We start from the raw sequence: 57,671 nt of genomic DNA, 5'->3' as shown, positions 1-57,671 counted from the left end.
ACAGGAGATTCGCGCCAACATTACCGCAGGCCAGACAGCCCCAGGAGGCACATTCTGGGATATGCAGGCGTATGTCCAGTGGGTACGCTACCTGATGAGCAAGGAAGGCCGTCAGGGACGCCGCCAGCATGCAGAGCTTCTGAGCTTTGAACAACAGGCAGAACTCGCCTGAGCAGACACTTTGCACGAGAAGGCTTGCACTCCCAATCGAAAAGAGCGGGATGCAAGCCTTTATCGAATCCAGGATCGGCTGGAAAGTCATATCCGTAAGTCCATATCCTATTGAAAAGGACTCACATTCCAGGTATACTTTTTCCGACAACATTTAGACTGTGGGTTTTTTCGTCGCCTGAGAAGAAGAGGCCAACAGCAGGGTCACACAGGAGCTTTACAACAGCCCTTAGGGCAGGAAGCAGGCCCCAATCCCCCTTTAAGAAGTAGAATGGTTGGACGATAATCTTTATCAGGGGAAAAGCAAAATATCTCTACCAAAAAGTGCTAGTCCTCTCAGGGGCAAGTGTGATACAATAAGTGTATGTTTAGCAGTCGCTTACAGCAACGAGCCAGGCAGCTGGTCATGATATTGATAAAACCATTGGCCCGCCTGGGAATCACTCCCAATATGCTCACCGGCATCGGGCTATTGTTGAGTGTCTTCACCGCAATAGTCATTGCTCGGGGTTATTTGGTTATTGGGGGGTGTCTGGTGCTGTTAGCGGGCATTTTTGATATGTTTGATGGGGCAATGGCCCGAGTTCGCCAGTCCGCCACAACCTTTGGCGCTTTTCTGGACTCGACGATTGACCGCTATTCAGAAAGTATCATCCTGTTGGGCATGCTTCTTTATGCATACTGGCATCCCAATCTACAGGACCCATTATGGCCTTTTCAGAATGAACAGATGTGGATGATTACTTTCATCTATCTCTCTGTGGTCGGCTCTTTAATGGTAAGCTATACAAAAGCTCGTGCCGAAGGATTAGGGATAGAGTGTAAGGTTGGAATTCTGGCCCGCCCTGAACGTGTCATTCTACTGGCACTTGGACTCTTAACCAACACTGGTATCTGGGCGCTTGCCCTGCTAGCGGTGTTCTCAAATGTGACCGCGGTCGAGCGTATGATTGCAGTCCGGCACACCATTCGCCAAGACTCTCATGCGCGAACGCACACAGAACAACCGGCCAGCAATATCAGTGGCAGTTATCCGACTGGAACACAGGGAGCGAACAGCGAGAGAGAGCAAGATGTTCGTTCCATCCCTTCCACCGTGCCGCCGTTCGGTGGGGGTTCGCAGCAAGACTAACTCAAAATGGCGTATAGAACACAAGATCGGACTGAGTACATAGAAGAACAAACTGTTTTTGTTAATCGTGCGTGGATGTGAGCATGTAAGTGGAATCCCGCCTGTTTGTTCATCCTAATCATCATAGCTTTACAGGTAAGTCACGGCTCTAAGAGAAAGCAAGGGGGCGGATTTGTAAAGGGCAACCAAAGAGGCAGAGAATTTCCTTTCCGCCCTTGTTGAGCATATCCGTACACAATACAGAACGTGCAATTGGCCCGGTAGTGATAAAACCTGGCTACAATGTCGTACACAGCATTTTCACCGGGACAGCAACGAAGGTAGCTCAATCAGGCCCGAAATACGCGTTCGCCCGTCTATCTTCAGTCGAGCATACTCTATGGTGATTCCCTGTGCTCCGTCCGTAGTGACTGAGACTGGAGATCTTAGTGACAACACATAATACAGATCACGAGCACAACGACGTTGATGCTGCTGTCGCTCAGCATCCCTCTGTCCCCGAATCCACAATTGATTCTACTGCTTCTGAGAATGAGACTCCTGCGGCGGTAGAAGCAAAGGACCCCTCTGCCGAGCAGCCCGCTGAAGAGGAGAAGACGAAACATGCCGCCGCTTCGTCTGTGACCGAGGTAGCAAACGGGGCAACAGAAACAACCGAGGAAGCAACGACTGCCTCAACTGAGGAGTCAACACAGCAACACAGCGACCAGCAGGAATCCCCTGCTGACATTGAGCCCAAAGAGCAGGTGACAGAAGAAGCGCCTTCTTCTGAGGCTGAGACAGAGCAGCAACCGGAGAAATCAACAGAGGAGCAACCTGTTGCTGTTACCACCACGCATGAGTCTCAGGCCGAAGAACCTGCCGTTGTATCCGCACAACCAGAAACGGAAAAAGAGCAGAAGCCCGAACAGAAGGAGCAGGAGATATCTCCAGCCCCTGTAGCTGCTCAAGAACCTGAAAAATCAGCCGATATGAAGAAAGAGAATGAGACAAAGCAAGAAGAGGAGGGTTCGGCAGCCTTTGCCCTTCCACTGGTTGATGCAGAAGAGAACGTCATTCGGCCTTTTACGGCTTTTATCGAGGAGTTCCAGCAAGCTGAGGCGCAGGCACGCATTCAAGCCTCACTAAAAGAATCACAACTGGATACCTTCTCGCTTCTCTCACCCACACCCGAGACGCCTTTTATTGAGGTCAAAGAGGAAGAACAGCCCTCGACACAAGAAGCACCCAAAGAAGAGCAGGCGCCAGAGGTCCAGGCAGCCGAGGCCAGCCCCCAAACAGAAGAGCAACCGGTCTCCCAGGCTGCTGAAGCACAGCCAGAAGAGCAGCCCGCCGCTGCTCCTGAGCGCGCTGTTTCGCCTCTTTTGCGGCCCGCCAGCCGCTCTCGGTCCCGCAATCGTCATCACCGAGAGGAAAAGGAAGCGAAGGAAACCAAAGAGCCAGTTGTGGAAAAGGCAGAAACGGAGCAGCCGACAGAGGTACAACCTGCTCCGGTCGCGCCCGCAGAACCGGAACAACCACGTCCGGCTCGCCGCTATCGGTTTGATCGGCCTGCCGCTACCAGTAATCCAACCACACCGGCAGCCGCTGCTAACCCACCCACTTCTCAGGTCGCACGGAACGAGGAGACCAAAGAGGCACGGGCAACCCGCACCGAAACACCTACGGAACAGGCTCCTCAGGCGAAAGCGACCGCTCATTCAACAACACCTGAACAACAACCTACAACTACTACTAAATCACAAGGGCAGGAGACAGCGGAAAATGCCTCTCCAACAACAACGAAAGCAGAACATAGTCGTCGTCGTTCTCAGGAACGGCAAAAAGAGGCCGCCCCTGCAACTCCTCCAGCCTCAGAGGTGGTTCCTCCTATGACTGAACTTTCCCGACATGTAGAGGAGATCGCACCGGAAGATCTTCCTCCTCTCGAGTATTCAGAGTTACAGAAAACATCGCGTCGCCGTCGCCGCCATCGCTCAAGCGCTTCCAATAACGGAACCGCTGCGGCATCGTCAACCGAGACACCGACGCAACCGCAACAGAATCAGCCGACATCGTCTCGTCCGAGCCCGACCCTCCCAGCGGGAAGCGGCCTTTCGTACTCGATTGTTTCCGGCTATACCGTCAATCAGATGAATCAGGGCAACGATCTTGCCGGACCGTTTATGGCTCCAGAGCCTTCACCGGCTCGCGGTAGCGTCTTCTCACGCGATGGACGCACCACCCGCGCCGAGCTACTTCGGCCTCAGATCTACCCGGGTGGTAGTACATCCAGCAGTACGGGACGCTCAACGCAGCATCAGCAGCAGGAACAGATGAACACCGCTGCCCTCAATCATCTGGCGAATACGATTGTGCAGGCCTTCCAGCTCCAGACGGACCGCATGGTTGCAGAACTGCGGCGTCAGGCTCAGGCTCCGACTAACGTTTCGGTGTCACTGCCGCCCTTCCCATCCAATGAACGCGTCGGCGTCTTTGTGGATGTGGCAAACCTGCTGTACTCGGCGCGCACGCTGCGACTCTCTGTCGACTTCGGCAAGCTGCTGGATTTCCTGCGCGGTAATCGTCGTCTGGTTCGCGCACATGCCTACTGTCCAACCAGCCCGCAACAGGGCGATGAGCAGATGTTCTTGCAGGCAGTGAAGGGCCTGGGCTACCGCATCACGACGAAAAACTATAAGACCTTCTCAAGTGGTGCGAAAAAGGCAGACCTTGACCTTGACCTTTGTATGGACGTCGTGCGTCTGGTCGAAGGCAAGGCAGTCGACTGCGTTGTACTGGTCAGTGGAGACAGCGACTTTATGCCGATGCTCGACTACTGCTCCGATCATGGGGTACGGGTTGAGGTAGCCGCGTTCGACGAGGCCATGTCAGCCACGCTGCGCCAGAGCTGCGACCTGTTCATCAATCTGTCAATGCTCGAAGAAATCCGTTCGTAAAGCAAACTGTCGCGGCAACGCAAGAGCAAAAACAAGAGATCCGAGAGGCTGAATATGCTCTCGGATCTCTTTTCTATTGCACACAAGAAAGGACCCCCGTAAGAACTGTCTTTCTGTTTCTCAAACAACTCTTACAGGGGTCCGCTCTAGAAGAGAATGTAGGAACAAAGCACGGAAGTTCTTTCTAGATGGCCTGAATATGGGTTTGAATTGGAGCAAAGAGCTTATCAATGGTCAGCGTTGTCCGCTTATGGGCATTGGAGCACTCTTCAATAAAGGCATGGAAGAGTTTTCCCCATACAGGCTCATCGCGCCAGATCTCCTCCGGGTGGCACTGCGCAGCAAGCATGAAGCGATGACCAGGGACCTCAAGCAGCTCAGGGACACCATCTTCGGCATGCCCGCTGATCACTACGCCGGTTCCTTTGCTCTTGACCGCCTGATGATGCAGACTGTTGACTCTGGTCTCTCGCACACCGAGGATCTTTTCCATTCGCGAACCGGGCTCAATAATCACTTTATGAACCATATGATTGCGCGGGAGCTCCCAGTTCGGATGCTTCAGGCTACCAGGATATTGGCTCTGCAAGTCCTGATACAGGCTGCCACCAAGCGCGACATTCATCAACTGCATACCGCGACAAATCCCAAGTGTCGGAAGCTCTTTTTCTTTGACATAGCGCATCAGAGCCAGTTCTAGCTTATCCAGCAGCGGGTTTGTCTCACCAAGCATGGGGTGTGGCTCTTCCTGATATACGCTTGGATGTACGTCAATGCCTCCAGAGAACAGGATACCATCCAGACGAGGCAACAGAGTTTCCAAACCGCTAAGATCTTCAAAAATGGGAATCAAAATGGGAACACCGCCTGCCAACTCCACCGCACGAATATAGGCTTTGTTGTTAAAGAATATCGGTCTATCCGATTCCGCTCCCACCCCTGAATGACAGGGAATACCTATTAATGGACGCATTACCAGCCACTCCTTTTAACTGACGATGAGTTCAAAACAATTTCCAAAAACTATAAAGGATAATAAAAAAAGCGAAACACCAAACTTTTCTGTTTGTGCGTTCCGCAATGATGAGTGCTTATCTCTCATACGACGAAACGCAGCCTTGAAAGCATAAACCCGACCAGCTCCAGCCAACACTGGAGCTGAATAATGAGAAAAGGAACAATATTACGGGTTAATACTTCGCGAATGCGTTCTTGTCTCAATTCGAACTTCCCTATATTTCTTAATTGTTACAACATCTCTTTGAGGATGTTATACATTTATCATACAAGTAATGTCAAGAATGAAGGACTATTGGCCCTTTTAGCATTCTGTCAGCCTCCAAAGAAGATACGCCACCATTCTTCCCAGAAACCTCGCGCCGGTTGTTGCTGCTCTTCTGGTTTCACCTGCGCTGGCGGCGTCTCCTTCTCATTCACCAGAATAACAGGTTGTTCCCCGGGCTTGACATAACCAATATTACGCGCTTCCTGCTCAATCACTTTCGGATCTGTATAGTAGTCTACCTGTTTCTTGAGCGTTTCATGCTCCTGCTGAAGCTGTGCGTATTTCTGTTTCTCCTGGTCAAGCTGCTGCATCAAGCCGCTATTAGACCAGGCCTGCGCCAGCGAGCCAAGCAACAGAGCCAGGCACAGAAGCCCGGTCAGCCAGAGCACCGTATGCGTAAAAAAAGAAATACTTCTGGCTCGCCTCCTACCCTCCGTTTCCTCCCGGCCTATCGCTGACGTTATCCTTGTTTCAACCCGTACCCCAGGCTGTGATCTCTTTGGACGGTTTTGCACATGCACTCCTTACAATAGAAACACGAATCATGCACCCGCTTCCGTAGCTCTACCTTTATTGTACATTATTGTATGTGGAGAGAAAAAAAGATGACCCGCAACCGTCCCTACAGGCCACTTCATCCCTTTTTTTACTATCGGCAGAAGAAACCTAAAAATAAGCTGAGAAAAGCTGTGTTGATACAGTTATCTATCTAAACGAGGCAAAGCAGAAAATTGGTGGTTGAAAACCAGGAGCAAACCAGGGAGAAAAAGGGCGCGCACTATCGGCCCAACAGAACCAACAGTCCCATCAGGTCAAAGCCAAGCAACAGGCAATTAAAGGCGATACCCGCTGTAATCAGCGTGCGATAGAGAGAAGAGCGGTCAACAGTTTTGCGAACACGGCGCGATGTACGTTGCAGGGCATCAGTGTTCATCAGGGCAAGACGGAGCGCACCAGAGCGGCGGCTGATTGCTTCCTCAAACTCGCTATACATCTCCTCGATTTCGTCCTGTTCGGACCTGTGCGCCTCGCGCTCATGCGTCCGGGGCATCTCCTTCAAGATGTCAGAGACACGAAGCATCGGCTCGGTGGCATAGCTGTTCGTCATTTCCTGAGACTCCTGCACCTGTAAAGGATTTGTGCTCTTATAAATATCGGGAGTACAGAGCGTTGCGTTCATTGCATTACCTCCTAACCTGCTTATCTATTCTCTACACGCCCTATCTTATCGGAAAAAAGACAGAAAAACAGGGGTCAAATAGCCCATTCTGACAACTTTAAGCAGACTCTTAACCAGTTACAAGGCAGCTTTTATTTTCCATGCAGGCGCATTCAGTTTCTCAGTCTCTTCTTAATTTTCGCCAACTTTGCAAAAAAGCCCCCCGAAGCAGGCGTGGTTTCTCATGGGTTCTATAAAAACAGAGCATCTTATAATAGTGAACTCATCAAATCATATTTATAACTACAGCGCCTCTGTATACTGAAGCAAAAAGCAGAACACAAGCAGAAAGATACACCCGAGGAGTTCCACTATGTCTCGTATTGCCAATAGAAATAGCATAAAGAGAAAGGGGGATGACCACCCTCACAGCATGCGAATCGTCCCAAAACGCCTGGAGCTTGCAAGCTATCTTGAAGATATCTGGCAACGCTATTTCTCAGATGTTCAGCGTCCGAACGAGATTTATATTGGCTATTGCTTTCCCTGGAAAACGCGTCTCGGACTGATCCGCCTTGCCCTGGACAACTCCCATTCGTTTATAGGTATCAACTCACTGCTCCAGCTTGCAAACGTCCCGGAGAGCGTGCTTATAACGACCATCGCGCATGAGCTGGTACACTATGCGCATGGGTTTGGTTCGCCTCTGCCACGCGCACAGCAGCATCCGCACGCCAATGGCATTGTTGAGAAGGAGCTTGAGGCACGGTCTCTGGGCCCCCTTTTGCAGGAATGCAACGAATGGCTGGACCATCACTGGTACCCATTCTACGAGGAGCAAAAGGCCCGCGGTCGGGTTCGTCTACTGAGCGCACTCTACACAGCGAGGCGGCAAACTGTTCTATAAAGCAGCAGTATTTCACGAGAAGCGAATCAACTGATAATCAAACTCAAGTAGAGTATAATTACTGACGCTGCATAGAGGGGGGCAGAGGAATATCTTGACATCTCTTTTTGCCTGTGATATATTCTTGCTAGCTCCGAAGCTATGTACCACGCCACCTTACAAAACGATCAGTTTCACATTTTCCCGACTCGTTGAAGTGTTTCAGTGTAGTACATTGTCTTTGGTTCATGTGCTGGCACCTCTTACTTCATCAAAAACTACCCGTTGCCACAAACATTCTCATACAAGGGAGGAAAACCCTTCCTGATACATGTATTGTATTCTCTGTTTCCCACCAAATATTCAGGTTCAAGCCAGAAAGGAGAAAGGGCGCATTCCTCAAGCATGTTAATGCTGTCGCCCTACGTAACGTGAACATAGCCGAGTTAGAACAAAAAACCTTACCGGAGCTACGCGAAATTGCTCGCGATCTCGAACTCTCCGGTTACAGTACCCTCAAGAAACAGGACCTCGTCTTCAGACTTCTTCAAGCAAACACTGAACAGCAGGGCAATATCTTCAGTGCCGGTGTCCTGGAAATTGTTGACGAGGGCTTTGGCTTCCTGCGACAGGAACGCTTCCTGCCGGGAAATATGGATGTCTATGTTTCTCAATCGCAGATCCGCCGCTTTGGTCTTCGCAATGGAGATATGGTCATCGGACAGGTCAGGCCGCCCAAGGACAACGAAAAGTACTACGGCCTGCTGCGTGTTGAGGCAATCAATGGAGGAGATCCAGAAGCAGCAAAGAGACGTCCACATTTCGAGTTGCTCACTCCCATCTCCCCGCGCGAGATGTTTAATCTGGAAACAGGAGCCTCGAATATTTCCGGGCGTATCATCAACCTGGTTGCTCCTATCGGACGCGGACAACGTGGCCTGATTGTTTCCCCTCCAAAAGCCGGCAAAACGATGCTTCTCAAGTCTATCGCCAACTCCATCACCACCAACTATGACGATGTTCACCTGATGATTGCCCTGATCGGTGAACGCCCCGAAGAAGTCACAGACATGAAACGCTCAGTCAAAGCAGAGGTCATCAGCTCAACCTTCGACGAGCCAACCGAAGCCCATACGCGTGTAGCTGAAATGGTGCTCGACCGCGCCAAGCGCCTGGTTGAGGGTGGACGCGATGTTGTGATCTTGCTGGACAGCATCACCCGCTTGAGCCGCGCGTACAACCTGGCTGTACAGCCCAGTGGCCGTACCCTTTCCGGCGGCCTTGATCCAAGCGCCCTCTTTCCTCCCAAGCGCTTCTTCGGCGCAGCACGCAAAATTGAGGAAGGCGGCAGCCTGACGATTATTGCAACCTGTCTGGTTGATACAGGAAGCCGCATGGATGATGTGATCTACGAGGAGTTCAAAGGCACTGGCAATCTGGAGCTGGTCCTTGATCGCAAACTCGCCGAACGTCGTGTCTTCCCCGCTATCGACATTTCTCGCTCCAGCACCCGCCGCGAAGAACTGCTGCTCGACGAGCGCACCCTGCGCGCTGTGGTGGTTATGCGACGTATGTTCTCAACGCTGGCAGATCAGCCAGGTCGCAGCTCACTGGAAGCGATGGAAGCGTTGCTACAACATATGTCCAAAACAAGCAACAACATGGAGTTTCTGGCAACCCTCAAGGGGAACATTTCCTAATGATCCGCCACACCTGACCGTTACGAGTCGGGAAACTCTCTCGGATACAAGGGTCCGCTCTAGAACGCTATCTCTTGCAGATATTCCAGTATGTGCGATAGCATAAGGTGTATGGCTTGTGAAGAATATATCTGCTAGCCATAGTTCGCTCTAGAGCGGACTTCATGGATTGGCTTTTTCTGGTGCAGGAGGTACTATGAGCACAACCTTCCAGAACATTATAGGAGGGAAGCGACAGGACGCGCACAGCGGCAAGACGTTTCAGAACATCAACCCCGCCACAGGTGAACTGCTTGGCACTTTCCCTCTCTCTGACGAAACTGATGTAGAGGCAGCCGTCTCCGCCGCTCGCACTGCCTTTGAGCACTGGCGGCTCGTCCCGGCTCCCAAACGCGGTGAAATCCTCTTCCGGGTCGGCGAACTGTTGTCCCGCTACAAAGAAGACCTTGCACGCATTATGACCCGGGAAATGGGTAAGGTTTTAAAGGAGACACGCGGCGATGTCCAGGAGGGCATTGATATGGCCTATTATATGGCCGGTGAAGGACGTCGTCTCTTTGGCTATACCGTTCCGGTAGAACTACCCAATAAATCTGGCATGGCACTACGTGATCCAGTCGGCGTTGTTGCCTGTATCACTCCCTGGAACTTCCCGGTTGCTATTCCCACCTGGAAAATGTTTCCCGCTCTCATCGCTGGCAACACCATTGTGTTGAAGCCTGCTTCCGATACACCGCAAAGCGCGTTCCGGCTTGTGGAGATCCTGCACGAAGCCGGGATTCCCGAAGGAGTCGTGAATATCGTCTTTGGCTCCGGACAGACCGTCGGTGAGGCACTGATCCATCACCCTGATGTCTCGATTATTTCCTTTACCGGTTCAACCGAGTCAGGACGCCACGTCGCTGTAGAGGCAGCTAAATCGCTGAAACGCGTCTCACTGGAAATGGGCGGCAAAAATGCCATTATCGTGATGGATGATGCTGACCTCGAACTCGCTGTCGAGGGTATTTTATGGAGCGCCTATGGCACCACCGGACAGCGCTGCACCGCCTGTAGCCGCCTGATTATCCATCAGGATGTGTATGAGAAGCTGCTGACCCTGCTGATTCCACGCATCGAGAAGCTACGCCTCGGAAATGGGCTGGACGAAGCAAGCGACGTTGGACCGGTCATCAACAAGCGACAACTGGAATCCATCCACGAGTATGTGAAGATTGGTCAGAGCGAGGGAGCTTCGCTTGTCATCGGCGGCAAACCGGCGACAGAGGGCGAACTGAGTAAGGGCTTCTTCTATCAACCCACGCTGTTTAAAGATGTGAAGCCAGATATGCGCATTGCGAAAGAAGAGATCTTCGGTCCGGTCCTCTCGGCCATCAAGGTCGCTTCCTTTGAAGAGGCAATTGCCGTCAATAACGACACCAAATATGGTCTCTCCAGCGCCATCTACACACAGAATGTCAATCGTGTACAGCAAGCCGTACGCGATATCACTACTGGCATTCTCTATGTAAACTCGGGAACGACGGGCGCAGAAATTCAGTTCCCCTTCGGTGGTACCAGAGGCACCGGCAACGGACACCGTGAGGCCGGCATTGCTGGCCTGGATGTGTTTACCGAGTGGAAAGTCGTCTATACGGACTACAGCGGTAAGTTGCAAAAAGCACAGATTGATAACCAATAACATCGTTGGCGGCAGGGCTCATTGAGTCCTGCCCTCCCTCCCTGCATCTCCCTCAAACACTATATACATATTCTTCTATCTGTTACACAATAAACTTGACAGTGGCATGATTTTCATGTTAAGAAGCAAAAGGACCTTACATAATATCACCAAAGGGAGGGGATGGCACGTTGACAGAAGAGCAACCACCAGTTTCAACCACGCATATTCAACAATTTATGCAGCGGCGTCTGACCGCCTTGCAAAAGCGGAATCTCTTGCGCACGTTACCTCTTCTGGAACATGGGAACGAGCCCCGCATAGAGCTTGCCGGACGTAGCCTGCTCAATCTGAGCTCCAATAACTATCTCGGCCTGGCAACAGACCCTGCCCTGCGTGATGCGGCCATTGAGGCAACCAGACGGGACGGCTGTAGTTCTGGCTCCTCTCGCCTGATTGCAGGCAACAGCGTCGCCTATCAGCAGCTTGAACAGCGGCTGGCACGCTTTATCGGCCAGGAAAGGGCACTCCTCTTTACCAGCGGCTATAGCGCTAATATCGGCGTGATTACGGCTCTTGCAGGCCCACAAGATGTCATTCTCGGCGATGCCCTCAACCATGCCAGTATTATTGATGGCTGTCGGCTCAGCGGCGCGACCTATAAAACATATCCCCATTGCGATACGGCCGCGCTTGCCAAACTCCTTGCAGCGCTCGATCTTGAGGGAAAGAAGGGCGTCCGGCTGGTGGTTACGGAGACAGTTTTTAGCATGGATGGCGACCTCGCCCCGCTAGAAGACATTGCTCGGCTCTGCCACACACACAACGCCCTTCTGATTATCGACGAGGCACACGCAACAGGTTGTTTCGGCCCCGGCGGGCGTGGACTGGCCGCGCATCTGGGGATTACGCCCTATGTCACTGTAGCGGTCCATACGTTGAGCAAGGCGCTTGGCGGCTTCGGCGCTTTTGTCACTGGGAGCGAACTGGTCTACCAGTATCTTCTCAATGTGGCTCGGCCTTTTCTTTTTACTACGGCGCTTCCTCCGGCCACGATTGCCGCCGCTCAGGCTGCGCTCGATCTCATCGAACAGGACCCGACCCGGATAACTGAGTTGCAAAGAAAAGCAGCCTTCCTGCGCACTCATCTCAAAGCCCTGGGCTTCCATACACTTCAATCCGAAACGCATATTATCCCGCTCCTTGTCGGGGAGTCCACCACAGCCCTGCGCATGGCCGAACTCCTCCGCGAACACGGTCTGTACGCTGTCGCGATCCGCCCGCCGACCGTGCCTATGGGTCAGGCGCGTATTCGGCTGAGCGTTATGGCAACCCATACACAACAGGATCTGCTCTTTGCGGTAAACATACTGGAAAAGGTAGGCAAGCAACTAAAACTACTCCAGGAGAGGATTTGTGGAGAGTAATACAATCAGGCTGGAACAGGCAGACAAGCGGTTTCTCTGGCACCCATTTACTCAGCAACAGGCCTGGGAAGCAGAGCCACAGCTTATTATTGAACGCGCTGAAGGCTGCTATCTCTTCGACAGCAAAGGCAGGCCCTACCTCGATGGTGTGTCCTCGCTCTGGGTCAATGTACATGGACATAATCACCCGGCACTCAATGCAGCCCTTCAGGCACAGCTTCAGAAAGTGGCTCACACGACCTTTCTCGGTCTGACACATCCACCCGCGATCGAGCTTGCACAACGCCTGGCAACCGTGACGCCCGGTCAACTCACCCGCGTCTTCTACTCAGATACAGGAGCCGCAGCGGTCGAAATAGCGCTTAAAATGGCGCTTCAATACTGGCAACAGTGTCCTGACCCTCAACCACAAAAACAGCGCTTCTTTTCGCTTGCAAACGCCTATCACGGCGATACGGTGGGAGCTATGAGTGTCGGTCAAATTGATCTGTATCGGCAGGCCTATGCAGCGCTTCTCTTCTCACCAGTGCACGCTGATCCCGGGATTCCCTGCTCCTGTCCGCTTTCCTGTACGCGTCATGGCGTTCCCTGCATTCACGAAGTGGAGCGTATCATTGCAGCTCATCACCGCGAACTGGCTGCGATGATTGTTGAGCCACTGGTGCAGGGAGCGGCGGGCATTCGTGTCTACCCGGCAGGCTACACCCGCGCATTGTGGGAATTGGCAAAACAATATCACCTGCTCTTTATTGTCGATGAGGTCGCTACTGGCTTTGGCAAAACGGGGCGGCTCTTTGCCTGCGAACATGAGGGAATCGAGCCCGATATTATGGCGCTTGGAAAGGGTATTACCGGTGGCTACCTCCCCCTGGCCGCCACCCTTACCACAGAAGAGATCTACAGGGCTTTTCTGGGCCCTGAGCGCACCTTCTATCATGGACATACCTACACGGGCAACCCACTCTGTTGCGCCGTTGCATTGGCAAATTTGGCCCTGTTTGAGCAAGAGCACACGTTGGACCGACTGCAAAGCAGAATTGACCAGCTTGGTCAGGGACTACGGCAGCTTGCCACACTGCCCGGAGTCGTCGCGACACGTCAGTGTGGCATCATGGCGGGCATTGAGCTGCAAACCAGCCCGGAACAGCCTCATCCAGAGCGCCCCGTTCTGCAAGAGGCGCGTCGACGTGGCATTCTATTGCGCCCACTTGGCAATGTGCTTGTGGTCATGCCGCCGCTGGTGATCTCTGAGCAGGAAATGACCTTCCTGCTCAACACCCTCTCAACCATTCTAGCAGACAGGAACGGTGTATGAGTACAAAAGGAATCTTCATTACGGGTACCGATACGGGCGTCGGGAAAACGACGATCAGTGGCATGCTCGCGGTAACGCTGCGGCAGCAGGGGATGCGTGTTGGTGTGATGAAACCGGTTGAGACAGGATGTCAGAGCGATGAGGACGGCCTGCAACCTCAGGACTCGCTCTTGTTGCGGCATCTTTCAAGGTGTCACGCTCCCGCCCGCACCATAACACCTTATTGCTACGCGGAACCCCTTGCTCCTGCGCTGGCAGCGGAGCGGGCAGGAGAAAGTATCTCCCTTGACCATCTCATCGCCTGCTACCGCCAACTGGAAGCAGAACATGATATTGTACTGATCGAGGGTGCAGGTGGTCTGCTCGTTCCCCTGACCGGGCAGGCAACCTTTCTCACTTTGATCGAACGGCTGGATGTACCACTACTTGTAGTTGCACGAAACGTGCTCGGTGTCATCAATCACACCGCGCTGACGATCCGCGTTGCCCGACAGAGCGTCCCGGTGCTGGGTATTCTTCTGAACCATCCCTGCCCGGCAAGCGATGAGGCGACCAGAACAAACAAAGAGGCTCTGATGCGATGGGGCGGGGCGCCCGTGCTTGGAGAGATCCCGTTTCTCCCTGAACACACAGAGGAAACATTCCTGCACTATGGCTCGCAGATACCGCTTGAGCCCCTTTTATCATGTCTTTCCTGATTCTCATATGACACGGCAGGAGGTATTCGCATGGACTTTCACCATCTGGCAGACAAGGCGCTTGCAGGGACAACGCTCAGCCGGGATGAATGCCGCTCTGTTCTGCGCTGTCCAGATCACCATATCCTTGAGCTACTCAGCGCCACCTATCGCGTGCGCCACCACTACTGTGGGAACCGGGTCCATTTCCATATGCTGATCAACGCCAAAAGTGGCATCTGCCCCGAAGATTGTCATTACTGCTCTCAGTCACACATCTCTACGGCCGAGATCGAGCGCTACCCGATGGTCAGCATGCAACGCCTGCTTGAGGGTGCCCGCAAAGCGAAAGAGGCGCAGTGTCGACGTTACTGCATCGCGATCAGTACCCGTGGCGCGAATAACAGCGAGATCGCCTTTCTCACCAGGGCCATTCGTCACATCAAGGAGAATGTTGATATCGGTATCTGTTGCACGGTTGGTCTGATCTCCGAGGAAAAGGCGCAGATGCTGCGTGAAGCCGGAGTCGAACAGCTCAATCATAACCTGAACACCAGCGAACGCTATTACTCGATGATCTGCACGACGCATACCTACCAGGATCGTCTGAACACACTCCATGCCGCTCGACGTGCCGGATTACAGCTTTGTACTGGCGCGATTTTCGGACAAGGAGAGACAGAAGAAGATATCATTGATGTTGGGCTGGCTTTACGGGAACTGGCTCCCCAATCCATCCCGATCAATTTCCTTATTCCCTTTGAGGGAACGCCTTTTGCCCATCACCGCTACCTCCGTCCATATGACTGCTTGCGGATCCTCTGTCTGATGCGCCTGCTCAATCCGGCCCAGGAGCTACGAGTCTCGGCAGGACGCGAAGTACACCTTCGCTCCCTGCAACCGCTGGCGCTCTACGCTGCGAACTCAGTCTTTGTCTCCGGCTATCTGACATCTTCCGGTCAGGGCTATCAGGAGACCCGCCAGATGATTGCTGATATGGGGTTTGAGCTTGAGGAAACAGATGAGCATGCAAACGAGCAAGCGTAGAGTTGTAGTAACCGGCATGGGAGCGATTACCCCGCTTGGGAACTCGGTAGAAAGCTTCTGGCTCCGCTTATGCCAGGGGCACAGCGGTATAGGTCGGATTACGCAATTTGATGCGTCGCGCTTCCAGACTCAGATAGCCGCCGAGGTACGGAACCTGACGCTTCCGCCTTTTCTCGATGAAAAGCTGCGGCGGCGTCTACCCCGCTTCGCCCTTTTTGCCCTTCTGGCCGCCCTTGAGGCCTGGCAGGATGCCGGACTTCATACCGCCTCGTTTGATCCCTGCCTGGCTGGCGTCTCTATCGGGTCCAGTCATGGGGGAGAAGAGTTCGCACTTGCAGGCGCGGCGGCCCTTCAGACACAGAGCCCGATCAGTCCGTATATCATCCCGGGAATGCTCAGCAGTAGGGCAGCAGCACAGATCGCTCTCCATTTCGGTCTGCACGGCCCAACCCTTGCCCCGAATGCCGCCTGTGCGACTGGCGCTCAGGCAATTGGTGAGGGCGCAGAACGAATCCGACATGGAGACGCTGATATCATGCTCTGTGGAGGCGCGGAGGCCTGTATCACACCGCTCACACTGGCGGGGGATCAGGCAACGGGCGCACTCTCTCGGCACAACAATGCCCCGGAAGAGGCGAGCCGCCCCTTTGATCTGAAGCGTGATGGCTTCGTGCCCGGAGAAGGCGCAGGCATCCTCGTACTGGAAGCATATGAGCATGCATGCACACGTCACGCCCCGATCTATGCCGAACTGAAGAGCTATGCCTGTACGATCGATGCAACTCATATGACCCGCCCGGATCCCGAGGGAACGTATCTGGCCCTGGCAATTCGGCAGGCACTCCAAAAAGCGAACCTGCATCCGGCGAGCATTCATGCTATCTTTGCCCATGCGACAGGTACCCGCCTGGGTGACACGGCGGAAGCAATGGCGCTTTTACAGGCATTTGGACCCACGCTCGCCCATATCCCTGTAACCGCGATAAAAGCCAGTCTGGGGCATCTGCTCGGGGCCTCCGGAGCGGTACAGGGTATCGCAGGAGTCCAGGCACTACAGAAACAGTGCCTTCCGCCAACTATCACCCTGACCGAGGTTGACCCAACCTGTGCCCATCTAGAGCTTGTTCGGCATACCAGAGCCCATCAGCATCAAGCGGTGCTTTCCTGTTCCAGCGGCTTTGGGGGCTACAACGTTGCCCTCATTTTTTCCCGCTGTGAGTGAAGGGCATCTCCCCTATATCCCCCTCCCTATGCTACAATGAACATAGCCATATACAATTATGGCTCTCTTGAGGATACGTTATTTCCGTTCTTCCGCTCTTATTCATCACTGCGGAACAGGGGTATAATAAACCGCGAACCGAAATGCCTGGCTCCGCCGGCGCTGAAAAGAACAGGACACCTTATCTTTCATACCCGCAACAGCGCATGCTGCTTGTCCAGGCCTGGAGCCAGATGGACAGGGAAACAGATGTTTCCAGGTCATTATCTCTTTTTTGAGGAGTATTACCGGTGAACAATAATACATTGATCAAGTGGGCGGATCTGCGCAACCGTGCAGTATATGTCCCGAAACTGGGTAAATCACTGGGAACCATCGTTGATTTTTACTTTGAGGAAGATACAGGCGCGATCAATGCTCTGCGCGTGCGCACACGTGTAGAGGGAGATTATGCGCTGCCAGTCATGGCACTCAAGCGGCTGGAAAGCGATCGAGTAACTATAGCTAACGAAAACATGCTCATCAGACTCCTGCCAGCACATCCCCAGAGTGAAGCATTGATCGGACGCCCGGTTGTGGACGAAAAGGACAACGTTCTCGGCAGAGTTAGTGATATCTGGCTTGCCACTGAGCCTCTGGTGGCACTGCGCCTGGGCGCGCTCGAAATCACCCCTGAGGGTTCTAGCAGAACAAAGACCTTTCCTGCCGACGCGATTGTTTCCAGCACCAGCGAAAGAATCGTGATTCAGAACCAGGTTGCCCGTAAACTCCGCTAGGAGGAGAAACGAAAAGACAGGGCTGGCAAGAATGTGCTGGCCCTGTCTCCTTTTTTGGTCTTCTTCCTCGTTCGCTACATGCCCCCACGCAGGCGAGCGGCTTCCTCTTCCGCGGCACGCGCCTCACGCCGGCGATATAACTTACGAAGCGCCTCGGCTTTTCGCAGCCAGTTATCGGGATCATTTGGCGCGAGCCTGATCGCTTCATCTGCGGCTATCAGGGCCTCACCATACCGCCCCATCAGTTTTAAGATCAACGATTTATTATGGAGGGCTGAAACCATGCGTGGGTTCAGGATCAGAGCACGATCATAGGCATCGAGCGCCTGCCTGTACTGGTTCAGACGATACAGGACATTGCCTTTTCCGTTCCAGGTAGCAGCCGCATTCGGGTTCAGCCGCAGCGCCTCATCATAGGCAGCCAGCGCTTCCTGATAGCGCCCCAGATGGCTCAAGACATTCGCTTTGCCGTTCCATGCCAGCGCGTAGTTTCGATCGAGTTGTAAAGCACGATCGAATGCAGAAAGCGCTCTCGCATATGCTCCCATCTCATAATGAATCTGCCCTTTGCGCTCCCAGACCTTCACATAATAGGGATCGAACTGAAGCGCCTGCTCGTACTGTTCCAGCGCGCTTTTCAGGCGTTGCTGTGCGTACAGTACGTTGCCCATACCATAATACGCGGGAGCGAAACGAGAGTCATGCCGCAGCGCCTCTTGATAGGCCACACTGGCCTCTTTGAGCCGTCCCATTTCATAGAGAATCAGCCCTTTATTGTTCCAATTGGCGGCTGCATTGCTATCATAGTTCAGCGCCTTTTCCGCCGCATCAAGCGCCTCCTGATACCGTTTAAGATGTCGCAGGACCAGACTTTTATTTGCCCAGGCCAGCGCCATACTCGGATCATACTGTAACGCCTGATCGAATGCATGAAGCGCCTGCTCATGTCGACCCAGTGCGCTGAGGGCAGCCCCTTTTCCATTCCAGGCAACAGCGTTTGCTCTGTCCAGTAAGATCGCTTTATCAAAGGCATCGAGCGCCTCTTGATTACGGCGTAAACGATTCAACGCGGCTCCCTTGCTGTTTAGCGCCCCAACAAAATTGGGGTCTACCTGCAAGGCGCGTTCAAATGCCTGCAAGGCTTCCTGATGCCTGCCCCACATCGCCAGCGTTAGCCCTCGGCCCTGCCACGCCTGTACATTGGAGCCATCAACCTGAATCAGTCGGTCATAGGCTTCCAGTGCTTCCTTGATCCGTCGTTCAGAATACAGGCGGTAGGCATCCTGCAACAGACGGTCCGTTTCAGGTTGCCTGGTCCGGGTCACAACAACCGGATTAGAGACCGGTATTGAACGTGGTGTATTGATCGCCGAGAGCCCATAGGTCTCGCCACTTACCTGCTGTTGCTCGATCCGTCGGATTGTTTCGAGCACCACTTCAGCACTTTCTGGACGCAACGCCGAATCCATATTCAGCATCTGTTGAAGCAGGTCAGATAATTCCTGTGGAACCTGCGGATTCAACTCACTTGCGGGCTTGAAGAAGAACGGCTGATCGCTTGGATCAACTCCCGTCAACAACTGGTGAAGAAGCGCCCCCAGGCTATAAATATCGGAGCGTGGAGTGCTCTGGGCTTTCCCATATTGTTCAGGAGCAGCATAGCCGGGTGAACCAAGCGCAATCGTATCATGGGCCTGCCCGGGCTTAAAAACGCGTGCAATGCCGAAGTCTATCAAATAGATATGTCCATTTCCACTGATCATCACATTTGACGGCTTCAGATCGCGGAAGATGATCGGCGGTTGATGATTATGCAGATAGGACAAAACGTCACAGAGCTGTTTTGCCCAGTTCAGCACCCGCTCAAGCTCAAGAGGACCGCCATTTGCCTTTTCAAGCGTATCTTCCAGGCTCTCACCCTCGATAAAATCCATCACGAGGTATGAGCGCTCACCTTCATTAAAATGGTCATAGATACGGGGCAAATTGGGATGTAAAAGCTCAGCCAGAAGCTGTGCTTCTCGCTCGAATGACTCCTCGGCTTCTTTAATACTGCTACCGGTCAGCCCAGCGCGGCTCATCTCTTTAATCGCGATAGGGCGATTATTGAAACGGGTATCAGACGCCTTATAGACAGCGCCCATTCCCCCCTGACCGATGCGGAATTCAAGTTGATACCGCCCATTAAGCAGGGTTTGTTCCGGGAGTGTTCCAGTTGTATGTTTAAACGGGAGTGGAGCAGCACAAAACTGGCAGAAGCGTGCCTCAGCCGGATTGGCGGCCCCACAGCTCTCGCAGAACTGCTCCTCTATTGACATAGGTCTCGCTACACTTCTTCACTGCAAAATAGATTTTAACAGTTAAACGTTTCGGATGGGCTCTTTGTTGCAAAAACAAAGAAAATTCCTCATACGAAGAGGAAATTTCTGCATATGCAGTTTACCTGTACCGCTCTTATGATAGCATATCTGTGCCCACAGTGGGGCTACCAGCTTCTGTCACCCGCCAGAGCTGAAGCCATTCATCGATACTCAAGGTCTCAGCACGGCGCATCGGATCAATATGTGCGGCAGCTAACCAGCCACGAACCTCCTCATTTTTCAGATGTAGCCCCCGGGCCAGCGCATTATGAATCTGCTTACGCTTTTCTGAAAATCCCGCCTGTACAAGCTTAAAGAAGCGCTTCTGCTCTTCTGGCGCAAGCGGTACTTCATCATAAACATCCACCTGCAAGACAGCTGAATCAACCTTCGGGGCAGGATAAAACGCCTGAGCCGGTACCCGCGTAATGATCCTGGGCTTGCCAAAAAACTGAATGCTGACACCAAGCAAGCTCAAATCCCCCGGTTCAGCCACAGCTCTCTGTGCCACTTCGAGCTGAACCATGACAACCAACCGACGCGGCTTATGCGTCACATCTTGCAGGAAATGCCGGAAGGCGGCGGCAGTCAGATAATAAGGAAGGTTAGCAACAAGCTTGTATGGCTTACCCTCAAAGGAATGATCGGGATTCAAGAAGAGCATATTTTGCGCAACCAGTTCCACGTTCGGCAGATGCGCAGTCGTTCTTCTCAGCAGGGCCAACATGTCCCGTTCCAGTTCTACCGCGACCACTTTTTCAGCATGGAGAGCCAGTTCACGTGTCAGAACCCCAGTTCCTGCGCCGACTTCCAGCACTTGCTCATCTTTCTGTAGCTCTGCCGCGGCAACAATTTGTTCCAGAATGCCACGGTTGATCAGAAAATTCTGCCCGAACGATTTATTGGGACGCATCTGATGAGCGAATAACAGCGTTCGCAAATCCCGGACATTGGTTAAATCGAGCGAGGCTATTTCTTTATCGCTTAACAACTTATCTCTTGTTTCAGACACAGAACCGATCCCCACACTTTCCTGCTTACAAACAGTATCTCAGTCTTTCAGCCCTCAGCAACTCTGAGAGGGAAGCACACGACAGCTCATTTCGCTGTTTCAATCTCACTACAATGATTGGTGACCCGTGGTTCCATGAGCATAATGGCATCGTCTTCCGAGCTTCCTGTTTCAAGCCTACCACCAGTTTGTCATTCTGCACTAGAGAACCCTGGCCAACTATCATACACCATATTACCATATATCTCTTCAGAAGGCTCGTTCTTCGCTCATCAGGATTCGCTTCAGAAAACTGTTCCATTCGATCAATAGAATCGTTCTAACAAATAGAGAGCGGGTCGTTGATCCGTTCCAGGATCGAAAGCGCAGATGCTTTCCTCAGCGTGGAGGCCGGACAACGCGCCTATCTCCATCATAATGACAACACAAGAACATTCCTGGTAGCCATGCCGATTACACCGGCTAGCTCATAGTACCAGACTTACAACAAAACAATCTCTCAAAACGTTATAGTCGTCGATATGTGTTAAGGGTTTCATATTCTAGAACTATTCTCAGTCAGGCGTCTTTTTGTCTGTGTGGGTTATCGTTTTTCCTCACTTACTCACTTTCACTTGCGGGGAACATAGTGATCTGGGATGCGGTGCGGACAAAGGAGAAAGAGACCCGGCATTTGTCATAACCCTTGAAAACCCACACTTGCCAGGAAGGGATATATACTACTATGTCCATAGAAGGCCATAAAAAAAATAATATAGAAAAAGCCGATTCTATGCCCTCCACTTCAAATGAAAAGGAGAAACAGACTGCAACTCCATCTCAAGGAGAAACCAAACAACCTGAAAAAGCAAATGAGCATACCAAACCCGTTTCTCCTTCCTCACCTGTTCAAAAACAGGAGGATAGGCAAGAAAAAGAGAGCATAACGGCGAAAAAGGAAGAATCAACGCAGGGTTCTGATACTCTGAAAGGGCAGAAAACAGGCTCTTCGGATACGGAAAAAGCGGTTTCCTCTGAGAAGAAGGAACAGCCAGCACCACAGGTAGAGAAGCCGGTTTCCTCTGAGAAGAAGGAACAGCCAGCACCACAGGCAGGGAGAACGGCTGCGCCTATTCCCAGGCGCCCTGGTGGTCCCATTGCCTCTAGCCGGGAAGAGCAAAAGGGCAAAAGCGTATCTGAAGCAGATCGCTCTACACCCAAAACGCCCTCTTCTCCCGGCATCGCCAGCTCTTCTGATGAGGCAACGGTGCGCATAACACCGCAGCAGGCGGAGAAGAAAAGTGTCGCTTCTGCCATCCCCAAACGCCCTGTGCAGAATACGCCATCCTCTCCCGGTTTGACTGCGGAGGAGCAGAAGCCAGCACCCAAAGCAGAGAAACCAGCAGAGAACGCGCAGAAGTCCGGTCAGCAAAATGCCGGTCGTCCAGCGATTCCCAGGCGTCCGGCGCAAACACCCTCTTCTCCTGGTCTTGCATCCGGTTCAAGCAAGCAGCCAGAGAAGCAGGCGCCACACACCGAAAAGGGTGGAGAAGAGAAATCAAAGCAGCAGGCTGATATTGCTGAGCAGAAAACAACAGCTATTCCCAAAGCCGCAGCGCCACAAAAATCGGGCAAAGCGGATATCGCAGAGCAGGATACAGTCAGCATAACGAAGATATCGAGCGAAGAGAAACCCGGGAAACTGGCTGATATTTCGGAACAAAAGACAGCCGCCATTGAACGCTCGTCCTTGCCAAAAAATGCTGATGCACTTGCGGCCCAGAATACGGTTTTGCTGGAGCACCAACCGGTTCCGCAACCCTCTTCTAAAGTGCCGGGGCATACATTGCCAACAACGCCGCCCCCGGGCCAGGATAACGGCACCGATCTATCACTACAGCAGGGCATGCCTCCGGTTCGCAGCGATGACGTTTTTGAAAGCGCCGAAGACTTTGCGGAGCGTCGAGCGCGTGTGAACCGCGTCATGATCGTCAAGAAACGGCGTAAGGAACGCAAAGAAGGAAAACGCTTTCCGCTGCTTGCGCGTATTGCCGTGATTATCCTTTTGATCCTCATCGTCTTAACCTCGGGAGGAGGAGGCGCAGCTTTTGCTTACTATCAGGCGCAGTTGCCTCAGCTTCAAGGCATCGCGGATCACTCACTTTTCCAGACAACCCATATCTATGACCGCAACGGCAAGCCACTGTATGATCTCTATGACAAGCAGATCGGCAAAGGCCGACGCACATATGTTGACTACAAAAATATCTCGCCGCTGCTCGTTGAGGCCACAGTAGCGGTTGAGGATAAATCGTTCTGGGAGAACCCCGGGTTTGACTTCCAGGGTATTGGCCGTGCAATCACCAGCGGCGGTTCTGCGGGCGGTGGTAGCACGATTACACAGCAGCTTATAAAAGTCCAGCTTTTTGAAGGGCTGCCTCGTACACCCGAGCGAAAGATACAGGAGATCTTCCTTGCGGCAGGACTCAATCAGCAGTACCCGAAATGGAAGATTATGGAAATGTACCTCAACACCGTCAACTACGGCAATATTAACTACGGCGTTGAGGCGGCAGCACAGGACTACTTCGGTCTGAAGCCAAAATGTGACAAGAAAACCAATACGTGCATCCCGGCAGTCGCTCAGCTGACATTGGGGCAAGCAACGCTGCTGGCGGGCCTGCCAAATAGCCCGACCACGCTGAACCCAATCTACAACAAAGAGAATGCCCTGAAGCGTCAGCAACAGGTGCTGGCCTCGCTGTTGCGCGATAAAAAGATCACCGAGCAGCAGGCAAAGCAAGCTGCCGATGAGATGAAAAAATTCAAGTTTGTCTCTCACTCATCGCAGCAGAAAATGCAGGCTCCTCACTTTGTCAACTTTGTCATTGATCAGCTTGCCCAGGTGCTCGGTCCCGAAAATCTGCGCAATGGTGGTTATAGCATCTACACTTCCCTTGATCTTGATCTGGAAAAGAAGGTAGAGCAGATCACCTATTCAAACCTCTACGAGGAAACGTATGATAAGCTGAACGGCGTCTATACCGTCCTGAGCCGGGATCGGAACGTGAACAATGCGGCAGTCATGGTCATGAATCCACGCACTGGCGAGATTCTGGCAATGAACGGAAGCGTCAATTACAACAGCTCAACGCCAGAAGCGCAAGGGCAGGTGAATGCTGTCACCCAGACCTTCAGGCAGCCGGGCTCATCCTTCAAGCCTATCGTCTATGCAACCGCTTTTGAGATGGGCTGGTATCCTGGCATGATCCTGCCAGACCGAGAAACGCTCTATCCCTATCCTGATGGGAACGGCGTCAACGGTTGGTACACCCCGCAGAACTATGACCGTCAGTTCCGCACCAATATTCCGATGACCGCCCGAAAAGCGCTCGGAAACTCGTTCAACATCTCCGCGGTTGACACAGTAATGTTCGCGGGTATTCCCAACGTGCTGAACATGGCCGGACGTCTGGGAATTGACACCGTTGCCAAAGTAGATCCAAAAAACACCGGCGCATCGCTGGCACTCGGTGCAAAAGAGGCATCGCTGTATGAGATGACCGGCGCATATGCTGTTTTCGCCAACAAAGGAAAGCGCGTTCCACCGGTCTCTATTCTCAAGATTGTCGACAACCAGGGACGAACCATCTATCAGTACGATCCCAAAAAGCCGCAAGGTCAGCAGGTCGTCAAGCCTGAAGTTGCCTTCATGATCAGCGATATGCTCTCAGATAAAGAGGCTCGTTACCTGGAATTCCCACCCGGAAACGATCTTGAGTTGCCTGATGGCCGTCCGGCAGCAGTGAAAACCGGTACGACCGATAGCTTCAAAGATAACTGGACGATCGGTTATACACCATATCTGACCGTCGGTGTCTGGGCAGGAAACAGCGATAACAGCGAGATGCATGACGTCATCGGTCTGACAGGTGCAGGCCCGATCTGGAATCAGGTGATGGACTACGCCTCGAAGAAGTATAACTTCCCAATGGATGGCTTCACCCCGCCAGGAAACGTGCATAAAGTGCCCGTCTCCAATTACACCGGGCTCCTTCCGGGAGCAGGCGATCCTGTCAACGAGGACTGGATGATTGATAGCTTGCAGCCAACCATCTACGGCTCGAACTACTACGTCCCGACCGCAACCTGTGTCAACGGGAAGGACCAGAACGGGAAACCGTGTACGCCCCCGAAAAAGGACGACAAGAAGCCGTAAGCAACCGGGAACATACAGATCAAAGAGAGGCACCACTATGCTGGTGCCTCTCTTGCTTTGAGCGATATGATATGCGTAAATATGTTGGTTTCTTTGCCGGGTTGGCAAAGGCATACAAGCTATTTGGGAGGTTTCGCTATTATGGCTGATAAACCAGAACAGCCACCTGCGGTCGATCCAAACTATCGACCACTTACACGCACCGAACGCCGAAACCTGTGGCTCAAGTCATACGGCGATCACGATATCTCTTTACAGGTCTGGGTCAAGCTGGTCGAGCGGGAAAACGGAGAGATTCCTATCATGCTTCAGATGCATGGGGTGCTGATCTTCGGCACACTGATCAGTACTAGAGCATATGTCGAGTCGCATATCACCTCGATCAGAGAAAGGCTTCAGCAGGCACCGCAGGCAGCGGAGTTGCTGGAAGACCTGTATTCCAACCTGATTCCCCCAGAGGATCAACCGGAAATCGGGCCTGCTGGCCTGCCAATTCTGTTTGAATATCTGCACCTGCGTGATGCCACTATTATCAGCGCAGGGAGTCAGTTGACCGTTCCATACTGGCGGGGCAAAATAACCGCAGTTGACGCTTTTGTGCTGGATGTCGCCCTTCCCGGGGAATAGGAACGAAGGCAAAGCCAATAGCCGTTTCTGCCTCCGCAGGGCATTCCTTCGGAGGCAGCGAGCCAAAAAGAAAACCTGCGGCTTACTTCCCGCAGGCTTCTCACAGACTAGAAAAGTGATAATTGCTGAGGTGGTTCCTCTTTCGGGGCAGCAGAACCGGCCTCTTTCGGGGCTGTTGCCTTCATCCGCTCAGCTTCAGCAATCACGAGTGGGATCTTCTTAAAGTCCTCGCGGATCACGTTTTTCAGGCTTGCCTGATGGAGCCCGGCAGCAGGATGATACATTGCAATGCAAATATATCCATCTTTCTTCTGGGCGCGTCCATGAATAGCGCTGATCTTCGCGTTGCCGAAAAATTTCGCCATCGAGAAGCGGCCCAATGTCACAATCACCTGGGGCTTCAGAGCGGCAATCTGACGATCGAGATAGTCATTGCAGGCGGTTATCTCTTCAGGAAGTGGATCACGATTCGAGGGGGGACGACATTTGACAACATTGGTAATGAAAACATCAGAACGTTTCAAGTTGATGCTTGCCAGCAATTCATCTAGAAATTGCCCGGCAGGTCCAACAAAGGGGCGTCCCTGCTGATCTTCGTGATAACCCGGACCTTCACCAATAAATAGGACTCTGGCATTGGGGTTTCCTTCGCCTGGCACGGCCCGCTTCCGACCCTTACAAAGGTTACATTTTGAACACGTGGAGACTTCCAGCGCTACTTCTTGTAGAATCTCCTCCGTCGACATAACTTTTACCCCTTTTCCCAACTATCAATGAGGTTGCCAGCAAGGGGGAGACAGGAAAACAGGCTTTCCTTGTCTCCCCCAAAAATCTTTTTGCTTGCTATTCCGCAGGAAGAGCGAGCCTACCAGCGACGATCTCCGGGGCGCTGACCGTAGCCACCCTCACGGCGTCCGCCGCCCGGGCGACTGGTGCCACCCCCCATAGGGCGACGTTGGCCATAGCCACCACGATCACCATAGCGATCGCCATAGGAGCCTCTTCCGCCGCCTCCGCCGTAGCCGCCGCCACGCTCATTGTAGCCGCCACCTCCCATGCGACCACCGGAAACACCGCCACCACCGCTATAGCCGCCGCGGCCACCACCACGACCACCACGCGAAGGACCGCGTTCACTTTCCAGCTCGCTCGGGGAAGGGAGCTCTCCGCTGAGTGCAGCACGGCGAGAAAGGTTGATACGTCCCTGCGAGTCAACTTCAATGACCATGACCGTGATCTGATCGCCGACAGAGACAACGTCCTCCGGGCGAGACACGTGATAATCAGCCAACTGTGAGGTCCGAACCAGACCCTCCTTACCGGGGAGAATCTCAACAAAACAGCCAAAGTCAACAAGGCGACGAACGGTACCGGTATAGATGCGTCCAACCTCGACATCTTCGGTCAGCGCACGCACAGCATCGATCGCTGTCTGCATCGCCTCACCGGAGGTTGCGGAGATATTGACAGTGCCATCATCCTCGATATCGATTTTCGCGCCGCTCTCGTCTTGAATCTTGCGAATCGTTTTTCCACCCGGTCCAATAACTGTCCCGATCTTATCGGGATTGATCTTGACTGTCTGGATACGTGGAGCAAAGGTCGACAGCGCTTCGCGCGGGGCATCGATGGTATCAAGCATCTTCTCCATGATGAACATACGGCCCTCACGCGCCTGTGCCAGCGCCTGCGCCATAATCTCAGGAGTAATACCTTTGACCTTAATATCCATCTGCAAGGCCGTAATACCATCCGCAGTACCAGCAACCTTGAAGTCCATGTCGCCTAATGCATCCTCAATGCCCTGGATATCGGACAGGATAGCGAACTTCCCTTCGCGCTCACCCTCCCCGGTAATCAGGCCCATCGCAACGCCAGCAACGGGGGCATGAATGGGCACGCCAGCATCCATGAGCGCAAGCGTTGTACCACACACGGAGCCCATCGACGTTGAGCCATTGGACGAAAGCACATCAGAGACGACGCGAATCGTGTAGGGGAACTCGCCCTCTGAAGGAATGACGGGAGCAACCGCACGCTCGGCCAGCGCGCCATGACCGATTTCACGGCGTCCGGGTCCGCGCAAGGGCTTGCTTTCGCCAGTTGAGAAGGGTGGGAAGTTGTAGTGATGCATAAAGCGCTTGCTCTCGCTCAGACCCAGACCATCAAGCACCTGCTCTTCTCCGGGTGAGCCAAGCGTTACCACGCTCAACACCTGTGTTTGACCGCGTGTAAAGAGGGCTGAACCATGTGTACGGGGCAGCAGACCAACTTCACAAGTGATCGGACGAATCGTCTTTGTATCGCGACCATCCGGGCGTACACCTTGATCGAGGATCATATTGCGAACATAGGATTTCAGTTCTTTCTCATAGAACGCAATAATTTCCTTCAGGCGGTCAGGATACTCAGTTCCTAGCTCGGTAAGCAGCTCATCTTGCACCTGATTAAGGGCAGCGGAGCGAGCTGTCTTATCGGGGTTGTTTACCGCAGTTTCAAAGCGCGGTAGTACAAACTCGGCAACCTTGCGCTGAAGCTCTTCATCAACAGGAGCGGGTTCAAACACCTTTTTCGGTTTGCCACATACCTGAACCAGCTTCTCCTGCATCTTGATCAGATCTTTGATAGCCTCATGACCGACACGGAGCGCTTCCAGTATAACTTCTTCGGGAACTTCCTTCGCGCCAGCCTCAACCATCATAATGGCGTCAGCAGTACCGGCGATTGCCAGATCGAGCTTGCTCTGCTCCATCTGAGACTCAAGGGGGTTGATAACCAGCTGCTCATCAATATAGCCGATACGAACCGCGCCAACCGGACCGGCGAAGGGAATATCGGAAATGGAGAGAGCAGCAGACGCGCCAACGATGCCCATGATATCGGGATCGTTTTCCTGGTCAACAGAAAGGACAGTGATCACAACCTGGACATCGTTTCGATATCCTTTCGGGAAGAGAGGACGAAGGGGACGGTCAGCCAGGCGGCTGGCGAGGATTGCGTGTTCAGTAGCACGCCCTTCACGTTTGATAAAACCACCGGGGATCTTACCGGCAGCGTACATACGCTCTTCAACATCAACAGTTAATGGAAAAAAATCAATACCTTCTCGCGGTTCGTCGCTTCCGACGGCAGTTGCCAGTATCACAGTATCTCCATAACGAACCAGCACTGCGCCACTACTTTGCTCAGCCACGCGGCCTGTTTCTATACTCATGACGCGGCCGCCTATGACAGCTTCTTGACGGTGAATCATATTGCCTCCGACTTATTGGCACCCTAACCTAAACAAATCTAACCGTTTAAAACCAATATACTCTTGTTCTCGTCTCTGGGAACTCTCCATCTTACGCCAGGGCCTGGGTGTAGTTACATAAACATGTTCTCGGGAAATCTTCAGTCTCGTACTGCAAAACCATTCTCGATCCTGGTGCGCTCTTTTTTCTGCTCGATATGGAGAAAGGTCCTCTTCTAATGCGTTCTTCGCTTTCCGTACTTCCCTCTTCTTCCAGAAACCGCAAATACTCACTTTTGCTAGGTGGGGGAAAAATGGAGCAGCGGTCGGGCATGAACAGAATGGCGCTTGCCTTTGTGCGCCGACCGCATCCACAGCGACCCCGTGATTAGCGGCGCAGGCCAAGCTTTTCGATCAAAGCGCGATAGCGATCCGGGCTCTTCTTACTCAAATAGGTAAGTAGACGGCGGCGCTGACCAATAAGCATCTTCAGACCACGACGTGAATGAAGGTCATGCTTATGTGCATCCAGATGAGCACCAAGCTGACGAATGCGCTCGGTCAGCAGTGCAACCTGCACCTCAGGAGAACCGGTATCGGTCTCATGTACACGGGTATTCTCAATAATTTCGTTCTTTTTTTCGACAGTTAAAGCCACGCTTCTTGTTCACCTCCTCCAACGAAGGATGAATACTTGCAACACAATATCTTCTGCATTATAACATGACCGGCCTACGGGTGCAATTACTCCCCCGGTATCTGATATGTTCTATGCAGGAAAAGCGACGCAGGGAGCCCAGACCAACCGGCGGGATCTCCCTGCAGAAAGGACCATCTTACTTGATGGTTGCCTTTGCGCCTGCCTCCTGGAGCTTGGCAGCAATGCTGTCTGCCTCTTCTTTGGAGACACCCTCTTTGACGGGTTTCGGAGCCTCGTCGACAACAGCCTTTGCCTCTTTGAGGCCGAGACCGGTGATTTCGCGCACGGCTTTGATGACGTTGATCTTGTTGGGGCCAACCTCGGACAGGATAACGTCGAACTCGGTCTTCTCCTCAACTGCGGGAGCAGCAGCCTGCTCACCAGCGGGAGCAGCAACGGCAACGGCAGCAGGAGCGGCGCTCACGCCCCACTTCTCCTGAAGGGTCTTGCTCAGCTCAACGAGCTCAAGAACGTTCAACTTTTCAATTTCTGCAATGATATTTTCGACTGCGGACATTTTTTAACCTCCAAATGAATTACTGGGCAGCTTCACCCTTTTGCAACTGGTCAGCTCTTGCCTGGAAAACATATGCAAGATCGCGCAGAGGAGCACTGATCAAACCATAGAAGTTCGACAGTGGTCCTTGAACGGTGCCGACAACCTCGGCCTTTGTCTGGTTCTTGCCGCCTTTGAGTTTACCAATACCCTCAACTTGCTCGGCGGACAGTGAGCGACCGGAGAGAATCCCGGACTTTAAAACAGCGATCTTAGAACCGCTCACAAAGTCAACAACTGCTTTCGCAGCAGCGACCTCGTCATCATACCCGAAAGCAACAGTGGTCTGACCATTGAAGATATTCTTATCGACCTCGGTCATGTTATTGCGCTCAGCAGCGATACGCAGCAGCGTGTTCTTCGCCACCGAAAGCTCAACATTGACGTCGCGCAGCTTCTTGCGCAGGTCGTTCATATCCTTAACGGAGAGGCCCTGAGTCTGCATCAAAATAGCGATGCTAGCACGATTCAGTTTCTCAGCAAGTTCCTCGATCTTCTGGGCCTTTGCCTCTGTAGGCATGGGAGCTCTCCCTCCTTTCTTCCCTAATACTTGTGAATTTGCCATGAAAAAAGCCTTCGGTCAGTGCAACCGAAGGCAGAGAGAGATTCTTGTTTTGTGCGTGCGTTCAAGCACATTCACGGCATATTCTTTCTTGCAGTGCCGCCAGCCGAAACGCAAACAGTATAGCAAACAATCCCTCGGCAAGCCGATACGCCATCTGGCATATCATTTACATGCTCTAAAAGCATACTTGCTGTCTTCAGTTGCATGAGCCGCGTACAACACCCGACCCGAAGATCAGGCGGGGCATGTCCTGCCTTTCATGGCAGGGCTTCTTCTTTCCAGCAGGCCATAGTATACACGCGCTACAGCCTGCTCAGAAGCATTCTCTACTTCACCTGCCAGGGAAGATCCCTTTCCCGTTCCCGATAGCCCGATCGGTACGGGTGCGGCAGGGTGGCGCGATTATGAGACTTTGAGCGCCAGAGCAGACGGAACATCCAGACGGACGCTTGGTGACATCGTTGATGTCAACACAATGCTCTTCACATAGGTGCCCTTTGCGCCGGAGGGTCGAGCACGAACGACCGCATCAACGACAGAGGCAAGGTTCTGCATCAGGGCATCTTCGCTGAACGAAAGCTTTCCGGCAGGAATATGAAGCAGGGCAGTGCGGTCGACTTTAAATTCGACGCGACCGGCCTTTACTTCGCGGATAGTCTTCGCCAGATCAAATGTGATGGTCCCTGCTTTCGGGCTGGGCATCAAGCCACGAGGGCCAAGTTTACGACCGAGGCGGCTGATCTTTGCCATGACGTCGGGAGTCGCGATTGCGACATCAAAACCGAACCAATCTTCCTCGATCTGCTTTACCAGATCATCGAGACCCACGAAATCAGCGCCAGCGGCCGCAGCTTCGTTCGCCTTCTCGCCCTGCGCGAACACCAGGACTTTCACTTCTTTACCGGTTCCGGCGGGGAGATTCGCCACACCACGCACCATCTGATCAGCATGGCGCGGGTCAACGCCGAGCTTCATGTGAATCTCGACCGTAGGGTCAAATTTTACGTAGTTGAGCTTCTTGAGGAGTGAGATAGCTTCCTGGGGCTCGTACAACTTCGTCTCGTCGACGAGCTTGGCGGCCTCCAGATACTTCTTTCCGTGTTGATTTTTCGCCATTCTCTCGTGTGCCCTCCTTGAGGCTATAAGCCGCAGTGACTACCGGGTAGCCTGCATCTTCTTATTCGATCGTGATGCCCATGCTGCGGGCAGTGCCGGCAATTGTATTCTCAGCCGCTTCAATGCTATTGACGTTCAGATCCGGCATCTTCAGTTCTGCAATCTCGCGCAGCTTCTCGCGGGAGATCGTGCCCACTTTATCTTTATTGGGGGCAGCAGAACCCTTTTCAAGACCCGCCGCACTCTTCAGCAGATAGGAAACGGGGGGGGTCCTGGTAACAAAAGTAAACGAGCGATCTTCGTAAATCGTAATATCAGCAGGGATAATCATGCCCGCTTTGTCCGCTGTACGCGCGTTATACTCTTTCACGAACATCATGATGTTGACGCCGTGAGGGCCAAGCGCTGTACCGATCGGAGGAGCAGGATTTGCCTTACCTGCTGGAATCTGTAGGCGTACTACAGCCTTAATCTTCTTTGCCATAGGTTGCTCAAACTCCTCAAGATACCTCTACAACATGTACCAATTGACAGGTTTCTCGCCCCTGGGCGAGGATGCTTGCTTCGTCCAGTCGCCGCATTCATAAGGAGAAGCGGCCGGTCCAGAAGCATTTCTGCAATTGTCAGGGGAAATCCCCTGTCCGTTCCCGATTGTCTATCGGTACGGTTGTGTCTTGCTTATGCGAGATCCAGCCCTTAGAACCGGGCCGACTCAACTCAAACAATCGTTCTTTCGTACGTACGTGTCTGGTAAAACCGTCAAAAAGTCGCTAGATCTTTTCTACCTGCAGGAAGTCCAGTACCACGGGGGTTTCACGACCGAAGAAAGAGACCAGAACAGTGACCTTGTTCTTATCCATATTCAGATCGCTTACCGTGCCAATGAAATCAGCAAAGGGACCATCGATAACGCGAACACTCTGGCCCTTCGTGAAACTGACTTTGGCTTTGGGTTTCTCGGACTCTTTCGTTACCTGCTTCAAGATCGATTTGATCTCGTGTTCTTGCAGGGGAACCGGTTTGTTCCCCGAACCCACAAAGCTTGTGACACCAGGAGTATTACGAACGACATACCACGCTTCGTCGCTCATAATCATCTCAACCAGCACATAGCCGGGGAAGACCTTTCTCTGGACCGTACGCCGTTGGCCTTGCTTGATCTCAACCTCTTCCTCCATCGGCACAATCACACGAAAGATCTTGCCCTTCATGTCCATCGACGCAATACGGGCTTCGAGGTGACTCTTGACCTTGTTCTCGTAGCCTGAATATGTGTGAATTGCATACCAGGCCGGTTCACCGGTTTTCTCGCCAGATTTCTCTTTTTCCTCACCGGTATGTTCAGTAAACACGGCTTTCCCCTTCTGGTTTCCAGGTGACGAAGCTATTTACCGCCGCCAATAAGCTGGATGAACAGATAATATAGTCCTGTGTCAACTAGCCACAGCAATAAGCCAACCACACCAGAGATAATTAAGACCGCTATCGTCATGTTCCTTGCCTGCTGAAAGGAAGGCCATGTTACTTTATAGCGGAGCTCATAATAGGCATCGTAGATAAAGCCGCCGAAACGAGTACTGCGGAAACGACCCAGTAAGGTATTTTTTCCCTTACGAGCCGACTTTCCTTCTTGTTTGCTCGTCCTCGGTGCTGTTCTGGCGCTTCTAGCCGCCCCTTTTTCACTGCCGCTTTTCGAGGCTGCCACTTGGCTCTGGCTAGTACTCTTCTTCTTTTCGGCCATCTTGTTTGCCACGTTTAGCCTTTCCCGATCAGTAGCGACCGTCGTACTAGTTAGACATCACTAGTTGAGTAGCGAGTACTTTACGACCCTACTTGGTTTCACGATGAGGAACATGTACCCGGCAGGTGGTACAGAACTTCCTCAGTTCAAGGCGATCTGGATTGTTTTTCTTGTTCTTCGAAGTGGTATAGTTGCGGCTCTTGCAGGTTGTGCAAGCCAGCGTTACCACAATACGATTTTCTTTGCCTTTAGCCATGACTTTCTCCGTTAACGTTTCGTGCTTGGCTTGCCACTACAGCCTGAGTGGATAGTGACCGTCTGCTAGCGAAACAACGTGGACGCATCCGCCAGGCAGTAGCGTCCACGTGTGAAAGTTCTTCTTATTCGATAACCTGGGTGCAGTAGCCAGCACCGACGGTACGTCCACCTTCGCGGATGGCGAACTTCACGCCCTCTTCCATTGCGATACCGTTTATCAGCTCCACCGTCATCTCGATGTTGTCACCAGGCATCACCATCTCTACCCCTTCCGGCAGCTGGATGGACCCGGTCACATCCGTCGTTCGGATGTAGAACTGCGGCCGATATCCGTTGAAGAACGGCGTATGACGTCCACCCTCTTCCTTCGAGAGGACATACACCTGAGCCTTGAACTTCTTATGCGGCTTGATTGATCCCGGCTTCGCCAGCACCTGTCCACGCTCGATGTCCGTTCGCTCAACACCGCGCAGCAGACACCCGACGTTGTCACCCGCCATTCCCTCATCAAGGGTCTTCTGGAACATCTCGACGCCTGTCACCACCACTGTGCGGCTCTCGTCGCTGAAACCAACGATTTCCACCGACTCACCCACTTTGATGCGTCCGCGCTCAATACGACCGGTTGCCACTGTTCCACGTCCCTTAATGCCGAAGACGTCTTCCACTGGCATCAAGAACGGCTGGTCCACCGGACGCGGCGGGGTCGGAATGTAGGAGTCAACGGCATCCATCAGCTCCCAGATGCAGGCAGCATTCGGATCGTTGCGGGAGAGATCGCCCTTGCTTTCCAGGGCCTTGAGGGCGGAACCACGGATCACCGGCACATCATCGCCAGGGAACTGGTTCTTCGAGAGCAGCTCACGCACTTCCAGCTCCACCAGTTCCAGCAGCTCTTCATCTTCGAGCATGTCAACCTTGTTGAGGAAGACAACAATCGCCGGAACGTTCACCTGACGAGCCAGCAGCACGTGCTCGCGTGTCTGAGGCATCGGACCATCAGGAGCGCTCACCACCAGAATGGCACCGTCCATCTGAGCGGCACCGGTGATCATGTTCTTGATGTAGTCCGCGTGACCCGGGCAGTCAACGTGCGCGTAGTGGCGCTTCTCGGTCTCATACTCCAGGTGAGCAATCGAGATCGTGATACCGCGCTCTCGCTCTTCGGGGGCCTTATCGATCTGGTCAAAGGCCGTATATTTGGCAAGCTGAGCGTTCGACAGCACTTTCGTGATCGCTGCCGTCAGGGTCGTCTTGCCGTGGTCAATGTGTCCAATCGTACCCACGTTTACATGGGGCTTTGTACGCTCAAATTTCTGCTTAGCCATTTCCTAATGTGGCTCCTTCTGCAATCCTCTTGCGATCAGATAGCAATGGTTTAGACATGCAATAGCCGTCCCCCGGTTACTGATCGTCACACACAGAGAAAATAGCTTCCACTAGCTAGTATATCGGGAAGGGGAGTGACGATCAACTCAGAAGACGGCGCAACAAGTTCGATTCTTCTACGCGGAATCTCGTGAAGATGAAGCGGAGCATAAAGCGCATCCAGCCAGACATCATTCAGAAAACCACGGGAGCCCGTGATGGGACTCGAACCCATGACCACAGTCTTACCAAGACTGTGCGCTACCTCTGCGCCACACGGGCTGGCAAGGGACATCTGTGTGATGTCCTGGTGGGCAGTGGAGGATTCGAACCTCCGAAGCTTTCGCAACTGATTTACAGTCAGTCCCATTTGGCCACTTTGGTAACTGCCCTCGGATCTTCAGTTCGTCTCTGAACTGACCATCGACGAGACGTATTATAGCCGACGAAATTTAGGTTGTCAAGCATTTTTTTGAGCAAGTATCAATTTCCGTCATTTTTCTTTTTGCTCCGGGCGCGCCGTTTTTTTCTGCTTTTCTTTATAGCACCACATCCCTCCTTATATAGAAAAAGAAGAAAGCGGTCCTCCCTTCACTCGCCAGCCACTATTCAATTTTCTCCCATCACTCCCCTCCTTCTATTATGCAGAATCCTGCATAATCTTTCTGACATTCTTGCTATCTTTCCTCAGCATATGCTCAGGTTTTCTCATGCCTCAAGCAGGCCTTTCTCGCGCTCCCGCTGCGCAGACTCTGCTGTATCAGGACAGACCACATCTGCGATGACAGGTAGATAAAACAATAAATCTACAATTAAAGTATCCATTTGGCCTGAAAGTGATAAAATGAAAAGGAGGAAAATTGTAAAGAAATTATGAGCCAATTCTAAAAAGTTGGTGAAAAAAGCATTGCTTCTTTCCCAATTTGCTGGTATAATCTCCAACGTTGGAGAAGTTTATCCCTCTCTCGCGGTTGGTCCGCTACCGGAGAAGTACCAGAGCCAGGAACTCCTGGCTGTATCGACTTGGAAGACGAGGTAGATTTCCTATGGCAACGAATTGTGACTTCAGCCGTTCTTCCCTGCTCATGGAGCAGTATCGACGTGAAATGGAACTTGTAGCAGTTGCCCTTCAAGAAGAAAGTCAGGACGAACGCGAGGAGCGTCTGGGGCTTGTTGCACGAGCCTGGTCTTTGACAACGGCCTGTTTCCAAAGTCAGCTTGACTCCAGCGATGAGCCTGCATACACACCAGTTCTTGCCCATAAATAGTTCAGACTAGAAGGTTACGTAGTTAGATAGGAAGCCATGCCTCACCCACCAGAACTTGCACCGGAACAGCTGACATACCATACCCCCGTGCAATTCGGCATGGTGTACTGGGTCAATTTCGGTTATCCAGCTCTCCCACCAGGTATTGAAGAAAAACGTATACTGGATTGGCATCCCGCCCTTGTCGTTTCCGGTGAGCCTTTCTGTCGTCATGCTGGCGCTGTGAATGTCTGCGCCCTCACGTCCTATCGTGGAAAATTACGCCCTTATCATCATCTCTTACTCAAACGTGATTATCCGCTCCTTGATACCGATAGCCTGGTCAAAACAGAGCTACTCTATCCTGTTTTACGCACACTTCTGGCCGACCAGTACGCCATTTGTCGACTCCATGATGTCGATATACGCGCTGTTATGGGGAAAATCGCGAACAGTCTGGCGATCACGGCATTCTATTCACTACACTAACATCGTCGTGACCTAACTGATCTGTAGGCAAGAATCGTCATAAGAAAGAAGGAAGTCCCGCCGGGGCTTCCTTTTCACTCTCTCTAGTGTATTAGCGGAGTACGCCTTTATGCCGTTCGATCAATCTCAACTCCGCCTGCTGCCTTCTGTTGATACCCTGCTTCACTCACCGGAGGGGCAGGAACTGATCGCTCGCTATTCGCACGAGCTGACGGTACGGGCTATTCGTTCCAGCGTACAGCAGGCACGTGAAGCAATCCTTCAGGGCGCATCTTGCCCCTCGGCCAGTGAGCTTCTACGCGAGGCCGCCCAAACCCTTGAGCGCTCCTTCTTGCCCAATCTGCGTCCGATTATCAATGCAACAGGCGTGATTATCAATACCAATCTGGGCCGCTCTCCTCTCAGTGCCACCGCACTGCATGCAGTTCAAGCGGTCTCTTCTGGCTACTCCAACCTGGAATATGAGCTTGAAGCAGGTAAACGGGGATCACGCCATACCCATATCACGCGCCTGCTCTGTGAGCTGACTGGAGCTGAAGCCGCGCTGGTCACTAATAATAACGCGGCTGCGGTCCTGCTGGCTTTAAGCGCGCTTGCAGTGGGACGGGAAGTCCTTATTTCCCGCGGGCAGCTTGTTGAGATCGGTGGAGGCTTTCGCGTCCCTGATGTGATGCGTCAGAGTGGCTGTCATCTGATAGAGGTCGGAACAACAAACCGTACGCGCATTGCTGATTATGCTGCCGCACTTACTGAACAGACCGCACTTCTGCTGGCAGTGCATCCCAGTAACTTCCGCATCACTGGCTTTACCGAAGAAACTCCTCTCTCCGAGCTGGTTGCTCTGGCCCATACTCATCACCTGCCGGTCCTGCATGATCTGGGAAGTGGCTGCCTGCTTGAGAGCCAACACTATGGACTCGCACATGAGCCAACCCCACAGGAAAGTATTGCGGCGGGGGCAGACATTGTCTGTTTCTCGGGAGATAAGCTTCTGGGAGGACCACAGGCAGGTATTCTTGTGGGAAAAAGTGAATATATCTCGCGGCTCGCAAAACATCCGTTGATGCGAGCTGTGCGTATCGACAAAATGACGCTTGCAGCGCTGGAAGCAACACTTCATCATTATCGACTTGGAGAGGCAGAACAGCATCTCCCGATCTGGCGCATGATCTCGGCATCTCCCGCTGAACTCAGCAAACGAGCCGGACAATGGGTAGACCAGTTACGGCAGGTTGGTATTCAGGCGGAAACACAGGCAGGAGAATCCACCATCGGCGGAGGCTCACTACCGGGCGAGACTCTGCCCACAACCCTGGTAGCGCTGTCAGAAGAGCGCATGCCACACTCGCTGGAGAGCATCGCGCGCCGTTTGCGACTTCATACGCCAGCCGTGGTTACGCGTATTTTACGTAACCGGCTGTTGCTTGATCCGCGTACGGTGCTACCGGAGCAAGATCACCAGCTTATTGAGGCGTTGACCGCCGTTCTTCAGGGATAAAAAGCCAAAAACCCCCCCTTTGTGACGGGGGGATGTTTCCTGATGGCAGAGGAAAACAACTCTCTATACAAGAAATAATGGTGCCGAAGGAGCATGAAATAACCACAAGGTCTGCGTGGAGACAAAGGAAGCATCGTGTAGACTAGCCGCGTAAACCCTCGTTCGTTTCACCTCTTATTCGGCACCATAGCCCATCGACCGCCCGTCAGCTAATCGTTCTTCCTTTTATTGTACATACGCTTCTACTCAAGAAAACGTTACAGAGAGCTTTCTTATTCCAGACTCATATGTCGACTTCTCAGGATAGGTTCAAGCTAATCTTCAGGGCGAGATCGACCCGGTGCAATTCTTCAGGAGTAATCACGCCTCTCCGTTTCAGGAGGCGCGATTTTTCAATTGTCATCAATTGCTCGCATTTCACATCAGTATAATCGGTCAGCCCATTCTCTTTGGAAGGCGCGATACGCACATGCAGCGGCAACTCGCGTTCAGTACGGCTCATTGAGGCAACAATTGTTAAGGGGTAATTGCGGGAGGCGTTGCCTCGATCATTCTGGATAATTAAAGCAGGTCGTGTTCCCTGTTGCTCAGCGCCACGACCCGGCGACCAGTTCACATCCCATATTTCTCCCCGCTGCGGAAACGGAATATCTCCGTGCGCCTCATGCTTTGGGCTGGCCTTCGCGTGCCTGGCCTCATCACTCATGCATACAAACCTTCGTCCTCGATTTTTCTGTCAATAGTATATAACGTTATAAAATAGCGTGCGCTTCCCTTACAAAGGAACACGATAGCACGCACGCATGGCAATTCAGCAACTTTTTACGCCACCATACCTTCGCGACCGGCCTCAAAAAAGAATTGAGCGTCTTCGAGGGTTTCAGGAAGGGAACCAAGATATGCATAGGCTTCATCGAGAGAGGAATTAATAGCGGAGGCGAGATCTTTTTCGCGTTGCTTCTGTAAAATGGCGGACCGAAGTTGCTGATAATTATCTTGCCGCATAAGTTCCATGATTGTCTCCACAACATCTCCTAAAGAGGAGTCTAATTCGACGGCCAGCGCTTTTAATTCTTTGTGCTGGCTTGAGGGTATCAGAATGGACTTACGGACGAGGTTTTCATGACGATAAACATCAGTTTGCGCAATAGCCATGAAGGTGCCTCCTAGTCATTACACGACGTCTTCCTTCTTCTATTGTAAAAGCCCCCCCCCAAAAAGTCAATAAACGTTGATGTTCTTTCGATGAAAAATCAGAAATTCTCGTTCTTCAAACCTTTGTTCTTATGCCGCTCTACAGGCGGTGGCGTCCACTTCTTCAACCGCTCATACGACAATACTGCTCGCCTGTTTTTGGGGAAAGAACTGCAAGGAGTCGAGTAGCCACTTTGGCGGTTGCGCAGGATAGATGCCCGCCCCTTCGATGCGCCGATATTTCTTCCTCGAGAAGCGCGCTCACAGGGACAAGAAGCCGAAGGAATTCAGAGGGACAGCATGCGGATCAAGAGCAATCAAATGTTTTTTCCAGATTCCACTTTGTATCATCCCGAAAAGAATAGCCAGATGTGGAATGGTTTTTATCCCATGCCACCCAGGCCATTCACTCTGTGCGCTGGCTTTCACTGCCGGGCGCACAGAGGCCTCCATAACGGCGACTTCCAGCAAAGCGCCGCCGGACATACCCACTAGACAAACACGGTCTCATCTTTTTGTCCCCACAAATGGGCATAAACAACGACAGACCCTAGCAAAGCAATGCGCACCCAGTGCTCTCCATCAGGCCGGAAGCCCTGCTCGTTCACCTGCTCCGCTTGCTGGATCGAGCCTTCCGCTGCACCGGGCACCGGAACATAGATAAAAAACTCTTGCCCGTTATCCTGCGCCATGTCTCTGACACTCCTCTGCTCAGTTCCCATTACTGCGCTCCCTTCGGATATCGACCGGTTTTTACCGCATCCCTTGCACAGAAGAGACGGGTAGAAAGCAATCCACTATACGGCAAACACAGCGTCAGACAAAATATGAAGGATTCGCTTTATCCCATGCAAACCAAAAAAGCTTCTCTGCCCATCCAGTGAAAAGCCAGGTTCTCTTTTGCTCTACAATCTCTCTACTATATAGACGCTGATCACCCTATTTTTCTGTCGCTGATTTTTCGGTCATGGGAAAAAAGGAGACCGAGGAGCCAGGTCTTGCAGCCAGAGAGGCAAAAGCGGTCGCCCTTCTGGCCTGCCCTATTTATCCCAGAGTGCCCCGAGCTGCGCCAATCGTTCCCGATATTCAATGCGCTGTATCCACTCAGATGGCCAGGCGGAAAGCCCGAGATAGGTTCCCGCAAATGCGCCGGTCAGGCAGGCGATCGAATCGGAATCGCCTTTCGTAACAGCAGCACGCTGAATGGCCGTTATAGGCTCATCTGGATAGAACAAGAAGCAGAGCATCGCAGTCGCAAATGCCTCTTCAGCGATCCAACCATCACCAGTTTGCAGACAAGGGTCAGCATCTCGGTCTGCATGGAGCAAGGCAGCATCTAGCCGATCAAGGACGTTCAGACACTCATCCCAGCCACGCGCAATGAACTCCTCCGGGCTATCCACATAGGCACGCTGCCAGAGGGTTCCAAGCCATTCTTCATGATAGACAAAGCGCTGACTATGGGCATACTCTTTCAAGCGGTCAGGGAGTTCAGCCACATCGCCCCCACTGGCCAGATCAGCGATGGCATGGGCAGTGAGATCAGCAGCCGCCAGAGCGGTCGGATGCCCATGTGTCAATGCAGCCTGAAACTGGGCGATACCCGCTCTGCTCTTCTCAGAAACACCATCACGTCCCCAGGGCAGCAATCCCACAGGAGCAACACGCATATTGGCGCCGCATCCCTTTGAGCGAGTGACGGTCGCTTCCTGCCAGGGAATATCTTGCTTCAAGCGGTTGCAAGCATTAATACAGGTAATGCCGGGAGCACGATTGTTTTCGGGACTTTCGTTCCAGACGATGAAGGCGGCTCGCAATGGCCCTTCCAGCGACTGAAGCGAGTATGGTCGCTCCGCCTGCATAAGCGCTTCACCGACAGCAAGCGTCATCTGCGTGTCATCGGTCACACGAGCAGGATTGCCAGAAAGATCCTGAGGCCCCTTTGGCCCAAAGCGCTGTATAATCGTCGCTACATCCAGGAATTCAGTTGCGGCTCCCAGTGCATCCCCAAACGCCAAACCAAAGAGACAACCCGAGGCCCGTTGCTGAACATCCAACATTGTTTATGCCGCTCCTTCCTTGATCCGTCTGTACACCTCATCAAACCAGGCATCGCCGAATTTCCAGGCTCCATAAAAGAGCAGGTTCGGTTCGCCGGTCGCTGAAATATTCCCATGATTCTGTATAATAAACGTTCGTAATGCCTCAGAATCAACTTGCAACGTACGTAACTGTTGAATTTCATTATCCTCCGGTTTCCGCTGGCATACCTCTGCAAGCGAGATATGAAGCCGGGTCAGAAAACAGAGCTCGGCATGAGGCACACGCAGATCATAAACCAGCCCCAGACAAAGCTGCTCACTGATATCATCAACGGTAATACCGGTCTCCTCACGGATTTCACGACGCATGGCCGCAAAGGGATCAGGCTTTGCTCCGCCATCAAGATCACGCTCGAAAAAGCCGCCGATCACATGGTAGCGCCCGACATAGACATCAACCCCCTCACGCTTATCCAGCAAAAGAAAGCCATCAGCGGTTTCAACGACAGAGCAGACCGCGAGGGGATTGCCAAACTGTGCACGCTCTTTTCCCTGTGCATATGCCTCGTTGCGGGTCACCACATACTCCTTATAGCTGGTATCACCCAGAGTCAGGGACAGGGAACCATCGGGCTGTGCATGTGCAGCAATATATCGATACAGAGGAGCATCAAAGAGGCGACTATTCTGCGCCTGAGCCTGCTTCCAGAAGGCATCCATCCATTGACGGGTAGTCGCGCTCACCTCAAGGCGCAAAGAGGAATCATACGTAAGAAGCAATTGTGCGGGACGATAGACGCCCCGCACCAGGATTTCAAACTCGATCATTATTCCCATTCAATCGTTGCAGGTGGCTTGGAAGTAATATCATAGACAACACGATTCACTTCGGCAATTTCATTGACCAGGCGGTTTGAGATACGCGCCAGCAGCTCAGGCGAGAGCCGCGCCCAGTCAGCCGTCATAAAGTCGCTGGTTGTCACCGCACGCACTGCGACCACATACGCATAGGTACGGCCATCACCCATCACACCCACACTCTGAATCGGGGTCAGCACAGCAAACGCCTGGCCCAAATCACGGTAGACACCAGCGCGTTTGATCTCGTCAATCACAATCTTGTCGGCAGCGCGAAGAATATCGAGTTTCAGCTTATCAACAGCGCCGATCACCCGAATCGCCAGGCCCGGTCCGGGGAAGGGATGCCGCCAGACCCACTCTTCAGGGAGTCCCAGTTCCTGCCCGATCTCGCGCACCTCGTCTTTAAAGAGCATGCGCAGCGGCTCGACCAGCTTAAAGCTCATCTTCTCGGGGAGACCGCCGACGTTATGGTGTGTCTTGATCTTTGTGGCCGTGCTGGCTGTATCATGGCTGGTGCTCTCAATCACATCGGGATAGAGAGTCCCCTGAACCAGATATGGGATTGGGCCCTGCTCCTCGGCCAGTTTAGTAGCCTGCTCCTCAAAAACGCGAATGAACTCTTCACCGATCAGCTTGCGTTTCTGCTCAGGGTCAACAACACCATCCAACCGATTCAGGAAGCGATCGCTTGCATCGACGGCGATCAGCGGGATATGAAGGTGATTGCTAAAGGTTTCAACTACCTGCTCACGCTCACCAGCACGCATACAGCCAGTGTCAACAAATACGCAGGTCAATTGATCGCCCACAGCGCGATGGACCAGCAGAGCAGCGACGGCAGAATCAACGCCACCAGAGAGAGCGCACAGGACGCGCTCTTTCCCGACCTGCTTTCTGATCGATTCAACAGCCTCATCAATGACAGCGGATGATGTCCAGCTCTCCGAGCAGCCACAAATACGATACAGGAAGTTGCGAATGATATCCTTGCCCTGGGGCGTATGCGTGACTTCGGGATGGAACTGAAGGCCAACCATTCCCGCCGGGTGCGCAATAGCGGCAACCGGGTTACTCTCGGTGCAGGCCAACACCTGGAAGCCTTCAGGCAGCTTATCCACGCTATCACCGTGGCTCATCCAGACAGGCAGGCGCGGCATCTGCGAAACAGTGTCAAGGTGCTCAGTCTGAACGGGAGAAGGGTGAATACCTTCAAAGATGCGATAGACATCGGGATTTTGTGCCGCTTCAGGAACAACCTCAATCGTGGCCGGTCCATATTCGCGCCTCCCCTGAGCCGGGGCAACATGTCCGCCAAAGTGCTGAGCGAGCAGTTGCATCCCGTAACAGATCCCCAGGATCGGCAGCCCACTATCCATAATCGCAGGGTCACAAGAAGGCGCATCCTTGTCATAGACACTTGACGGACCTCCCGAGAAGATAAATCCTTTGATATCCAGATCCGTACGCTTCTGTAATTCAGCATAGGTTGTATCGGGTGGAACCAGCTCACTATACACATGACACTCGCGCACACGCCGAGTAATCAGACGACTCACCTGTGATCCAAAATCCAGGACAATAACGGCCTGGCGACGCTCCAATGATTGCATAGAAGACCTCGTTTGCATCCTCTTTTCTGAATGTATACGCAGGCGATTACCGGCACAACAGGCAGACAATCGCCCTCACACTGTTTTCTATTTCCTTATATATTAAATTCGCCCGGGACCGCCCGCAACATAAATAATTTGACCGCTCACATAACTCGCCTCATCAGAGGCCAGAAAGCAAATCACATTCGCCACATCACGCGGCTGTCCCACACGGCGAACCGGAACTTCCCTTGCCACAGCTTCCATAAACTGCCGTGGCTCCATTCCTAGCCTGCGGGCAGTAGAACGTGTCATCTCGGTATCAATAAAGCCCGGTGCAACGGCGTTGACCGTGATACCGAATTGACCCAGTTCAATAGCAAGCGTGCGGGTTAGCCCCTGTATGCCCGCCTTTGCCGCGGCATAATTGGCCTGCCCTCGATTGCCAAGCGCTGAAGTAGAAGAAAGAGAAATAATACGGCCATATCGCTGCCTGACCATATGAGCCTGCGCGGCCCGGCTACAGAGAAACGCCCCCTTCATATGAACATTCATGACCATATCCCAGTCATCTTCACTCATCTTGAACAGCAGGTTGTCTCTCAGCACACCGGCATTGTTCACCAGAATATCCAGGCGTCCAAAACGGTGAGCCGCCTCATCAATGGCCCTCTGGACAGCATCCGCCTGCGTCACATCACAGGCAAAGAACAGGCTCTCGGCTCCCAGGCGCTGTAGTTCCGCACGCACCTGCTGGCACCCCTGCTCATCGATGTCGGCCAGCACCACTCTGGCACCCTCTTCTGCCATTCGGAGCACAGTAGCAGCACCGATGCCTCTCCCCGCGCCAGTCACGAACGCAACACGTCCCTCAAGTCGTCCCATACGGCAGAATCCTTTCTCCTCTCTGAACCGCAGCTAAAGCACGATCCAGGAGATGCATTAAAGCAATAAGACAGGATGCACAATCGGTCCCTTGCCTTTTCGGGCAGCGAACCGAGTAACCATAATTTCTTTCTTTCGTCCCTGATACTACCCACAAACTTACAATTAAAGTATGATGATGTCTGAGTATACCACAATGCTATTAATGCTAACGCAATAATAGAAGTAAAGAGTTCTGTACCCCGGAAAGGAATCACGTCCCAATGAATTACAAGAGATGGTATGTAGCAGAAATAATAGAAGAAATACGCGTGGAAGGCGAAAAAGAGAATGTCGTCCACCGCAATTTTGTCCTGATTCAGGCAACCTCAACAGAGGAAGCATATCAGAAAGCCCTCCACTATGGCAAGAGCTATGAAGCGACCTATGAGAACCCCGAGGGACAACGTGTGGTATCGCTCTTTCGTGGTCTTGGAGACCTGACGCAAGTTCTCGGCGAGCCACAGGATGGGGAAGAGATCACCTATTATCGCTGGATCGGGCTGTCTGAAAATGAGATACAGGAAATGATCCTGCCGAAAGAAGAGCTGCACGTCTTCCGCCAATACAGCAGCGATGAGGATGCAGACGGCCCCGATATTCGCAGCAAGGATGTTCTGGAAGAGCTTGAGCCCCCCTATACTCCCTACGATCCCTATGATCCCTATCATAGAGAACCAGAACTGAACGCCCAGGAGGTACTGGCAGAGGTAGAGCGCTTGCTTGGCAGCGTCCGAGATAACGGGGACGATACCGCCTAAACGCATGCGCTCTCTTCCGCCAGAGCGTTCGGTACATATCTATGCACACTTATTTCTGCACATATCTGGGCGCTTCCAGACAGGTGACACCCGATGGACCAACCAGTGCACTATGACGCAAGCCAGCCGGTAACAGCAAACAATCACCCGGTTTCAGATCGAGGTGCGTCGGCCTTCCGTTCTGATCACGAAGATCTGGCAGGGTAAACCGAATGGAGCCACGAAGACAATACAACACCTTCTGATAACTATGGCTATGTACTGCGTACTGCTCCCCCGGACCATTTGACCACGTATAAGGAGACAGACCCTCCAGACGCATACGTTTTCTCAACTCCTTTTCGTCTGGCTGTCCTGCCCCCTGCCAGCGGATCACATGCGGCCCGGTGTCTACACCCTTGATTGTCTCCATCTAGACCTGCTCCTTATCTCTGTTTGATAGTATCCCTCGCTATGAAGGCCACCCGCATCAGCACAAACAGCATCAGGATCACCTCATAGACATTTGCTCCATATTATACTGCGGAAAAGTAAACAGCACATGAAATTTGTGCAAAGGGATTCTTAAACCGGTCATCTTACGCGAAATTCTATTGAAGTCTCTCCCACTTAGCAGTACAATAAGAATCCGACGCTCTTTGGTGTCCGTTGTACTGGAAAGGAGGAACCATGAGCACCATACAGATTGCAGCGCGACTTTTTGAGCTTCAGCAGCTTGACCTTGAAATGGATCATCTTACTGCTGAACTGCGTTCAGTCGATAACGCGCTGCAAGATAGCCCTACCATTCGCGGCTTGCGTTCTGAATACAAGCTGGCAGAGCAACAGCTTCAATCCAGCCAGCAGGCGCAGCGCGAAGCGGAATGGACACTCGAAGAAACGAATCACCGTCTGACAAGCCAGGAAGAACGGCTCTCGCAAGCTACAGCCAGCAACGCAAAAGAGCTACAAACGGTGCAGCAGGAAATCCAGCAATTGCAGGCCCAACAGAGCCGACAGGAAGAAGCCGTGCGTGAGATCGCCGATCTGGTTGAGTCTCTGCAAGAGGTCCTGCGCAACAGACAAGAAGCATTGAAGCAGGCAGAAGAGGCCAGAGAAGCAGAGTGCGCCTCACTGCGCCAGCGCTACAGCCGCCTGCAAGAGCAACAGCAAGCACTCGAACGCCAGCGCCAGCAGCTCATCAGTGAGCTTGAACCCGGGCTGGTTGAGCGCTACCAAAAGATGCGCCGCACCAAACAGGGCCACGCAGTCTCTCGCGTGGAGAACGATTCTTGCCAGTGGTGTAGAGCGCTGTTGGCTCCAAGCGAGCTACAGCTTGTGCAGATGAGTGCCGAGCTTCAGTCCTGCACCAACTGTGGGCGTATCCTCTACTACGATCGTTAAAGCGTAGATATGCAAAAACCAGGCCTGAATTTCGCGGGCACATTGTTTGTTTTCCTGCATTGTTGCCGGATCACCAAAAGAAGGTGGATTCTACGTCAGCGCTGACGTAGCCGATATTTCCTCTCACGCTTCTGCTCTGGTTCTTCTCCCTGTAGAGCGTTGACAAACCCTTGACTGTTCTAGTATGCTGTTTTTGATAGGAATATTTCCTTATATTGCGGCCTTGTTCATCCGATAGAAACAGCTATAAGGAACTGTTTTTCTTGTATGCTGGAACAAGTACCGTCGGGGAAATAGTTCGTTCAAATTCTGGCTCGGCCAGTCTCTTGGAGGTGCAGCCTATGAAAAAGCACGTTCGTGTTTTAAATGTGCTTGAATGCACCTTATCTACCCGGCACGAGGGTAAGAGCTGCATGATAACCGGCCAGGTCTTCTCGTCTAGCAGGCCTTCCCACACACCTGGACCGCGTTAACCGCCCGGCAGCCTCAATGCTGCTGTCGTCCGCTCGCTCCCTCCGCACGGTAGATACGTTTCTCGTTCTCATTTTCAGCCGTGAATATATTCTTCATTTGGAGGGATTGCGCTTGATCGAAAACCCGGAACTTCTCACCGGAATCGTGCTTCATGGTGCACATGGCATCTACGAAGTGCACACCGATAGCGGGATTATCCGCTGTACTCTGCGAGGAAAACTGAAGAAAGCATTTGCCAGGGCTCAGGCCGCTACGCGCAGTAAAGGCCGTCCCCGCGCCTCGGTGAATGTCTATCAGTTGTTACGCGAAGAGCGCGAACAGAGCAAACGAAGTAAATCAGAAGAGTCAGGACCCACTTCACCAACACGGATCTCTGTCGGGGATTATGTCAAGCTTCGGCGTCTTGATGAACAAAACGGACTGATTGAAGAGATTCTCCCTCGTCAAAGTGAGCTTTCACGGAAAGATGCGGGCTCAACCGCAGAAAAGATCGTTCCTCAAACCCTTCTCGCCAATCTTGATCAGGTGGTTATCGTGCTTGCGGTCGCTCAGCCAGAGCCCCATTTTGGCTTTCTTGATCGCTACCTGGCAATCTGCGAGGCAACGCGCCTGCAAGCGCTCATTTGCTTGAATAAAGCTGATTTACCTCATGCCTCTGCAATTGAGGAAGCAGCCGAACAGTACCGTAAGCTCGGCTATACGCTCATCTTTACGAGCGCTCACACCGGAGAAGGAATAGAGGAGCTACGAGCACACCTGAAAGAGCATACCACGCTGTTCACCGGGCCTTCGGGCGTGGGCAAGTCCTCGCTGGTCAATGCGCTTGAGCCGGGAATGGATATTCGGACCAGTGAGGTCAGCGAGGCCACCGGGAAAGGTCGTCACACCACAACCGGTTCACGGCTATACCCGCTGTCTGGCGGTGGTTGGCTGGCCGACTCAGCCGGTATTCGTGCTCTGGCCGCCTGGAATATTCCCGCTGAGGAACTGGCCTGGTGCTTCGTGGAGTTCCGCCCGTACCTGGGAGAATGCCTGTATAATGACTGTACCCATATCAACGAAGAGGGTTGTGCGATCCTTCAGGCGGTAGAAGATGGGGTCGTCGCGGAATCGCGCCACAAAAGCTACGTACGTATGTATATGGGCGAGGAGCGCTAAAAGCGCTCCGCCCTTCTTTCGTGCAGCACCTGATAAGGAAGAAGCTCTTCCTCCCTTGCCTCTTTGACATCGGGCTCAGGTAGTTTCTGGCACGATGTCCACAGCGAGCAGAGGAGTGACCCCCCCCCCAGCACAGCAGAAAGAGCAGCGGCCCTACGGTTGGCACCAGAAGAATAATCAGGAGCCAGTACAGCCAGTTCTCGCGGCCCTGCTTGCGCAACGCGCAGTCCAGCAAGAGGAGCACCACTGCTGCAAAGAGCGTAATCTGAACCCAATCCAAAGAAACTGGCATGTCCTTTCCCTCTTTCTCACTATCTACCTGAATAGACGCAGAAGGAAGTTCTATCTAAAATACCCGTTCTATCAAATATGCGAAGCTGGCTCAAGTCTCATGAAGCAAAGCCGATAATGAGTGAAGAGAGGAAAAAAGCCACGGCACAGCCCGAGACAACACACGTTCCCCCTCGAATACCATCACCCATTGAGCATATGGCTGGTATGACAAGTTCAAATTGGCTGTACCGCTCGCTAGCACAGTATGCTAGAATCTGGCATAATGAATACGCTATCAAACGAGCAGAAAGATAATAGTAGCATCCAGGAGATCAAAACGTATGGAGAAGCAGACAGGTACAGTATCAGTAAAGCGTAGCTTTCCAGAGATGCTGAAGGGCGGCGTCATCATGGACGTCGTGACCGCGGAGCAGGCCAGAATCGCGGAAGAGGCTGGTGCAGCGGCAGTTATGGCCCTTGAACGTGTTCCCGCCGATATTCGTGCTCAGGGTGGAGTTGCACGCATGAGCGACCCCGAGCTGATTATTCAGATCAAGGAAGCCGTCACGATCCCCGTGATGGCAAAGTGCCGTATCGGCCATTTCGTTGAGGCGGAAATTCTACAGTCCATTGGCGTGGACTGTATTGATGAATCCGAGGTTCTGACCCCGGCAGATGAGCATTACCACGTCAATAAGCATCTCTTCAACGTGCCGTTTGTCTGTGGCGCTCGCGATCTGGGTGAGGCCCTCCGACGTGTTGGTGAAGGAGCCGCGATGCTGCGCACAAAAGGTGAAGCAGGAACCGGAAATATTGTTGAGGCCGTTCGCCATATGCGCACCATTATGGATGGTATCCGTAAGCTTCAGAACCTCCCGGAAGAAGAGCTGATGACAGAGGCCAAGAATCTGGGAGCTCCGTACGAGCTGGTGCGGGAAGTCGCACGTACCGGTAAGCTGCCAGTGGTTAACTTTTCCGCCGGTGGTGTCGCAACTCCTGCCGACGCAGCCCTGATGATGCGCCTGGGGGCTGAGGGTATCTTTGTTGGCTCGGGTATCTTTAAATCTGGTGATCCATTGAAGCGGGCAAAAGCCATTGTTCGCGCAACCACCCATTATCAAGACCCTGAGATTCTGGCGGAGGTTTCACGCAATCTGGGCGAACCAATGGTCGGAATCAATCTGGATACGTTGCCACAAGATGCTTTGATGGCAAAACGTGGATGGTAATTCAGGCTATGGAAACACGCAACTCACGACCACGTATCGGCGTATTAGCATTACAGGGCGATTTTGAAGCCCATATCAAGATGCTAGAACAAGTGGGGGCCGAAAGCCGAGCAATTCGGCTCCCCAAACACCTGGACGATGTAGATGGTATAATTATACCTGGTGGTGAAAGTACAACTATCGGCAAACTCATGGTCATTTATGACCTGTTTGAGCCTTTAAAAGCAAAAATCGCGCAAGGCGTCCCCGTTTGGGGAACATGTGCAGGTTTAATCCTGCTCGCAAAAGAAACGGATAACGCGCTCCAGGGTCAACCCCTGTTAAGCGCACTTAATATTCGTGTCCGTCGGAACGCATTTGGCAGTCAGCGGGAAAGTTTTGAGACTGATCTTGCAGTATCAGAACTTGGTGAAGCGCCATTCCATGCCTTCTTTATTCGTGGCCCCGCCGTTGAAAAGGTCGGTCCCGATGTAGAAGTGCTGGCAACGCTCGACGATGGAACCATCGTTGCTGTCCGTGAAGGAAACAAGTTAGGTACTGCGTTTCACCCGGAGGTTTCGGGCGACCCACGCTTCCACAAATACTTTCTCCGCATAGTAGAGGGCGTGCAGGTAGGGGCATAAATTCCGTGCCCCTCAACGCCGCGGGAGCATTGGATGATACGACCGGTATTATTTGTCGATTTGCCGGGAATCATCTATACTATGGACCGTCGTGCTCGTAGTAAACAGCACGAATATGCTAACTTTGTGTGCTGGCTAGAGCCCGTAGAGAGAGATTTTGCGCCCGCTCCTCTCCTGAGGAATATCCTCCGTATTAACCCTGCCTCGCGTACATGGATTTGTGAAGATCATTGGCGTCTCCTCGGCTTTGCCCAGGTCCAGGAGCGACCATCACGACGGGGTTGGGACCTTTCCTACCTGGCCTCCATGACAAACAGAACTATTTCCAGCGAAGAAATACTGACAGCGCTCCTGGATTATGCACTAGAAGCCGCTGCGACACATGGTATTCTTCGCATCTTCGCGAAAGTTGAGGATGACGCGCCGGAACAGGAGCTCTTCCTGCGTTCAGGCTTTCAGCGCTATGCACGCGAACTGCTCTACGTCTATAATGGAGGGCAGCAGCCTGCCGATGGCACCGGCCTCAACCTGTCGTCTCTGAGGCGCTGGCATCGCCACTACGCCTGGGGACTGCACCAGATCTACCGCGCTACCACCCCACAACGGGTGCAAATGGCGGAACTTCTGGATAGCAGCGAAGAGTATGCTCAACTCCATGTCGGCACTCAGAACCCGATGACCGCCCTCTTTCAAGGAGGAAGTGAGAACTATGTCTGTGACATGGGTGTCCGACTGGGAGCATGGCTGCGGCTCTGTCGTGGACATGGCACCACGCCGCACCGCATCTGTTTGAATGTGCATCCAGAGCATACCGATCTTGCCGAACCCCTGCTCAAATTCGGTATCAATCGGTTGCTGGAATATAGCGCACAGCGCATTTACTGCTTTGTGCGCGAATATGATACAGGCGTTATTACCGCTCTGCGTAACAGTGGATTTGAGCACGATTCCACCAGGGTCTTGCTCGTGCGGCACGTAGCCCGCCTGGCTATGAAGTCCAGCACAGTCCCCCTGCTTGAGCAAAGAGCGGCCTATGGCTTGAAGGGCCTGGGGACGGTCAATTCTCGCCAAAAACTAATGAGGTGAAAAACTGCCTATGCAACATGTGGTCACTGACGATCTAGAGGCTCTGCTGGCTACCCTTCCTCCCAGCATCCGCGATGCGGTCAATCGGCTTGAGAACCGAGGAGAACTGCTGGAGATCGTGATGGACCTTGGACGGCTCCCAGAGGGTCGCTTCCCGGATAGTGAAGTGATTCTGGGTGAAGAGCCTGTCACCTATGCCGACCTCGAATATGTGGTTGAACGTATCGGCGAATTTGGCGACGACAATCGCGCTGGTATTGAGCGGACTCTGCACCGCATCAGCGCCCTGCGCAATCGCAAGGGCAGAATTGTCGGTCTGACCTGCCGCATTGGGCGTGCGGTACTGGGCAGCATTGCTCTGATTCGCGATATTGTGGAGCAGGGACAGTCTATTCTGATTCTTGGTCGCCCCGGTGTGGGAAAAACAACCCTGCTGCGTGAGGTTGCCCGCGTCCTTGCAGACGAAGCAAATAAGCGCGTCATTGTGGTTGATACCTCCAACGAAATAGCCGGGGATGGCGATATCCCACATCCCGGTATTGGTCGTGCACGCCGGATGCAGGTTGCACGTACAGCAGAGCAGCATGCAGTCATGATCGAAGCGGTCGAAAACCATATGCCTCAAGTGATCGTGATCGATGAGATCGGAAATGAGCTTGAAGCAGCCGCCGCTCGTACCATTGCGGAGCGTGGTGTTCAGCTTGTCGCTACGGCCCACGGTAATTCTCTGGGTAACCTGCTGGTAAACCCGACACTCTCTGATCTCGTGGGTGGCCTGCAATCGGTCACATTAGGAGATGAGGAAGCCCGCCGCCGCCAGACGCAAAAGAGTATTCTAGAGCGTAAAGCGCCTCCTACCTTTGATGTTGTAGTGGAGCAACAGAGCTGGGACGAGGTGATTGTCCATCGGGACGTTGCGGAGACCATCGATGCAATGCTTCGTGGACAGGCGGTTGTCGCAGAAGAGCGCACCCGTGATAGCGATACTGACCATGTTTCTCTGCGGCGCATTACCACCGGAGGAATGGGCGTTCCCGGCTGGGGGGTGAACGCTCAGGGACGTGGAATGTCGACCGGTTCCTTTCGCAACGGGGGTTCCCTTCGGCAGATTAACACATCAGGCTCGCGGGGCGGAGGGAAAACAGCTCTCCAGCTTCCGCCGTTAAGGGCGCTGGCTGCAACCGGCACAACCGGGAAAGAGGCATCAACCGCTTTTTTGACCGCGCCATCACCGGCTCTTATGGAAGAGCAGGAAGAAGAGCCAGAAAAGGTTCAGCAACCCGCGCTGAAAACGCTGCGCGTCTATCCCTTTGGCGTGAACCGAGATCGCCTGATGGATGCTGCCCGGAACCTGCGCGTGCCCATTACCATTACAAATCATCAGAAAGAAGCTGATGCCGTCATTACACTGAAAAACTACTATCGACGTCAGATTGAGCGTTTGCAGGATGCTGAGCAAGAGGGCAAGCTGATCATTATTCTGCGTAATAATACCGTGATGCAGATGGAACAGGCACTTGCTCGTGTCTTCAAGCTACCTGCCGGAGGCATCGCGGAGCGAGAGGAAGAGCAGAACTCGCTGGATGATCCGCAACATGATGATCCAACACGCCGAGCCCTTATCGAAACCGAGGATATTATTCAGCAGGTTTTGAACAAAGAGCTGACGAATGCCGAACTCCCGCCTGCAAATGCATACATCCGGCGCTTGCAGCATGAGATGGCTACTCGTTACAATTTGATATCGCGAAGTAGAGGGAAGGAGCCAAATCGCCGGGTCAAAATTTTTCGCGCCCGTGATTAAAGAAAAGGCACACAAGAAGGAAGGATAAGGCAGTTTATCGGGGCCGGAATGGAGAACCGGCCCCTTTTCAGGCCTCTTCCATAGAAAATACGCAAGGAAACGGATACTCGATGCGACAGACAGTCTCTGATAAACCTTTCTATGTCCTGCAATCAGCACATCGTCGCCCTACAGGGGTAACACTCTCAGCACTCTTCTCGCTGCTTAGTGCGGCATTGCTTGCCCTGTTGCAGCTCTTTTTTATCAGCCTGTTTTTTTCCGTGATTGCCATGTCACTGTCAATGGGCGAACCACTACTTGGCCGGCTTTTCTCTCGGGAGAGTTTGACGCTTGCGGGCTCTATGCTGTTGTTATTCGCCCTGGAGATACTCTGTCTGCTTCAAAGCTGGGGCTTCTGGAAACTCAAGCGGTGGGCCTACTGGCTCGCGCTTGTGAACAATCTGCTTGGCATCCTGCAATTCATATCGCTTTGCCTGGCAGCCATCTTTCATCTACAGGTTCCCTTGCTCTCACTACTTGTCCCCCATACCAATGTGCAATATCTACTCCTCTTTCTTCTTTTTCCTGTCGAGTTTTTCTACCTTCTCTTAAGCAAAAATGTGAAACAGACATTTCACATTTCTTTGAAACGTTCATAAGCACAACCCTACTTTTTTTCATTCCTCCTCGTAATGAAAAGAGGAGAGAAATTTCTTGCTCTTGCTCCTGAGAGAGTGGAAGAGACCGCATCTTCTAGTCTCAGTGTTGCATTGATTGTAGACAGTAGTGGCACGTGTTATAATGCTCCTCAAAGTACTTGTGCAATGCCGCATAAACTGCTCCACCAGGAAGGTGGCTGTGTCCTGCGGGGGGCCAGAAAGGAGTCATAGGGTAACAATGCATATTATCGAAAATGACTCAACTGTAGATACGGCTGAACCTGAAACTACCATACGTCAGCAAACAGTTGAGCAGCGTATACCGACTATCGCCGATATCTGGCAAGCCTATAAATTTCTGAAACCGAATATTCATCATACCCCTCTCGCGCCTTCACAGACATTCCGTAAAATGACTGGAGCAGATGTCTATCTCAAGGCAGAGCATATGCAGCGTGGGGGCTCCTTCAAAACACGTGGAGCCGCTTTTAAGATCTCACGACTTACCCCGGAACAGCTTCAAGCTGGCGTTATCGCAGCATCAGCCGGGAACCATGCCCAGGGAGTCGCTATCGCGGCAGCACAGAACAACACACCCTGTACAATTGTGATGCCCGAGGTAGCCCCTCTGGCAAAAGTCATGGCAACGCAAGAGTATGGCGCGAAAGTCGAATTGCATGGCACCACATACGACGACGCGTACCGCTACTGTCGCGAGTTACAGAGCAGGACCGGAGCAACCTTTATTCACGCCTTTGATGACCCTGATGTGATAGCGGGTCAGGGAACGCTCGGTCTGGAAATGCTGAACGACCTCCCCGATGCAGAGGCTATCCTTGTGCCTATTGGCGGCGGCGGGCTCATCTCTGGTATCGCGATCGCCGCCCGAGCACTCAAGCCAGATATAACGATCATCGGGGTACAGGCTGAAGGGGCGCCCAGTTGTCGAGCCTCATTGGATGCCGGTTCCCCGAAAGAGCTTCCAGCAATCGCAACGATCGCAGATGGCATAGCCACCAAACGACCGGGAGAACTCACATTCTCCATTATTCAGAAGCTGGTAGATGATGTTGTGCTGGTAAACGATGAGGAGATCATCAAGGCGGTTCTTCTGCTGATGGAGCGCAACAAAATGGTCGTTGAAGGGGCCGGCGCTGTCGGCCTGGCGGCGCTTCTCAGTGGAACAGTCAAACTGAAAGGGAAAAAGGTACTTGTCCCACTGACTGGCGGCAATATTGATATGCATCTGGTTGGGCGCTTTATTGAGCATGGAATGGCCATCTCGGGACGCTATTTTGTGATCCATACCCGCCTGAATGACCGCCCCGGTGAACTGATGCGCCTGCTTCAGATCATTACAGATATGCGCATCAATGTCGTTGACGTACGCTATCAGCGAATTACATCCAAACTTCCGATTATGCAGCGTGAAGAAACAATCACCCTGGAAACACGCGACCGACGCCAATGCGAGGAGTTGCTACAAAGTCTCCGTGCCGCAGGTTATATGGTCGAAGAGGCACAGTCGTTTGAATAAGGCCGAAAGAAGGCCCTTTGCATTGTGAGTGCAAAGGGCCTTCTTTTTTGTTGTTCTTGTCAGGCGTTGGGTTCGACGCGAATAATAGCGCTCCCTTTCTGGACGACATCGCCATTGTTTGCCAGAATGGCGGTGACACGGCCCGACACATCTGAAACCACTTCGTTAAAGACCTTCATGGATTCAATCAGGGCCACAACCTGTCCAACCGAGATTGTATCGCCAACATTCACAAATGGCGGAGTCGAAGGGGAGGATGCAGTATAATAGACGCCTGTCAGAGGCGCGTTTATCGCAACATCTTTTGTCGCTTTTTCGGCTTTGCCGACACTGCGAACGCCGCTTGCTCTCTGTGGAGTGCCACCACCAGAGACAAGCACAACACCGGGATCACGTCGAACAGTGATCTCCAGATCGCCCTCAGCAAGCTCCAATTCTCCAATTGAGCTGCCTTCAAGCACCTGAACAATTGCTTCAACGCGCTCTAACCATGATGTATTCTTCTCTGATTTCATAGCTCTTCTTACTCTTCGTAGCGCTTAAAGATTAAGCAGGTGTTGTGACCGCCGAAGCCCATTGAGTTTGACATTGCCACGTTTACCGGGGTATAACGGGCCTCATTTGGCACATAATCAAGATCACAGTCTGGATCAGGATTGTGTAAGTTGATGGTCGGCGGAATCGTGTTATTCAGAATAGACTGAATCGAAATGACGGACTCGACGGCCCCGGCAGCGCCTAGCGTATGACCGGTCATCGACTTCGTCGAGCTCACCGCCAGCTTATAGGCATGCTCGCCAAAGCAGGTCTTAATGGCTGCGGTCTCATTTCGATCATTGGGCGGAGTTGACGTGCCATGCGCGTTGATATAGTCAACCTGCTCAGGTCGCAGGTTTGCCTTCTGCAACGCACGTCGCATCGCGCGGACCATGCCCTCTCCACCAGGAGCGGGATCTGTAATATGGTGCGCGTCGGCAGTGCTGGCATACCCGACCAGTTCGGCCAGGATCGTCGCGCCACGCGCTTTGGCGAATTCCAGATCTTCCAGGATCAGGACTGCCGCGCCTTCACCCATAACAAAGCCATCGCGGGTTGCATCAAAGGGGCGGCTGGCCCCCTGTGGATCATCATTGCGCCGCGATAGAGCATGCATGTTATCAAATGCAGCCATCGCGATCGGCGTGATCGCTTTCTCAGCGCCACCTGCAATCATCACCTTTGCGTCGCCACGGCGGATGGTCTCCCATGCCTCACCGATGGTATTCCCACTGGTAGCACAGGCAGAGACTGCGGCCCAGTTTGGACCACGTGCTCCGGTCAGGATCGAGACAATACCCGAGGCGCCATCAATAATCATCATGTTGATGAAGAACGGGCTGATGCGGTCCGGCCCCTTCTCATGCAGCACGCGGAACTGATCGTGCAGTGATGTCAGGCCTCCAATGCCACTACCGATATAGACGCCAACGTCATCGGCGATATCGCCGGTAATTTCCAGGCCAGCCTGTGCAAGAGCCTGTTTCGTAACGGCTATCGAGAGCTGCTCATAGGGATCATTGCGGCGTGCTTCTTTGCGATCCATATAGAGCAGAGGATCAAAGTCTTTAATTTGCGCACCGAAATGGACTCGATGCTTACTTGTGTCGTATGAGGTAATAATATTGACACCGGATTTTCCCTGACAGAGGGCATCCCAGGAAGTGTTGAGATCATTTCCTAGAGATGTAAT

The 57,671-nt window shown here is 52.7% G+C and carries 54 protein-coding genes and 2 tRNA genes (2 of these 56 running past the window's edge); 26 read left to right on the top strand and 30 right to left on the bottom strand.

The annotated features are described in order from the left end of the window. The 3 genes from KTH_RS23230 to KTH_RS23220 form a co-directional block, all read left to right on the top strand. Positions 1–172, top strand: partial view of a PHP-associated domain-containing protein gene (locus KTH_RS23230; protein WP_111325829.1) — the 3' portion only. 683 nt of this gene lie to the left of the window's left edge; the window shows 172 of its 855 coding nt (coding positions 684–855); its start codon lies beyond the left edge, outside the window; the stop codon is at positions 170–172. A gap of 405 nt (positions 173–577) precedes the next feature. Beyond that, the gene (locus KTH_RS23225; protein ID WP_497621287.1) at positions 578–1,303 is read left to right on the top strand and encodes a CDP-alcohol phosphatidyltransferase family protein; all 726 of its coding nucleotides are present in this window, start codon (positions 578–580) and stop codon (positions 1,301–1,303) included. Positions 1,304–1,731: 428 nt separating this feature from the next. Beyond that, positions 1,732–4,242 carry a LabA-like NYN domain-containing protein gene (locus KTH_RS23220; RefSeq protein ID WP_497621286.1) on the top strand — a complete coding sequence of 837 codons (2,511 nt, stop codon included), beginning with the start codon at positions 1,732–1,734 and terminating at the stop codon, positions 4,240–4,242. A 184-nt stretch (positions 4,243–4,426) separates the two neighbouring features. On the opposite strand, the gene KTH_RS23215 is transcribed toward KTH_RS23220, so the two are convergent. The 3 genes from KTH_RS23215 to KTH_RS23205 all read right to left on the bottom strand — a co-directional run bounded on the left by KTH_RS23215 (position 4,427) and on the right by KTH_RS23205 (position 6,707). Next, positions 4,427–5,215 (bottom strand): gamma-glutamyl-gamma-aminobutyrate hydrolase family protein, encoded by a 789-nt coding sequence (locus KTH_RS23215; RefSeq protein WP_111325832.1) that lies wholly within the window; start codon positions 5,213–5,215, stop codon positions 4,427–4,429. Positions 5,216–5,574: 359 nt separating this feature from the next. Beyond that, positions 5,575–6,042, bottom strand: a complete 468-nt coding sequence (locus KTH_RS23210) for an FtsB family cell division protein (protein ID WP_497621283.1) — start codon at positions 6,040–6,042, stop codon at positions 5,575–5,577. A gap of 263 nt (positions 6,043–6,305) precedes the next feature. Beyond that, a complete protein-coding gene (locus KTH_RS23205; RefSeq protein WP_497621281.1) occupies positions 6,306–6,707 on the bottom strand; it encodes a hypothetical protein in 402 nt (133 codons plus the stop codon). A 412-nt stretch (positions 6,708–7,119) separates the two neighbouring features. On the opposite strand from KTH_RS23205, the gene KTH_RS23200 reads away from it, so the two are divergent. The 9 genes from KTH_RS23200 (at position 7,120) to KTH_RS23160 (ending at position 17,396) form a co-directional block, all read left to right on the top strand. Then, on the top strand, positions 7,120–7,593 hold the full coding sequence (locus KTH_RS23200) for a hypothetical protein (protein WP_497621279.1): 474 nt from the start codon (positions 7,120–7,122) through the stop codon (positions 7,591–7,593). Between the two features lie 410 nt (positions 7,594–8,003). Continuing rightward, on the top strand, positions 8,004–9,272 hold the full coding sequence (gene rho / locus KTH_RS23195; protein WP_111325836.1) for a transcription termination factor Rho: 1,269 nt from the start codon (positions 8,004–8,006) through the stop codon (positions 9,270–9,272). A gap of 196 nt (positions 9,273–9,468) precedes the next feature. Next, positions 9,469–10,953, top strand: a complete 1,485-nt coding sequence (locus KTH_RS23190) for an aldehyde dehydrogenase family protein (RefSeq protein WP_111325837.1) — start codon at positions 9,469–9,471, stop codon at positions 10,951–10,953. Positions 10,954–11,123: 170 nt separating this feature from the next. Then, complete coding sequence (gene bioF / locus KTH_RS23185) at positions 11,124–12,359, top strand: 8-amino-7-oxononanoate synthase (protein WP_497621276.1); 1,236 nt, start codon at positions 11,124–11,126, stop codon at positions 12,357–12,359. Further along, positions 12,349–13,674, top strand: a complete 1,326-nt coding sequence (bioA, locus tag KTH_RS23180) for an adenosylmethionine--8-amino-7-oxononanoate transaminase (RefSeq protein WP_497621274.1) — start codon at positions 12,349–12,351, stop codon at positions 13,672–13,674. Before bioF ends, bioA begins: the two co-directional genes overlap by 11 nt. After that, positions 13,671–14,372 carry a dethiobiotin synthase gene (bioD, locus tag KTH_RS23175; protein WP_111325841.1) on the top strand — a complete coding sequence of 234 codons (702 nt, stop codon included), beginning with the start codon at positions 13,671–13,673 and terminating at the stop codon, positions 14,370–14,372. Before bioA ends, bioD begins: the two co-directional genes overlap by 4 nt. Before the next feature lie 30 nt (positions 14,373–14,402). Beyond that, positions 14,403–15,398 (top strand): biotin synthase BioB, encoded by a 996-nt coding sequence (gene bioB / locus KTH_RS23170; protein ID WP_174843905.1) that lies wholly within the window; start codon positions 14,403–14,405, stop codon positions 15,396–15,398. Further along, positions 15,379–16,620, top strand: a complete 1,242-nt coding sequence (locus tag KTH_RS23165; protein ID WP_170142954.1) for a beta-ketoacyl-[acyl-carrier-protein] synthase family protein — start codon at positions 15,379–15,381, stop codon at positions 16,618–16,620. The genes bioB and KTH_RS23165 overlap by 20 nt, the downstream gene beginning before the upstream one ends. 290 nt (positions 16,621–16,910) lie before the next feature. Next, the gene (locus KTH_RS23160) at positions 16,911–17,396 is read left to right on the top strand and encodes a PRC-barrel domain-containing protein (protein WP_111325844.1); all 486 of its coding nucleotides are present in this window, start codon (positions 16,911–16,913) and stop codon (positions 17,394–17,396) included. A 74-nt stretch (positions 17,397–17,470) separates the two neighbouring features. Here KTH_RS23160 and KTH_RS23155 read toward each other — a convergent pair whose 3' ends face one another. Together KTH_RS23155 and rsmA are read right to left on the bottom strand one after the other, a co-directional pair. Then, positions 17,471–19,714 (bottom strand): tetratricopeptide repeat protein, encoded by a 2,244-nt coding sequence (locus tag KTH_RS23155; RefSeq protein ID WP_111325845.1) that lies wholly within the window; start codon positions 19,712–19,714, stop codon positions 17,471–17,473. A gap of 136 nt (positions 19,715–19,850) precedes the next feature. Continuing rightward, the gene (gene rsmA / locus KTH_RS23150; protein ID WP_497621270.1) at positions 19,851–20,768 is read right to left on the bottom strand and encodes a 16S rRNA (adenine(1518)-N(6)/adenine(1519)-N(6))-dimethyltransferase RsmA; all 918 of its coding nucleotides are present in this window, start codon (positions 20,766–20,768) and stop codon (positions 19,851–19,853) included. A 772-nt stretch (positions 20,769–21,540) separates the two neighbouring features. Here rsmA and KTH_RS23145 point away from each other — a divergent pair. Together KTH_RS23145 and KTH_RS23140 are read left to right on the top strand one after the other, a co-directional pair. After that, positions 21,541–24,966: a transglycosylase domain-containing protein gene (locus tag KTH_RS23145; RefSeq protein WP_497621268.1), complete on the top strand. Its 3,426-nt coding sequence runs from the start codon at positions 21,541–21,543 to the stop codon at positions 24,964–24,966. A 141-nt stretch (positions 24,967–25,107) separates the two neighbouring features. Next, on the top strand, positions 25,108–25,593 hold the full coding sequence (locus KTH_RS23140) for a GvpU-like protein (RefSeq protein ID WP_111325848.1): 486 nt from the start codon (positions 25,108–25,110) through the stop codon (positions 25,591–25,593). Positions 25,594–25,700: 107 nt separating this feature from the next. Here the strand turns inward: KTH_RS23140 and KTH_RS23135 are convergent, their stop codons facing one another. From KTH_RS23135 to KTH_RS23070, 14 genes are all read right to left on the bottom strand, one after another. After that, positions 25,701–26,339, bottom strand: coding sequence for a uracil-DNA glycosylase (locus KTH_RS23135; RefSeq protein ID WP_497621266.1), 639 nt, complete (start codon positions 26,337–26,339; stop codon positions 25,701–25,703). A 119-nt stretch (positions 26,340–26,458) separates the two neighbouring features. Then, positions 26,459–28,846 (bottom strand): polyribonucleotide nucleotidyltransferase, encoded by a 2,388-nt coding sequence (locus tag KTH_RS23130; protein ID WP_497621264.1) that lies wholly within the window; start codon positions 28,844–28,846, stop codon positions 26,459–26,461. A gap of 367 nt (positions 28,847–29,213) precedes the next feature. Continuing rightward, positions 29,214–29,483, bottom strand: a complete 270-nt coding sequence (gene rpsO / locus KTH_RS23125) for a 30S ribosomal protein S15 (RefSeq protein ID WP_111325851.1) — start codon at positions 29,481–29,483, stop codon at positions 29,214–29,216. 178 nt (positions 29,484–29,661) lie between these two features. After that, positions 29,662–30,042 (bottom strand): 50S ribosomal protein L7/L12, encoded by a 381-nt coding sequence (rplL, locus tag KTH_RS23120; RefSeq protein ID WP_111325852.1) that lies wholly within the window; start codon positions 30,040–30,042, stop codon positions 29,662–29,664. Between the two features lie 19 nt (positions 30,043–30,061). Further along, on the bottom strand, positions 30,062–30,601 hold the full coding sequence (gene rplJ / locus KTH_RS23115; RefSeq protein WP_497621261.1) for a 50S ribosomal protein L10: 540 nt from the start codon (positions 30,599–30,601) through the stop codon (positions 30,062–30,064). Between the two features lie 447 nt (positions 30,602–31,048). Next, complete coding sequence (gene rplA / locus KTH_RS23110; RefSeq protein WP_111325854.1) at positions 31,049–31,762, bottom strand: 50S ribosomal protein L1; 714 nt, start codon at positions 31,760–31,762, stop codon at positions 31,049–31,051. A 61-nt stretch (positions 31,763–31,823) separates the two neighbouring features. After that, positions 31,824–32,246 carry a 50S ribosomal protein L11 gene (rplK, locus tag KTH_RS23105; RefSeq protein ID WP_111325855.1) on the bottom strand — a complete coding sequence of 141 codons (423 nt, stop codon included), beginning with the start codon at positions 32,244–32,246 and terminating at the stop codon, positions 31,824–31,826. A 286-nt stretch (positions 32,247–32,532) separates the two neighbouring features. Further along, positions 32,533–33,114 (bottom strand): transcription termination/antitermination protein NusG, encoded by a 582-nt coding sequence (gene nusG / locus KTH_RS23100; RefSeq protein WP_111325856.1) that lies wholly within the window; start codon positions 33,112–33,114, stop codon positions 32,533–32,535. 32 nt (positions 33,115–33,146) lie between these two features. Then, positions 33,147–33,515, bottom strand: coding sequence for a preprotein translocase subunit SecE (gene secE, locus KTH_RS23095; protein WP_111325857.1), 369 nt, complete (start codon positions 33,513–33,515; stop codon positions 33,147–33,149). A 76-nt stretch (positions 33,516–33,591) separates the two neighbouring features. Then, a complete protein-coding gene (gene rpmG, locus KTH_RS23090; protein WP_111325858.1) occupies positions 33,592–33,759 on the bottom strand; it encodes a 50S ribosomal protein L33 in 168 nt (55 codons plus the stop codon). A 124-nt stretch (positions 33,760–33,883) separates the two neighbouring features. Then, complete coding sequence (gene tuf / locus KTH_RS23085) at positions 33,884–35,089, bottom strand: elongation factor Tu (protein ID WP_137686148.1); 1,206 nt, start codon at positions 35,087–35,089, stop codon at positions 33,884–33,886. Positions 35,090–35,339: 250 nt separating this feature from the next. Then, a tRNA-Thr gene (locus tag KTH_RS23080) sits at positions 35,340–35,411 on the bottom strand. A 26-nt stretch (positions 35,412–35,437) separates the two neighbouring features. Beyond that, positions 35,438–35,521: transfer RNA gene (locus KTH_RS23075), tRNA-Tyr, on the bottom strand. Between the two features lie 316 nt (positions 35,522–35,837). After that, positions 35,838–36,071: a hypothetical protein gene (locus KTH_RS23070; RefSeq protein ID WP_137686147.1), complete on the bottom strand. Its 234-nt coding sequence runs from the start codon at positions 36,069–36,071 to the stop codon at positions 35,838–35,840. A gap of 104 nt (positions 36,072–36,175) precedes the next feature. Here KTH_RS23070 and KTH_RS23065 point away from each other — a divergent pair, with 104 nt between their 5' ends. The 3 genes from KTH_RS23065 (at position 36,176) to selA (ending at position 38,363) form a co-directional block, all read left to right on the top strand. Next, positions 36,176–36,397, top strand: coding sequence for a hypothetical protein (locus tag KTH_RS23065; RefSeq protein WP_137686146.1), 222 nt, complete (start codon positions 36,176–36,178; stop codon positions 36,395–36,397). A gap of 36 nt (positions 36,398–36,433) precedes the next feature. Beyond that, on the top strand, positions 36,434–36,865 hold the full coding sequence (locus KTH_RS23060; RefSeq protein WP_111326329.1) for a type II toxin-antitoxin system PemK/MazF family toxin: 432 nt from the start codon (positions 36,434–36,436) through the stop codon (positions 36,863–36,865). Positions 36,866–36,974: 109 nt separating this feature from the next. Continuing rightward, positions 36,975–38,363: an L-seryl-tRNA(Sec) selenium transferase gene (gene selA / locus KTH_RS23055; RefSeq protein ID WP_111326326.1), complete on the top strand. Its 1,389-nt coding sequence runs from the start codon at positions 36,975–36,977 to the stop codon at positions 38,361–38,363. Positions 38,364–38,661: 298 nt separating this feature from the next. Here selA and KTH_RS23050 read toward each other — a convergent pair whose 3' ends face one another. The 8 genes from KTH_RS23050 to KTH_RS23015 form a co-directional block, all read right to left on the bottom strand. Continuing rightward, positions 38,662–39,069: a type II toxin-antitoxin system PemK/MazF family toxin gene (locus tag KTH_RS23050; RefSeq protein WP_111326323.1), complete on the bottom strand. Its 408-nt coding sequence runs from the start codon at positions 39,067–39,069 to the stop codon at positions 38,662–38,664. A gap of 116 nt (positions 39,070–39,185) precedes the next feature. Next, positions 39,186–39,518 carry a hypothetical protein gene (locus tag KTH_RS23045; RefSeq protein WP_111326320.1) on the bottom strand — a complete coding sequence of 111 codons (333 nt, stop codon included), beginning with the start codon at positions 39,516–39,518 and terminating at the stop codon, positions 39,186–39,188. Positions 39,519–39,818: 300 nt separating this feature from the next. Continuing rightward, positions 39,819–40,043, bottom strand: coding sequence for a hypothetical protein (locus KTH_RS23040; protein WP_111326318.1), 225 nt, complete (start codon positions 40,041–40,043; stop codon positions 39,819–39,821). 5 nt (positions 40,044–40,048) lie between these two features. Then, positions 40,049–40,249 (bottom strand): hypothetical protein, encoded by a 201-nt coding sequence (locus KTH_RS23035; RefSeq protein WP_111326315.1) that lies wholly within the window; start codon positions 40,247–40,249, stop codon positions 40,049–40,051. 348 nt (positions 40,250–40,597) lie between these two features. Beyond that, positions 40,598–41,617, bottom strand: coding sequence for an ADP-ribosylglycohydrolase family protein (locus KTH_RS23030; RefSeq protein WP_111326313.1), 1,020 nt, complete (start codon positions 41,615–41,617; stop codon positions 40,598–40,600). Between the two features lie 3 nt (positions 41,618–41,620). Next, positions 41,621–42,427, bottom strand: a complete 807-nt coding sequence (locus KTH_RS23025; RefSeq protein ID WP_497621255.1) for an NUDIX hydrolase — start codon at positions 42,425–42,427, stop codon at positions 41,621–41,623. After that, positions 42,427–44,070, bottom strand: coding sequence for a glutamine-hydrolyzing GMP synthase (guaA, locus tag KTH_RS23020; protein ID WP_497621253.1), 1,644 nt, complete (start codon positions 44,068–44,070; stop codon positions 42,427–42,429). The genes KTH_RS23025 and guaA overlap by 1 nt, the downstream gene beginning before the upstream one ends. Before the next feature lie 102 nt (positions 44,071–44,172). Further along, positions 44,173–44,937: an SDR family NAD(P)-dependent oxidoreductase gene (locus tag KTH_RS23015; RefSeq protein WP_497621251.1), complete on the bottom strand. Its 765-nt coding sequence runs from the start codon at positions 44,935–44,937 to the stop codon at positions 44,173–44,175. 263 nt (positions 44,938–45,200) lie between these two features. Between KTH_RS23015 and KTH_RS23010 the strand changes: the two genes are divergently transcribed. Continuing rightward, positions 45,201–45,737 carry a DUF4288 domain-containing protein gene (locus KTH_RS23010; RefSeq protein WP_111326303.1) on the top strand — a complete coding sequence of 179 codons (537 nt, stop codon included), beginning with the start codon at positions 45,201–45,203 and terminating at the stop codon, positions 45,735–45,737. Positions 45,738–45,786: 49 nt separating this feature from the next. Here KTH_RS23010 and KTH_RS23005 read toward each other — a convergent pair whose 3' ends face one another. Continuing rightward, positions 45,787–46,149, bottom strand: a complete 363-nt coding sequence (locus tag KTH_RS23005) for a cupin domain-containing protein (RefSeq protein ID WP_211326416.1) — start codon at positions 46,147–46,149, stop codon at positions 45,787–45,789. 257 nt (positions 46,150–46,406) lie between these two features. Between KTH_RS23005 and KTH_RS23000 the strand changes: the two genes are divergently transcribed. The 8 genes from KTH_RS23000 (at position 46,407) to ilvA (ending at position 55,942) form a co-directional block, all read left to right on the top strand. After that, on the top strand, positions 46,407–47,120 hold the full coding sequence (locus KTH_RS23000; protein WP_111326300.1) for a zinc ribbon domain-containing protein: 714 nt from the start codon (positions 46,407–46,409) through the stop codon (positions 47,118–47,120). A 585-nt stretch (positions 47,121–47,705) separates the two neighbouring features. Further along, positions 47,706–48,752 carry a ribosome small subunit-dependent GTPase A gene (gene rsgA, locus KTH_RS22995; protein WP_170143018.1) on the top strand — a complete coding sequence of 349 codons (1,047 nt, stop codon included), beginning with the start codon at positions 47,706–47,708 and terminating at the stop codon, positions 48,750–48,752. Positions 48,753–49,366: 614 nt separating this feature from the next. Further along, positions 49,367–50,254, top strand: coding sequence for a pyridoxal 5'-phosphate synthase lyase subunit PdxS (gene pdxS / locus KTH_RS22990; protein ID WP_111326291.1), 888 nt, complete (start codon positions 49,367–49,369; stop codon positions 50,252–50,254). A gap of 8 nt (positions 50,255–50,262) precedes the next feature. Next, entirely contained in the window at positions 50,263–50,877 is a 615-nt protein-coding gene (gene pdxT / locus KTH_RS22985; protein WP_111326334.1) for a pyridoxal 5'-phosphate synthase glutaminase subunit PdxT, read from the top strand. A 33-nt stretch (positions 50,878–50,910) separates the two neighbouring features. Further along, complete coding sequence (locus KTH_RS22980) at positions 50,911–51,963, top strand: hypothetical protein (RefSeq protein ID WP_111326289.1); 1,053 nt, start codon at positions 50,911–50,913, stop codon at positions 51,961–51,963. Positions 51,964–51,973: 10 nt separating this feature from the next. Then, the gene (locus KTH_RS22975; RefSeq protein WP_111326287.1) at positions 51,974–53,767 is read left to right on the top strand and encodes a R3H domain-containing nucleic acid-binding protein; all 1,794 of its coding nucleotides are present in this window, start codon (positions 51,974–51,976) and stop codon (positions 53,765–53,767) included. Between the two features lie 110 nt (positions 53,768–53,877). Continuing rightward, positions 53,878–54,405, top strand: coding sequence for a hypothetical protein (locus KTH_RS22970; RefSeq protein WP_497621247.1), 528 nt, complete (start codon positions 53,878–53,880; stop codon positions 54,403–54,405). Positions 54,406–54,643: 238 nt separating this feature from the next. Beyond that, positions 54,644–55,942 carry a threonine ammonia-lyase gene (gene ilvA, locus KTH_RS22965; protein WP_497621245.1) on the top strand — a complete coding sequence of 433 codons (1,299 nt, stop codon included), beginning with the start codon at positions 54,644–54,646 and terminating at the stop codon, positions 55,940–55,942. A 59-nt stretch (positions 55,943–56,001) separates the two neighbouring features. Here the strand turns inward: ilvA and KTH_RS22960 are convergent, their stop codons facing one another. Continuing rightward, positions 56,002–56,457 carry an acetyl-CoA carboxylase biotin carboxyl carrier protein gene (locus tag KTH_RS22960; protein ID WP_111326282.1) on the bottom strand — a complete coding sequence of 152 codons (456 nt, stop codon included), beginning with the start codon at positions 56,455–56,457 and terminating at the stop codon, positions 56,002–56,004. An 8-nt stretch (positions 56,458–56,465) separates the two neighbouring features. Continuing rightward, on the bottom strand, positions 56,466–57,671 hold the 3' portion of the coding sequence (gene fabF / locus KTH_RS22955; RefSeq protein ID WP_497621242.1) for a beta-ketoacyl-ACP synthase II. Its footprint extends 78 nt past the window's final position; only the last 1,206 of its 1,284 coding nucleotides appear in the window; its start codon lies beyond the right edge, outside the window; it ends in the stop codon at positions 56,466–56,468.

It is taken from the genome of Thermosporothrix sp. COM3 (genome assembly GCF_059696735.1).
This window is presented reverse-complemented; position numbering and strand designations above follow the sequence as displayed.

What these genes read in the sequence shown, in the direction of transcription:
- KTH_RS23225 (WP_497621287.1), top strand. Translation starts at nt 578, where the DNA reads ATGATATTGATAAAACCATTGGCCCGCCTGGGAATCACTCCCAATATG.
- KTH_RS23065 (WP_137686146.1), top strand. Translation starts at nt 36,176, where the DNA reads ATGGCAACGAATTGTGACTTCAGCCGTTCTTCCCTGCTCATGGAGCAG.
- rplA (WP_111325854.1), bottom strand. Translation starts at nt 31,762, where the DNA reads ATGGCGAAAAATCAACACGGAAAGAAGTATCTGGAGGCCGCCAAGCTC.
- guaA (WP_497621253.1), bottom strand. Translation starts at nt 44,070, where the DNA reads ATGCAATCATTGGAGCGTCGCCAGGCCGTTATTGTCCTGGATTTTGGA.
- KTH_RS23010 (WP_111326303.1), top strand. Translation starts at nt 45,201, where the DNA reads ATGAATTACAAGAGATGGTATGTAGCAGAAATAATAGAAGAAATACGC.
- KTH_RS23190 (WP_111325837.1), top strand. Translation starts at nt 9,469, where the DNA reads ATGAGCACAACCTTCCAGAACATTATAGGAGGGAAGCGACAGGACGCG.
- pdxT (WP_111326334.1), top strand. Translation starts at nt 50,263, where the DNA reads ATGGAAACACGCAACTCACGACCACGTATCGGCGTATTAGCATTACAG.
- KTH_RS23050 (WP_111326323.1), bottom strand. Translation starts at nt 39,069, where the DNA reads ATGAGTGATGAGGCCAGGCACGCGAAGGCCAGCCCAAAGCATGAGGCG.
- KTH_RS22960 (WP_111326282.1), bottom strand. Translation starts at nt 56,457, where the DNA reads ATGAAATCAGAGAAGAATACATCATGGTTAGAGCGCGTTGAAGCAATT.
- KTH_RS22975 (WP_111326287.1), top strand. Translation starts at nt 51,974, where the DNA reads ATGCAACATGTGGTCACTGACGATCTAGAGGCTCTGCTGGCTACCCTT.
- KTH_RS23045 (WP_111326320.1), bottom strand. Translation starts at nt 39,518, where the DNA reads ATGGCTATTGCGCAAACTGATGTTTATCGTCATGAAAACCTCGTCCGT.
- KTH_RS23205 (WP_497621281.1), bottom strand. Translation starts at nt 6,707, where the DNA reads ATGAACGCAACGCTCTGTACTCCCGATATTTATAAGAGCACAAATCCT.
- pdxS (WP_111326291.1), top strand. Translation starts at nt 49,367, where the DNA reads ATGGAGAAGCAGACAGGTACAGTATCAGTAAAGCGTAGCTTTCCAGAG.
- KTH_RS23000 (WP_111326300.1), top strand. Translation starts at nt 46,407, where the DNA reads ATGAGCACCATACAGATTGCAGCGCGACTTTTTGAGCTTCAGCAGCTT.
- KTH_RS23060 (WP_111326329.1), top strand. Translation starts at nt 36,434, where the DNA reads ATGCCTCACCCACCAGAACTTGCACCGGAACAGCTGACATACCATACC.
- KTH_RS23025 (WP_497621255.1), bottom strand. Translation starts at nt 42,427, where the DNA reads ATGATCGAGTTTGAAATCCTGGTGCGGGGCGTCTATCGTCCCGCACAA.
- KTH_RS23140 (WP_111325848.1), top strand. Translation starts at nt 25,108, where the DNA reads ATGGCTGATAAACCAGAACAGCCACCTGCGGTCGATCCAAACTATCGA.
- KTH_RS22970 (WP_497621247.1), top strand. Translation starts at nt 53,878, where the DNA reads ATGCGACAGACAGTCTCTGATAAACCTTTCTATGTCCTGCAATCAGCA.
- rpmG (WP_111325858.1), bottom strand. Translation starts at nt 33,759, where the DNA reads ATGGCTAAAGGCAAAGAAAATCGTATTGTGGTAACGCTGGCTTGCACA.
- KTH_RS23015 (WP_497621251.1), bottom strand. Translation starts at nt 44,937, where the DNA reads ATGGGACGACTTGAGGGACGTGTTGCGTTCGTGACTGGCGCGGGGAGA.
- KTH_RS22980 (WP_111326289.1), top strand. Translation starts at nt 50,911, where the DNA reads ATGATACGACCGGTATTATTTGTCGATTTGCCGGGAATCATCTATACT.
- KTH_RS23005 (WP_211326416.1), bottom strand. Translation starts at nt 46,149, where the DNA reads ATGGAGACAATCAAGGGTGTAGACACCGGGCCGCATGTGATCCGCTGG.
- KTH_RS23200 (WP_497621279.1), top strand. Translation starts at nt 7,120, where the DNA reads ATGCGAATCGTCCCAAAACGCCTGGAGCTTGCAAGCTATCTTGAAGAT.
- KTH_RS23165 (WP_170142954.1), top strand. Translation starts at nt 15,379, where the DNA reads ATGCAAACGAGCAAGCGTAGAGTTGTAGTAACCGGCATGGGAGCGATT.
- KTH_RS23155 (WP_111325845.1), bottom strand. Translation starts at nt 19,714, where the DNA reads ATGTCAATAGAGGAGCAGTTCTGCGAGAGCTGTGGGGCCGCCAATCCG.
- bioD (WP_111325841.1), top strand. Translation starts at nt 13,671, where the DNA reads ATGAGTACAAAAGGAATCTTCATTACGGGTACCGATACGGGCGTCGGG.
- KTH_RS23030 (WP_111326313.1), bottom strand. Translation starts at nt 41,617, where the DNA reads ATGTTGGATGTTCAGCAACGGGCCTCGGGTTGTCTCTTTGGTTTGGCG.
- KTH_RS23130 (WP_497621264.1), bottom strand. Translation starts at nt 28,846, where the DNA reads ATGATTCACCGTCAAGAAGCTGTCATAGGCGGCCGCGTCATGAGTATA.
- ilvA (WP_497621245.1), top strand. Translation starts at nt 54,644, where the DNA reads ATGCATATTATCGAAAATGACTCAACTGTAGATACGGCTGAACCTGAA.
- bioB (WP_174843905.1), top strand. Translation starts at nt 14,403, where the DNA reads ATGGACTTTCACCATCTGGCAGACAAGGCGCTTGCAGGGACAACGCTC.
- KTH_RS23145 (WP_497621268.1), top strand. Translation starts at nt 21,541, where the DNA reads ATGCCCTCCACTTCAAATGAAAAGGAGAAACAGACTGCAACTCCATCT.
- tuf (WP_137686148.1), bottom strand. Translation starts at nt 35,089, where the DNA reads ATGGCTAAGCAGAAATTTGAGCGTACAAAGCCCCATGTAAACGTGGGT.
- rplJ (WP_497621261.1), bottom strand. Translation starts at nt 30,601, where the DNA reads ATGCCTACAGAGGCAAAGGCCCAGAAGATCGAGGAACTTGCTGAGAAA.
- KTH_RS23040 (WP_111326318.1), bottom strand. Translation starts at nt 40,043, where the DNA reads ATGTCCGGCGGCGCTTTGCTGGAAGTCGCCGTTATGGAGGCCTCTGTG.
- KTH_RS23215 (WP_111325832.1), bottom strand. Translation starts at nt 5,215, where the DNA reads ATGCGTCCATTAATAGGTATTCCCTGTCATTCAGGGGTGGGAGCGGAA.
- rplL (WP_111325852.1), bottom strand. Translation starts at nt 30,042, where the DNA reads ATGTCCGCAGTCGAAAATATCATTGCAGAAATTGAAAAGTTGAACGTT.
- KTH_RS23135 (WP_497621266.1), bottom strand. Translation starts at nt 26,339, where the DNA reads ATGTCGACGGAGGAGATTCTACAAGAAGTAGCGCTGGAAGTCTCCACG.
- KTH_RS23035 (WP_111326315.1), bottom strand. Translation starts at nt 40,249, where the DNA reads ATGGCGCAGGATAACGGGCAAGAGTTTTTTATCTATGTTCCGGTGCCC.
- selA (WP_111326326.1), top strand. Translation starts at nt 36,975, where the DNA reads ATGCCGTTCGATCAATCTCAACTCCGCCTGCTGCCTTCTGTTGATACC.
- rplK (WP_111325855.1), bottom strand. Translation starts at nt 32,246, where the DNA reads ATGGCAAAGAAGATTAAGGCTGTAGTACGCCTACAGATTCCAGCAGGT.